At 71.6% G+C, this 56,640-nt stretch carries 52 protein-coding genes (1 of these 52 only partly in view); 24 read left to right on the forward strand and 28 right to left on the reverse strand.

The features are described from left to right. From ACIQU3_RS06295 to ACIQU3_RS06335, 9 genes are all read right to left on the reverse strand, one after another. Nucleotides 1–287, reverse strand: a 287-nt coding sequence (locus tag ACIQU3_RS06295) for a leucine zipper domain-containing protein (protein WP_403923576.1), incomplete at its 3' end; no start/stop codon positions are given. A 110-nt stretch (nt 288–397) separates the two neighbouring features. Next, complete coding sequence (locus ACIQU3_RS06300) at nt 398–1,252, reverse strand: siderophore-interacting protein (protein ID WP_403726602.1); 855 nt, start codon at nt 1,250–1,252, stop codon at nt 398–400. Nucleotides 1,253–1,491: 239 nt separating this feature from the next. Continuing rightward, on the reverse strand, nt 1,492–2,535 hold the full coding sequence (locus tag ACIQU3_RS06305) for an ABC transporter substrate-binding protein (RefSeq protein WP_403726599.1): 1,044 nt from the start codon (nt 2,533–2,535) through the stop codon (nt 1,492–1,494). Nucleotides 2,536–3,097: 562 nt separating this feature from the next. Continuing rightward, nucleotides 3,098–3,925 carry a hypothetical protein gene (locus ACIQU3_RS06310; RefSeq protein ID WP_403726596.1) on the reverse strand — a complete coding sequence of 276 codons (828 nt, stop codon included), beginning with the start codon at nt 3,923–3,925 and terminating at the stop codon, nt 3,098–3,100. Nucleotides 3,926–3,991: 66 nt separating this feature from the next. Next, nucleotides 3,992–4,267: an Imm21 family immunity protein gene (locus ACIQU3_RS06315; RefSeq protein WP_403923578.1), complete on the reverse strand. Its 276-nt coding sequence runs from the start codon at nt 4,265–4,267 to the stop codon at nt 3,992–3,994. A gap of 164 nt (nt 4,268–4,431) precedes the next feature. Beyond that, nucleotides 4,432–5,592, reverse strand: a complete 1,161-nt coding sequence (locus tag ACIQU3_RS06320) for an acyl-CoA dehydrogenase family protein (protein WP_403726593.1) — start codon at nt 5,590–5,592, stop codon at nt 4,432–4,434. A gap of 5 nt (nt 5,593–5,597) precedes the next feature. Beyond that, entirely contained in the window at nt 5,598–6,548 is a 951-nt protein-coding gene (locus ACIQU3_RS06325) for a hydroxymethylglutaryl-CoA lyase (RefSeq protein WP_403726587.1), read from the reverse strand. Beyond that, nucleotides 6,545–8,458, reverse strand: a complete 1,914-nt coding sequence (locus tag ACIQU3_RS06330; RefSeq protein ID WP_403923580.1) for a biotin carboxylase N-terminal domain-containing protein — start codon at nt 8,456–8,458, stop codon at nt 6,545–6,547. The genes ACIQU3_RS06325 and ACIQU3_RS06330 overlap by 4 nt, the downstream gene beginning before the upstream one ends. Nucleotides 8,459–8,472: 14 nt before the next feature. Beyond that, the gene (locus ACIQU3_RS06335; protein ID WP_403726581.1) at nt 8,473–10,089 is read right to left on the reverse strand and encodes a carboxyl transferase domain-containing protein; all 1,617 of its coding nucleotides are present in this window, start codon (nt 10,087–10,089) and stop codon (nt 8,473–8,475) included. 87 nt (nt 10,090–10,176) lie between these two features. On the opposite strand from ACIQU3_RS06335, the gene ACIQU3_RS06340 reads away from it, so the two are divergent. The 4 genes from ACIQU3_RS06340 to ACIQU3_RS06355 all read left to right on the forward strand — a co-directional run bounded on the left by ACIQU3_RS06340 (nt 10,177) and on the right by ACIQU3_RS06355 (nt 14,478). After that, complete coding sequence (locus ACIQU3_RS06340; protein ID WP_403726575.1) at nt 10,177–10,770, forward strand: TetR/AcrR family transcriptional regulator; 594 nt, start codon at nt 10,177–10,179, stop codon at nt 10,768–10,770. Nucleotides 10,771–11,242: 472 nt separating this feature from the next. Next, nucleotides 11,243–12,400 (forward strand): acyl-CoA dehydrogenase family protein, encoded by a 1,158-nt coding sequence (locus ACIQU3_RS06345; RefSeq protein WP_358610087.1) that lies wholly within the window; start codon nt 11,243–11,245, stop codon nt 12,398–12,400. A gap of 35 nt (nt 12,401–12,435) precedes the next feature. Further along, nucleotides 12,436–13,311, forward strand: a complete 876-nt coding sequence (locus tag ACIQU3_RS06350) for an acyl-CoA thioesterase (protein WP_403726571.1) — start codon at nt 12,436–12,438, stop codon at nt 13,309–13,311. Nucleotides 13,312–13,653: 342 nt separating this feature from the next. Then, nucleotides 13,654–14,478, forward strand: coding sequence for an NAD(P)H-binding protein (locus tag ACIQU3_RS06355; protein ID WP_403726568.1), 825 nt, complete (start codon nt 13,654–13,656; stop codon nt 14,476–14,478). 27 nt (nt 14,479–14,505) lie between these two features. On the opposite strand, the gene ACIQU3_RS06360 is transcribed toward ACIQU3_RS06355, so the two are convergent. Both ACIQU3_RS06360 and ACIQU3_RS06365 read right to left on the reverse strand, forming a co-directional pair. After that, nucleotides 14,506–15,294, reverse strand: coding sequence for a phosphatase (locus ACIQU3_RS06360; RefSeq protein WP_366709076.1), 789 nt, complete (start codon nt 15,292–15,294; stop codon nt 14,506–14,508). A gap of 148 nt (nt 15,295–15,442) precedes the next feature. Then, nucleotides 15,443–17,020 (reverse strand): helix-turn-helix domain-containing protein, encoded by a 1,578-nt coding sequence (locus ACIQU3_RS06365; protein WP_403726564.1) that lies wholly within the window; start codon nt 17,018–17,020, stop codon nt 15,443–15,445. A gap of 121 nt (nt 17,021–17,141) precedes the next feature. On the opposite strand from ACIQU3_RS06365, the gene ACIQU3_RS06370 reads away from it, so the two are divergent. From ACIQU3_RS06370 to ACIQU3_RS06380, 3 genes are all read left to right on the forward strand, one after another. Then, nucleotides 17,142–18,599, forward strand: coding sequence for a sodium:solute symporter (locus ACIQU3_RS06370; protein WP_403726561.1), 1,458 nt, complete (start codon nt 17,142–17,144; stop codon nt 18,597–18,599). A 66-nt stretch (nt 18,600–18,665) separates the two neighbouring features. After that, on the forward strand, nt 18,666–19,643 hold the full coding sequence (gene speB, locus ACIQU3_RS06375; RefSeq protein ID WP_403726558.1) for an agmatinase: 978 nt from the start codon (nt 18,666–18,668) through the stop codon (nt 19,641–19,643). Continuing rightward, nucleotides 19,640–21,325: a thiamine pyrophosphate-binding protein gene (locus ACIQU3_RS06380; protein WP_403726553.1), complete on the forward strand. Its 1,686-nt coding sequence runs from the start codon at nt 19,640–19,642 to the stop codon at nt 21,323–21,325. The genes speB and ACIQU3_RS06380 overlap by 4 nt, the downstream gene beginning before the upstream one ends. A gap of 19 nt (nt 21,326–21,344) precedes the next feature. Here the strand turns inward: ACIQU3_RS06380 and ACIQU3_RS06385 are convergent, their stop codons facing one another. Further along, nucleotides 21,345–21,950 (reverse strand): hypothetical protein, encoded by a 606-nt coding sequence (locus tag ACIQU3_RS06385; RefSeq protein WP_403726550.1) that lies wholly within the window; start codon nt 21,948–21,950, stop codon nt 21,345–21,347. A gap of 178 nt (nt 21,951–22,128) precedes the next feature. After that, a complete protein-coding gene (locus ACIQU3_RS06390; protein ID WP_403726547.1) occupies nt 22,129–23,130 on the reverse strand; it encodes a hypothetical protein in 1,002 nt (333 codons plus the stop codon). A gap of 96 nt (nt 23,131–23,226) precedes the next feature. Between ACIQU3_RS06390 and ACIQU3_RS06395 the strand changes: the two genes are divergently transcribed. From ACIQU3_RS06395 to ACIQU3_RS06415, 5 genes are all read left to right on the forward strand, one after another. Then, the gene (locus tag ACIQU3_RS06395) at nt 23,227–24,078 is read left to right on the forward strand and encodes a serine hydrolase (RefSeq protein ID WP_403726544.1); all 852 of its coding nucleotides are present in this window, start codon (nt 23,227–23,229) and stop codon (nt 24,076–24,078) included. 236 nt (nt 24,079–24,314) lie between these two features. After that, entirely contained in the window at nt 24,315–28,034 is a 3,720-nt protein-coding gene (locus tag ACIQU3_RS06400) for an ABC transporter ATP-binding protein (RefSeq protein WP_403726541.1), read from the forward strand. A 108-nt stretch (nt 28,035–28,142) separates the two neighbouring features. Further along, the gene (locus ACIQU3_RS06405) at nt 28,143–28,535 is read left to right on the forward strand and encodes a hypothetical protein (protein ID WP_403726538.1); all 393 of its coding nucleotides are present in this window, start codon (nt 28,143–28,145) and stop codon (nt 28,533–28,535) included. Between the two features lie 115 nt (nt 28,536–28,650). Then, complete coding sequence (locus tag ACIQU3_RS06410; RefSeq protein WP_403726534.1) at nt 28,651–30,078, forward strand: S28 family serine protease; 1,428 nt, start codon at nt 28,651–28,653, stop codon at nt 30,076–30,078. Between the two features lie 98 nt (nt 30,079–30,176). After that, on the forward strand, nt 30,177–30,722 hold the full coding sequence (locus tag ACIQU3_RS06415) for a hypothetical protein (protein ID WP_403726530.1): 546 nt from the start codon (nt 30,177–30,179) through the stop codon (nt 30,720–30,722). A 22-nt stretch (nt 30,723–30,744) separates the two neighbouring features. Here the strand turns inward: ACIQU3_RS06415 and ACIQU3_RS06420 are convergent, their stop codons facing one another. The 3 genes from ACIQU3_RS06420 to ACIQU3_RS06430 all read right to left on the reverse strand — a co-directional run bounded on the left by ACIQU3_RS06420 (nt 30,745) and on the right by ACIQU3_RS06430 (nt 34,606). Further along, entirely contained in the window at nt 30,745–31,410 is a 666-nt protein-coding gene (locus tag ACIQU3_RS06420) for a hypothetical protein (protein ID WP_403923582.1), read from the reverse strand. Nucleotides 31,411–31,523: 113 nt separating this feature from the next. Beyond that, on the reverse strand, nt 31,524–33,356 hold the full coding sequence (locus ACIQU3_RS06425; protein ID WP_403923584.1) for a glycoside hydrolase family 3 protein: 1,833 nt from the start codon (nt 33,354–33,356) through the stop codon (nt 31,524–31,526). 332 nt (nt 33,357–33,688) lie between these two features. Further along, nucleotides 33,689–34,606 (reverse strand): LysR family transcriptional regulator, encoded by a 918-nt coding sequence (locus ACIQU3_RS06430; RefSeq protein WP_403923586.1) that lies wholly within the window; start codon nt 34,604–34,606, stop codon nt 33,689–33,691. Between the two features lie 90 nt (nt 34,607–34,696). Here ACIQU3_RS06430 and ACIQU3_RS06435 point away from each other — a divergent pair, with 90 nt between their 5' ends. After that, the gene (locus ACIQU3_RS06435) at nt 34,697–35,623 is read left to right on the forward strand and encodes an EamA family transporter (RefSeq protein WP_403923588.1); all 927 of its coding nucleotides are present in this window, start codon (nt 34,697–34,699) and stop codon (nt 35,621–35,623) included. Here ACIQU3_RS06435 and ACIQU3_RS06440 read toward each other — a convergent pair. The 4 genes from ACIQU3_RS06440 to ACIQU3_RS06455 all read right to left on the reverse strand — a co-directional run bounded on the left by ACIQU3_RS06440 (nt 35,589) and on the right by ACIQU3_RS06455 (nt 40,143). Then, on the reverse strand, nt 35,589–36,773 hold the full coding sequence (locus tag ACIQU3_RS06440) for a hypothetical protein (protein WP_403923591.1): 1,185 nt from the start codon (nt 36,771–36,773) through the stop codon (nt 35,589–35,591). The two genes, ACIQU3_RS06435 and ACIQU3_RS06440, sit on opposite strands and share 35 nt — an antisense overlap. A gap of 237 nt (nt 36,774–37,010) precedes the next feature. Next, nucleotides 37,011–37,808, reverse strand: a complete 798-nt coding sequence (locus ACIQU3_RS06445) for a sugar phosphate isomerase/epimerase family protein (RefSeq protein ID WP_403924148.1) — start codon at nt 37,806–37,808, stop codon at nt 37,011–37,013. A gap of 32 nt (nt 37,809–37,840) precedes the next feature. Then, on the reverse strand, nt 37,841–38,995 hold the full coding sequence (locus ACIQU3_RS06450) for a dihydrodipicolinate synthase family protein (protein WP_403726510.1): 1,155 nt from the start codon (nt 38,993–38,995) through the stop codon (nt 37,841–37,843). Next, nucleotides 38,992–40,143, reverse strand: coding sequence for a Gfo/Idh/MocA family protein (locus ACIQU3_RS06455; RefSeq protein WP_403726507.1), 1,152 nt, complete (start codon nt 40,141–40,143; stop codon nt 38,992–38,994). The genes ACIQU3_RS06450 and ACIQU3_RS06455 overlap by 4 nt, the downstream gene beginning before the upstream one ends. Nucleotides 40,144–40,475: 332 nt before the next feature. Between ACIQU3_RS06455 and ACIQU3_RS06460 the strand changes: the two genes are divergently transcribed. Then, nucleotides 40,476–41,525, forward strand: coding sequence for a LacI family DNA-binding transcriptional regulator (locus ACIQU3_RS06460; protein ID WP_403726505.1), 1,050 nt, complete (start codon nt 40,476–40,478; stop codon nt 41,523–41,525). A gap of 138 nt (nt 41,526–41,663) precedes the next feature. Here ACIQU3_RS06460 and ACIQU3_RS06465 read toward each other — a convergent pair whose 3' ends face one another. Continuing rightward, complete coding sequence (locus ACIQU3_RS06465; RefSeq protein WP_403726501.1) at nt 41,664–42,236, reverse strand: dihydrofolate reductase family protein; 573 nt, start codon at nt 42,234–42,236, stop codon at nt 41,664–41,666. Between the two features lie 247 nt (nt 42,237–42,483). Between ACIQU3_RS06465 and ACIQU3_RS06470 the strand changes: the two genes are divergently transcribed. Continuing rightward, complete coding sequence (locus ACIQU3_RS06470) at nt 42,484–43,416, forward strand: GNAT family N-acetyltransferase (RefSeq protein ID WP_403726497.1); 933 nt, start codon at nt 42,484–42,486, stop codon at nt 43,414–43,416. A gap of 44 nt (nt 43,417–43,460) precedes the next feature. Next, complete coding sequence (locus tag ACIQU3_RS06475) at nt 43,461–44,264, forward strand: sugar phosphate isomerase/epimerase family protein (RefSeq protein WP_403726495.1); 804 nt, start codon at nt 43,461–43,463, stop codon at nt 44,262–44,264. 4 nt (nt 44,265–44,268) lie between these two features. Here the strand turns inward: ACIQU3_RS06475 and ACIQU3_RS06480 are convergent, their stop codons facing one another. Then, nucleotides 44,269–44,469, reverse strand: coding sequence for a DUF397 domain-containing protein (locus tag ACIQU3_RS06480; RefSeq protein ID WP_358281716.1), 201 nt, complete (start codon nt 44,467–44,469; stop codon nt 44,269–44,271). Then, complete coding sequence (locus ACIQU3_RS06485) at nt 44,456–45,280, reverse strand: Scr1 family TA system antitoxin-like transcriptional regulator (protein WP_403923594.1); 825 nt, start codon at nt 45,278–45,280, stop codon at nt 44,456–44,458. Before ACIQU3_RS06485 ends, ACIQU3_RS06480 begins: the two co-directional genes overlap by 14 nt. Nucleotides 45,281–45,615: 335 nt before the next feature. Between ACIQU3_RS06485 and ACIQU3_RS06490 the strand changes: the two genes are divergently transcribed. Next, nucleotides 45,616–45,924, forward strand: a complete 309-nt coding sequence (locus tag ACIQU3_RS06490; RefSeq protein ID WP_403156951.1) for a hypothetical protein — start codon at nt 45,616–45,618, stop codon at nt 45,922–45,924. Nucleotides 45,925–45,939: 15 nt separating this feature from the next. Here the strand turns inward: ACIQU3_RS06490 and ACIQU3_RS06495 are convergent, their stop codons facing one another. After that, on the reverse strand, nt 45,940–46,533 hold the full coding sequence (locus ACIQU3_RS06495) for a CGNR zinc finger domain-containing protein (RefSeq protein WP_403923597.1): 594 nt from the start codon (nt 46,531–46,533) through the stop codon (nt 45,940–45,942). An 85-nt stretch (nt 46,534–46,618) separates the two neighbouring features. Here ACIQU3_RS06495 and ACIQU3_RS06500 point away from each other — a divergent pair, with 85 nt between their 5' ends. Further along, nucleotides 46,619–47,419, forward strand: a complete 801-nt coding sequence (locus ACIQU3_RS06500; RefSeq protein WP_403923599.1) for an MBL fold metallo-hydrolase — start codon at nt 46,619–46,621, stop codon at nt 47,417–47,419. A 7-nt stretch (nt 47,420–47,426) separates the two neighbouring features. Here the strand turns inward: ACIQU3_RS06500 and ACIQU3_RS06505 are convergent, their stop codons facing one another. Next, nucleotides 47,427–48,074, reverse strand: coding sequence for a dihydrofolate reductase family protein (locus ACIQU3_RS06505; RefSeq protein WP_403923602.1), 648 nt, complete (start codon nt 48,072–48,074; stop codon nt 47,427–47,429). A gap of 85 nt (nt 48,075–48,159) precedes the next feature. Further along, nucleotides 48,160–48,525 (reverse strand): hypothetical protein, encoded by a 366-nt coding sequence (locus ACIQU3_RS06510; RefSeq protein WP_403726481.1) that lies wholly within the window; start codon nt 48,523–48,525, stop codon nt 48,160–48,162. Between the two features lie 292 nt (nt 48,526–48,817). On the opposite strand from ACIQU3_RS06510, the gene ACIQU3_RS06515 reads away from it, so the two are divergent. The 5 genes from ACIQU3_RS06515 (at nt 48,818) to rbsD (ending at nt 54,673) form a co-directional block, all read left to right on the forward strand. Beyond that, entirely contained in the window at nt 48,818–49,837 is a 1,020-nt protein-coding gene (locus tag ACIQU3_RS06515) for a LacI family DNA-binding transcriptional regulator (RefSeq protein ID WP_403923605.1), read from the forward strand. Then, nucleotides 49,834–51,372: a sugar ABC transporter ATP-binding protein gene (locus ACIQU3_RS06520; RefSeq protein WP_403923608.1), complete on the forward strand. Its 1,539-nt coding sequence runs from the start codon at nt 49,834–49,836 to the stop codon at nt 51,370–51,372. Before ACIQU3_RS06515 ends, ACIQU3_RS06520 begins: the two co-directional genes overlap by 4 nt. Continuing rightward, nucleotides 51,362–53,311, forward strand: a complete 1,950-nt coding sequence (locus tag ACIQU3_RS06525) for a substrate-binding domain-containing protein (protein ID WP_403726473.1) — start codon at nt 51,362–51,364, stop codon at nt 53,309–53,311. Before ACIQU3_RS06520 ends, ACIQU3_RS06525 begins: the two co-directional genes overlap by 11 nt. A 73-nt stretch (nt 53,312–53,384) precedes the next feature. Continuing rightward, on the forward strand, nt 53,385–54,287 hold the full coding sequence (locus tag ACIQU3_RS06530; RefSeq protein ID WP_403923610.1) for a ribokinase: 903 nt from the start codon (nt 53,385–53,387) through the stop codon (nt 54,285–54,287). Beyond that, nucleotides 54,284–54,673 carry a D-ribose pyranase gene (rbsD, locus tag ACIQU3_RS06535; protein WP_403726467.1) on the forward strand — a complete coding sequence of 130 codons (390 nt, stop codon included), beginning with the start codon at nt 54,284–54,286 and terminating at the stop codon, nt 54,671–54,673. Before ACIQU3_RS06530 ends, rbsD begins: the two co-directional genes overlap by 4 nt. A gap of 264 nt (nt 54,674–54,937) precedes the next feature. Here the strand turns inward: rbsD and ACIQU3_RS06540 are convergent, their stop codons facing one another. Continuing rightward, complete coding sequence (locus ACIQU3_RS06540) at nt 54,938–55,468, reverse strand: GNAT family N-acetyltransferase (RefSeq protein WP_403923613.1); 531 nt, start codon at nt 55,466–55,468, stop codon at nt 54,938–54,940. A gap of 104 nt (nt 55,469–55,572) precedes the next feature. Continuing rightward, nucleotides 55,573–55,743, reverse strand: a complete 171-nt coding sequence (locus ACIQU3_RS06545) for a hypothetical protein (protein WP_157851227.1) — start codon at nt 55,741–55,743, stop codon at nt 55,573–55,575. A gap of 528 nt (nt 55,744–56,271) precedes the next feature. On the opposite strand from ACIQU3_RS06545, the gene ACIQU3_RS06550 reads away from it, so the two are divergent. Further along, nucleotides 56,272–56,640, forward strand: the 5' portion of a protein-coding gene (locus ACIQU3_RS06550) for an ATP-dependent RecD-like DNA helicase (protein WP_403923616.1). It continues 1,911 nt past the right edge of the window; only the first 369 of its 2,280 coding nucleotides appear in the window; the start codon lies at nt 56,272–56,274; the stop codon falls past the right edge of the window.

Here is a 56,640-nt window from a genome sequence, read left to right on the forward strand (position 1 = left end):
CATCGGGCGGCCAGCCGAACCGGTCCGATGCGATATTCCCGCCGCAGGCGCACGACCTGTTCCTCGAGAGCGTCCGGGGTGCGGCGGGGCTGGTGGTGCGGCCGGCTGGAGCGGTCTTGCATCCCGGCGGGCCCGTGCTTGCGGTAGCGGCCTGCCCAGCGGGCAGCGGTGGTGTGGCTGACCTGGAAACGTTCCGCAGCCCGCCGTAGCGGCCATCCGTCATCGACAACACACCGGGCCAGACGCAGTCGCCCCGTCGGGGTCAGCGGGGCATTACGGTGGGACACGAGGGCCTCCTGCGGTCGGGTGTAGATGTCGCAATCCACACCGAACCCAGAAGGCCCTCACCTGTTCAAGCACCCAGCACGCGTGTCACCAACGTCCCGGGACAGCACACCTAGGCCTCCGCCCGCAGCTGCTCCTCGCTCACACCGCGCCGCCAGTAGCCGACGAACGTCACCCTGCGGCGGTCGATCCCGAGCTCGCGAACGAAGTGCCGACGCAGCTCCTTCACACACCCGGACTCGCCGGCGATCCAGACGTACGGCCGCTCGGCCGGTGGCAACGGGGTGGTGCGGAGGGCGCCGAGGGCCATGGGGGAGCCCTCGGCGCTCCCCTCCTCCTTGACCAGCCAGGTGATCTCGGCGTCGGCCTCCGTCACCAGGTCCTGGATGTCGCCGGCGTGCGGGACCTCCAGCCAGACCCGGGCGCGGGTGCCGGCCGGCAGTGACTCGACGATGGCGGAGGCGGCCGGCACGGCAGTCTCGTCGCCCCAGACGACGACGAGGTCGGTGTCCTCGGGCGGCCGGAACCGGATCGCCCGGTTGTCCGCGACGGCCGGCCCGAGGAGCAGCACCCGGTCACCGGCGGCGGCCCGGGCGGCCCAGCGGGAGGCCGGGCCGGCCTGGACGGAGGCGCCCGGTCCGATGCCGTGCAGGGCGAAGTCGATGTCGATCTCGTCGGGGTCCCGGCGCAGACCGCGCAGGGTGTAGGAGCGCATCACGGCCCTTACGTCGTCCGGGAGTTCACGCCAGCCCTGCCACCAGCCGTCCCCGAGCTCGAGCGGGACGACCGGCTCGGGCTGCCCGGGGTGCGGCAGGAACAGCGACAGGGACTGGTCGCGCCCGTCGGAGTGGAAGGCGTGCAGATCGGGCCCGCCGAAGGTGACGCGGACCAGGGACGGGCCGAGCCGCCTCGTCCGCAGGACCTGGAGGGAGAAGAAACGGAACGGGGCGGCCACGGCCGTGGTCATGATGACTCCCGATACGTCGTCAGGGATGAGTCGTCAGGGGTGAGTCGTCAGGGGTGAGTCGTCAGGGGTGAGTGGAGGCACCCGGGGGCGCGGGGCCGTGTCGGCCTGCGGCTCCGCCGCGCGGTCGCGGCCGGCTGCACCCGGACCGCGTCCGCGACTCCCGGCAACTGCACCAGGGGTGGCGCGTCAGGAGGCGGACCGTCTCCGCGGCACCCCGCAAGTGCCCTGCGGGTGGTGCGTCAGGAGACCTTCTTCGCGCTCTCGATCGCCTTGGCGAGGTTCTCGACCAGGGGCGTGCACTTGTCGTACGACAGGATCGGCTCGGGCGAACGCGAGATGACCTGGCCGGCCTTGACCGCGGGGAGCTTCTTCCAGGTCGCCTCGGTGATGTCGGCCGGCTGGATGGTCGAGGCGCGGTCGTCCATCATGATGATGTCGGCCGGGTACTTGTCGACGTTCTCCCAGCTGAGGTTCTCGAACCAGCCGCCGTTGGCCTTCTTGGCCTTCTCCGGGGGCTCGACGAGGTTCACGCCGAGGGCCTTGAAGTACTCCAGGTCGATGGAGAAGTTGGAGCCCGAGACGTAGAAGATGGCGTCCGAGGCGGAGCCGGCCAGCACCTTGATCTCGGGGCGGGACTTGGCGGCCTTGCGCAGTCGCTCGGAGGCGGCCTCGAAGCGCTTCTTCGCCTCGACGACCCTCGCGGCCTTCAGGTCGGCGCCGAGCGACTCGGCGAGCTCGGCCATGCGCTGCAGCGGCTTCGGCAGCTGCCGGTCGAAGACCGAGATCGCCACGCTCGGGGCGAGCTTGGCGATCTTGTCCTTGGACGCCAGCGGGACGTACCAGAGGCTGCCGGCGGCATCGAAGGTGGTGGTGATGAGCACCTCGGGCTGGAAGGCCGCGTACTGCTCGACGTTGAACTGGTCGAACCGGTTGCCGAAGACGGTCAGCTTGCTGACGTCCATGTCGCCGGCCTGGACGTCGGCCTTGCCGTCCTTGGTCTTGGTCGGGCCGAAAACGCCCTTGACCTCGATGCCGTAGTCGTACAGGGCGGCGGCGACGCCGGTGAACGCGACGATCTTCGTGGGGACATGGTCCAGGCTCACGGACTTGCCGCGGTCGTCCTTGAAGGACCAGGGGCCGGACTTGGCGGCACCCTTCGCGTCCGAGCCGCCGTCCTTGGAGTCACCACTGCCACACGCGGTCACGAGGGCGCCGAGCCCGAGAGCACCACCGGCGGCGAGCAGGCCGCGACGGGAGAAGCGGGCGGTTGTGGCGTTCGACATGACTGGGTCTGCTTTCGTGCGTACGGAGCCACTGCGGGCATGGCCGACAACCCTGTGGCTGAGATCGACCTTAGGTTAGCCTAACCTGAGATCTTGTCCAGGGGGTCGGGGGGTGTGTGCCCGGGGGTGGGGACGGGGATGCGGAAGGGAGCGGTGATCCGCATCACCAGAGGGCGAGGGCTCCGCTCGGCGCGCTCCCTACGCCGTGAAACGGCCGGTCACGGCCCGGACGAGAGAGGAGCGGGCGACCGGCAGCACGAACTCCGCACCGCGACCGGGCGCGGGCTTGGCGCACCAAGTCAGCCCGCGGCGGCGCGATTTGGCGGGTGGGAGGTCCTGGGGGAGCGGGGGGAGGCGCAGGGTCCATGGTCCGAGGCAGGCCACGGATCACCAGGATCTGCGAGTGCCAAGGTGAGTCTCCATCGCCGTGGCCGACTGCCTCCAGGGCCTTCTCTTGTCGCCTGCCCGACCTGCAGTCAGGTCCTGGCCTTCCTTCTTGAGCGCAACGTCCTCGGCCGCCCGTTGTAGGGCAACGGGCGGAGCACGGGCTGGAGGCGCATGGCTAAAGGTCCCGGTTGAAACCCGATGTCGTCTCGGGACGCGCTGGATCTGTGGCTTCCGCCCTTTCGGCCTCGGCAAGTCGCCGGAGGAAGTGCCGGCCGAACCGCGTGGGCACCCACTTCCCCACCCCGCCTGCGCCCGGGGGGATGTCATCCGCGATGTTTGCGTCCCAGACGCCGGGGCTGCCGTGCAGACGTGCAAGCCCGTGGAACTCCAGCGGCCTCAAAAGAGGTTGCAGGATGCCGCGGCCGGCGAAGTAGTCTCCGATCTCCTCCGCCAGCTCCCTCTCAGTAGCACCGTCGAGCTCCCCCGGGCCTGCCACGGTGTGGCGCTCAATGGTCTTCAGGAGAAGAACGTGAGGTGCTTCCAGTCTCCGTACGGCTTCGATGAAGAGCTGTTCTTCGTCAATCCTGGTGGGTTCTTCCTCTTGAGCTGCTGCTGCGAGGGCACGGCCCAGGAGCCGGATCTTGTCGTCGTACGCCGTGGCCTTCGCCCCTTCGACGGCACTGACAAGACAGAGAAGTCGGCGGGGTTCCGACGCGAGTTCCTCGACGAACTCTTCCGCGGACAGGTGAGCGGCGGACGCCCCTTCGTCCAGCATGGTCTGAACGTTGCTGTTGCTCTGACCGCGGAATTTCTCGTCGGCGAACTTCAGCGCCCGCGCGACTGGTGGGGTCAGGAACGCAGCGGCGACTCCCCCCACGTCACCGAGAGGTAGAGCAAGTGCAGCCACGCCGGCTCCAGCAATCATCTCGTACTCGGCGTCGCCGCGAACCCGTCGCGGCGCAGGCGGTGTTCCCCGCGTGGCATCCTCTTGGTCATTGGTCACTTCAGGACGGTAACGATTGGTCTCTTGGTCGGGTGGCCTTTCGGCAGGAATCGGTGCCGATTCGGCTCAGCGGCATCGAGGCCGGGGCCACGCTTCAGCAGGGAGCAGGGCCTGCGCACCGCTCTCGCCGACGGCGATCACACCGGCCAGATCGCCTACCGCGCAGGCCCGGTCGTAGTCGTCAGGAGCAGTGGCGTCTCCCGCCATGACCCCTGTCTCCGTGCACCCGCGCCATGCGGCTTGCGCGGAAAGGGGGATGACAATCAAGGGTCCGCCCATCGACTCCACCCAGACGGAGGAGGTAGGGGACGCATCGGCTGCGGCAGACGAAGAGCCGCTCATGTCGTCAGTGTGCCGTCGCGCACTGACAACGCCCGCGGTTGCCGCAGGAACGGCTCAGCGCCTGCGGCAACCAGTGCTTGTGGGACAGGGTTTGGGGCGGGGAGCCCTTACGCGCCGGTGATGTGCACCGGCGACCTGACCCTGGTCAAGTCCCGAGACTTGGCTCAGCCCACCAGCCCCAACTCCCGTGCGATCAGCATCCGCTGGACCTCGCTCGTGCCCTCGCCGATTTCGAGGATCTTGGAGTCTCGCCACATGCGGGCCACCGGGTACTCGTTCATGAAGCCGTAGCCGCCGTGGATCTGGGTGGCCTCTCGGGCGTTGTCCACCGCGACCGTGGAGGAGTGGAGCTTGGCCAGGGCCGCCTCCTTCTTGAAGGAGGCGCCGGTCACCAGGCGGGCCGCCGCGTCGCGCCAGGCCAGGCGGGCCGTGTGGGCCTTCATCTCCATGTCCGCGATCTTGAACTGGATGGCCTGGTTCGCCGCGATCGGCTTGCCGAAGGCGTGGCGTTCCTTCGCGTACTTGACCGACTCGTCCACGCAGCCCTGCGCCAGACCCGTCGCCAGGGCCGCGATCGCGATCCTGCCCTCGTCGAGGATGCGCAGGAACTGGGCGTAGCCGCGGCCCTCCTCGCCCAGCAGGTTCTCCGCCGGGACCCGGACGTCCGTGAAGGACAGCTCGCGGGTGTCCGAGGCGTTCCAGCCGACCTTGGAGTACGGGGCGGCGACCGTGAAGCCAGGGGTGCCGGAGGGGACGATGATCGAGGAGATGTGGGGCCGGCCGTCGGGCTTGCGGCCCGTGACCGCCGTGACCGTCACCAGGCCCGTGATGTCCGTGCCCGAGTTGGTGATGAAGCACTTCGTGCCGTTGATGACCCACTCGTTCGTGGCGGTGTCCAGGCGTGCCGTCGTGCGGGTCGCGCCCGCGTCGCTGCCGCCGTCCGGCTCCGTCAGGCCGAACGCGCCCAGGATCTCGCCCGAGCACAGGCGGGGGAGCCACTGCTGCTTCTGCGCCTCGGTGCCGTAGAGGTGGATCGGCATCGCGCCCAGCGAGACGCCGGCCTCCAGCGTGATGGCGATCGAGGAGTCGACCCGGGCCAGCTCCTCCAGGGCCACGCCGAGGGCCAGGTAGTCGCCGCCCATGCCGCCGTACTCCTCCGGGAACGGCAGACCGAACAGGCCCATGCGGCCCATCTCGCGGACGATCTCGTACGGGAACTCGTGCCGCTCGTAGAAGTCGCCGATCTTCGGCGCCACCACCTCGTGCGCGAACTCCTCGACCGTACGGCGGAGTTCCTCCAGCTCGGGGGAGAGACGGTAGTCCATGGTGATCAGTGCTCCTCGGTGTCCTCGTGGGACAGGGCTCGGACGGTGCGGGACGGGCTGGGTCGGCCCAGGTGGGCGGCCATCCACGTGCTCGTGGCGACGAGGCGGCCGAGGTCGATACCGGTGTCGATGCCGAGGCCCCGCAGCATCCACACGAGGTCTTCGGTGGCGAGGTTGCCCGTCGCCGACTTCGCGTACGGGCAGCCGCCCAGGCCGCCGGCGGAGGCGTCGATCGTCGTGACGCCCTGCTGGAGCGCCGCCAGGGTGTTGGCCAGGGCCTGGCCGTAGGTGTCGTGGAAGTGGACCGCGAGCGCGGCGGGCGGGATGCCCGCTTCGTCCAGGGCCGCGAGGAGGGCGACCACGTGGCCCGGCGTCGCCACGCCGATCGTGTCGCCCAGGCTCAGTTCGTCGCAGCCCATGTCCAGCAGGGCCCGGCAGACCCGCACCACCTGAGGGATCGGGACCTCGCCCTCCCAGGGGTCGCCGAAACACATGGAGAGGTAGCCGCGGACGTGGGCCGCGTCGGCCCTGGCGCGGGTCACCACCGGCTCGAACATCGCCAGGGCCTCGTCCACCGTGCGGTTGAGGTTGGCCTTGGCGAAGGACTCCGTGGCGCTCGCGAAGACGGCCACCCGGCGGGCGCCCAGCGCCAGAGCGCGGTCCAGGCCCCGCTCGTTCGGCACGAGGACGGGGAGCGCGACGGGCAGGTCGGCGACCATCGGGAACAGCTGCTCCGCGTCGGCCAGTTGAGGGACCCACTTGGGGTGGACGAAGCTCGTCGCCTCGATCGTCGTCAGGCCGGCGTCGGCCAGGCGGCGGATGAACCCCGCCTTCACCTCCGTGGGGACCGTCGCCTTCTCGTTCTGCAGGCCGTCCCGGGCGCCGACCTCGTGGATGCGGACGCGGGTGGGGAGGTCCCTGCTCGGGACGGTCATCGGGAGCCCTGGGACCGTCATTCCGCCTCCTCGTGCGGTGCGATGACCGCCAGCACCTGGTCCATGGCGACCGTGGTGCCGGGCGCCACGTCCAGTTCGGTGACCTTTCCGGCGTGCGGGGCGGAGATGACGTGCTCCATCTTCATCGCCTCCACCACCAGCAGGCTCTGGCCGGCGCTCACCTCGTCGCCGACGGCGACCTTCACCACCGTCACCGTGCCGGGCATGGGCGCGGTCAGCGAGTCGGCGCCGCCGTGGGCGGCGCGGGTGAGGGACGCGGCGACCGGGTCGTGGTCGCGCACATGCCAGGCGTCGCCGTCGCGGCCGAGCCAGTCGGCGGCGCGGTGAAAGGTGTGCCGGACACCGTCCAGGGTCACCGCCACCCGGTCGCCGGTGACGGCGGCCGTGCCGCGCGGGGTGTACTCCAGGGGCTCCTGCACCCGCAGGGGGAAGGCCGGCCGCTTCGGTTCGCCGCCCAGGCGCCAGCCGCTCGGGACCGAGAAGGGGTCCGTCCAGCCGCCCGGCTCCGGCTTCAGAGCCTCCAGGCGTACGGCCGCGGCCGCCTCGTACACCTCCTCGGGGACGTCCGTGCTGACCAGGTCGTCCACCTCGCGCTCGACCAGGCCCGTGTCCATGTCGCCGGAGACCACCGCCGGGTGGGCGAGCAGCCGGCGCAGGAAGCCGGCGTTCGTCTGCACGCCGAGCGTGACCGTCTCCGCCAGGGCCGAGCGCAGCTTGCGCAGGGCCGTCGCGCGGTCGGGGCCGTACGCGATGACCTTGGAGAGCATCGGGTCGTAGAGGCTGCCGACCTCCGTGCCCTCGGTGAGGCCGGAGTCGGTGCGCACGCCGTCGCCCTGCGGCTCGCGCAACCGCAGGATCGTGCCGCCGGAGGGGAGGAAACCGCGGGCCGGGTCCTCGGCGCAGATCCGGGCCTCCACCGCGTGACCGGTCAGCCGTACGTCCTGCTGCGAGAACCCGAGGGGCTCGCCCGCGGCGACCCGCAGCTGCCACTCGACCAGGTCCAGGCCCGTGATCAGCTCCGTGACCGGGTGCTCCACCTGGAGGCGGGTGTTCATCTCCATGAAGTAGTACGACGACGGGTCGGTACCGGGGACGATGAACTCCACCGTGCCCGCGCCCCGGTAGCCGCAGGAACGGGCCGCCTGGACCGCCGCCTCACCCATCGCGGCGCGGGTCTCCTCGTCGAGGAGCACGCTCGGCGCCTCTTCGATGATCTTCTGATGGCGGCGTTGCAGGGAGCATTCGCGCTCGCCCAGGTGGACCACGTTGCCGTGGCCGTCCGCCAGGACCTGGATCTCGATGTGGCGGGGCCGGTCGATCCAGCGCTCCACCAGGAGGGTGTCGTCGCCGAAGGAGGCGCGGGCCTCGCGGCGGGCCGACGCGATCTCGTCCTCCAGCCGGGTGAGGTCCCGCACCAGGCGCATGCCCTTGCCGCCGCCGCCCGCACTGGGCTTGAGCAGCACGGGCGCGCCCAGCGCGCGGGCCGCCTCCTCCAGGTCCGGGTCGCGTCCGCCGGGCACCACCGGCACCCCGGCCTCCTGGACCGTCTCCTTGGCGCGGATCTTGTCGCCCATCAGGGCGATCGCGTCCGCCGGGGGGCCGATGAAGACCAGACCCGCGTCGGCGCAGGCACGCGCGAAGGCCGCGTTCTCCGCGAGGAAGCCGTAGCCCGGGTGGACGGCCTGCGCGCCCGTGCGGGTCGCGGCCTCCAGCAGGCGCTCCACCGACAGGTAGCTCTCGGAGGCGGGAGCCGGGCCGATCCGGACCGCCGTGTCCGCCTCGCGGACGTGCCGGGCGTCGGCGTCCGCGTCGGAGAAGACGGCCACCGAGCGCACGCCCATCGACCGCAGCGTCCGGATGACGCGTACGGCGATCTCGCCGCGGTTGGCCACCAGTACTGTCTCGAACATCGTCGTCCGTCCCCTCACATCCGGAAGACGCCGAACTGGGGGTCACCCAGGGGCGCGTTGGCGCACGCGGTCAGGGCCAGGCCCAGCACCTGACGGGTGTCCAGCGGGTCGATCACACCGTCGTCCCAGAGGCGGGCCGACGCGTAGTAGGCGTTGCCCTGGCGCTCGTACTGGGCGCGGATCGGGGCCTTGAAGGCGTCCTCGTCCTCGGCCGGCCAGGACTCGCCGCGGGACTCCAGCTGGTCGCGCTTGACGGTCGCGAGGACCGAGGCGGCCTGCTCGCCGCCCATGACCGAGATCTTGGCGTTCGGCCACATCCACAGGAAACGGGGGGAGTACGCCCTGCCGCACATGGAGTAGTTGCCCGCGCCGTACGAGCCGCCGACCACGACCGTCAGCTTCGGTACGCGCGTGCAGGCGACCGCCGTGACCATCTTGGCGCCGTGCTTGGCGATGCCACCCGCCTCGTAGTCCTTGCCGACCATGAAGCCCGAGATGTTCTGCAGGAAGACGAGGGGGATGCCGCGCTGGTCGCACAGCTCGATGAAGTGCGCGCCCTTCTGCGCCGACTCGGCGAACAGGATGCCGTTGTTGGCGACGACGCCCACCGGGTGGCCGTGGATCCGGGCGAAGCCCGTGACCAGGGTCTGGCCGAACTCGGACTTGAACTCGGCGAAACGGGAGCCGTCGACGACCCGGGCGATGATCTCGCGCACGTCGTAGGGGGTGCGGGAGTCGACCGGGACCGCGCCGTAGAGGCCGTGCGGGTCGACCTTGGGTTCCGTCGCCTGTGTGACCTCCCAGGGGAGGGATCCGCGGGCGGGGAGGGTGGAGACGATGGTGCGGACGATGCGCAGGGCGTGCGCGTCGTTCTCCGCGAGGTGGTCCGTGACGCCCGAGACGCGGGAGTGGACCTCTCCGCCGCCGAGCTCCTCCGCCGTGACGACCTCGCCCGTGGCCGCCTTCACCAGGGGTGGGCCGCCCAGGAAGATCGTGCCCTGGTTGCGGACGATCACCGCCTCGTCGCTCATCGCCGGGACGTACGCCCCGCCGGCCGTGCACGAACCGAGGACCGCGGCGATCTGCGGGATGCCGGCGCCGGACATGCGGGCCTGGTTGTAGAAGATCCGGCCGAAGTGGTCCCGGTCCGGGAAGACCTCGTCCTGCATGGGGAGGAAGGCTCCGCCGGAGTCCACCAGGTAGACGCAGGGGAGGCGGTTGTCGAGGGCGACCTCCTGGGCGCGGAGGTGCTTCTTGACCGTCATCGGGTAGTAGGTGCCGCCCTTGACCGTGGCGTCGTTGGCGATCACCACCGTCTCGCGGCCGCTGACCCGGCCGATGCCGGCGATGACGCCGGCGGCCGGGGCCTGCCCGTCGTACATCCCGTCGGCCGCGAGCGGGGCCAGCTCCAGGAACGGCGAGCCCGGGTCGAGGAGGGCGTCGACGCGGTCGCGGGGGAGCAGCTTGCCGCGCGCGGTGTGGCGGGCGCGGGCCTTCTCGCCGCCGCCCTGTGCGGCGGCGGCGAGCTTGGTGCGCAGCTCCTCGACGAGGGCGTGGTGCGCCTCCTCGTTGGCCCGAAAGGCCTCCGACGCGGGGTCTGCCGCGCTCGTGAGCTCCGGTGCCTCGTGCATCCTGCGGGTCCCCTCACCTTGTTAATGAGCGTTAACGCATTTCCTTCAGGTTAACGACCGCTAACCTCGCTGTCTAGAATTGATTTCATGGCCACCAGAACCGACGCCCCCACCCGCCGTGAGCAGATCCTCAAGGAGGCCGCGCGGCTGTTCGCCGAGCGGGGCTTCCACGGGGTCGGAGTCGACGAGATAGGTGCCGCGGTCGGGATCAGCGGGCCCGGGCTGTACCGGCACTTCGCGGGCAAGGACGCGATGCTCGCGGAGCTGCTGGTGGGGATCAGCGGGCAGTTGCTGACCGGGGCGAAGCGGAGGCTGGCGGAGGCGGACGGGGGTGGGGCGGAGGCGGTCCTCGACTCGCTGATCGAGGGGCATATCGACTTCGCGCTCGACGACCGGCCTCTGATCACCCTGCACGACCGTGAGCTGGATCGCCTCCGGGACAGTGACCGGAAGATGGTGCGGCAGCTTCAGCGGCAGTATGTGGAGTTGTGGGTGGAGGTGGTGCGGGAGGTGTACCCGGGGATGGGTGAGCCGGCCGCTCGGTCCGCCGTGCACTCGGTGTTCGGGTTGTTGAACTCGACTCCGCACCTGGGGAGGGCGGGGTCGTTGCCCGGGCGGGGGGCTACGGCGGAGTTGTTGCACCGGATGGCCCGGGGGGCGTTCGCGGCGGCGGTCGATTAGGGACCTTTGCCCGCCCGCCCGTAACTGTCGGACAAGGGGCCCTGCTCGCCCCGGGGCTCCGCCCCAGACCCCGACGGCGGCTCCGCCCTCTGCACCCCCTCGGGCTCCACGCACCCCCTCGGGCTTGGCCCCTCCGCCTCCTTGGGCTCCGCCCCGGCCCCCGGCGGCGGCTCCGCCCCCTGCATCCCCTCGGGCTCCGCCCCGCACCCCCGGGCTTGGCCCCTCCGCCTCCTCGGGTTCCGCCCCGGACCCCGGCGGCGGCTCCGCCCCCTGCATCCCCTCGGGCTCCGCCCCGCACCCCCGGGCTTGGCCCCTCCGCCTCCTCGGGTTCCGCCCCGCACCCCCTCGGGCAACGCCCTCCCCTCGAGGCGTGACGAGCGTCTCCTCGCCCCCACCCTGGACGGTGCTTGATACTCGCCGGTACCTTTGGCTGAGCAAGCGCTTAGACATGTGGAGTCCTGGAGGTGGCGGCGTGCGCCGTACGGTGTTCAACGAGGATCACGAGGCGTTCCGGGAGACCATCCGCGCCTTCATCGAGGCCGAGGTCGTACCCGTGTACGACGAGTGGTTCGCGGCGGGTCAGGCACCCCGCGACTTCTACTACAAGCTCGGTGAGCTGGGCATCTTCGGCATCAACGTGCCCGAGGAGTTCGGCGGCGCGGGTCTGGACAGCCACAAGTTCGAGGCCGTGCTGTACGAGGAGACCGCTCGTGCGGGCGTCGCGTTCGGCGGCTCCGGCGTGCACGTGCTGCTCGCCCTGCCCTACCTCAAGATGCTCGCCACTGACGAGCAGAAGAAGCGGTTCCTGCCGAAGTTCGTCTCCGGCGAGGAGATGTGGGCCATCGCGATGACGGAGCCGGGCACCGGTTCCGACCTCGCGGGCATGAAGTCCACCGCCAAGCTGAGCGAGGATGGCACCCACTACGTCCTCAACGGCGCCAAGACCTTCATCACCGGCGGCGTCCACGCCGACCGCATGATCGTCTGCGCCCGCACCTCCGCTCCGACCGCCGAGGACCGCCGCCACGGCATCTCCCTCTTCGCCGTCGACACCAAGTCCGAGGGTTACTCCGTCGGCCGCAAGCTCGACAAGCTCGGCCTGAAGACCTCCGACACCGCCGAGCTGGCGTTCGTCGACGTCAAGGTGCCCGTCGAGGACCTGCTCGGCGAAGAGAACAAGGGCTTCCACTACCTCGGCCACAACCTGGCCTCCGAGCGCTGGGGCATCGCCTTCGGTGCCTACGCCCAGGCGAAGGCCGCCGTGCGGTTCGCCAAGCAGTACGTCCAGGACCGCACCGTCTTCGGCAAGACGGTCGCCTCCTTCCAGAACACCAAGTTCGAGCTGGCCGCCTGCCAGGCCGAGGTGGACGCCGCCGAGGCCGTCGCCGACCGCGCGACCGAGGCCCTGGACGCCGGTGAGCTCACCCCCGCCGAGGCCGCGAGCGCCAAGCTCTTCTGCACCGAGGTCGCGCACCGCGTCATCGACCGCTGCCTCCAGCTGCACGGCGGCTACGGCTTCATGAACGAGTACCCCATCGCCCGTCTGTACGCGGACAACCGCGTCAACCGCATCTACGGCGGCACGAGCGAGATCATGAAGTCGATCATCGCCAAGAACATGGGCCTGTGAGGTCCCCGCAACCACGGGCCTATACAACTGACTTCATGAGCCAGGCACTCCAGGATCTCCTCGATCTCCTCGATCTGGAGCCGATCGAGGAGAACATCTTCCGCGGCCAGTCCCGGTCCGCCGTGGTCCCCCGGGTCTTCGGCGGCCAGGTCGCGGCCCAGGCGCTGGTCGCCGCCGGGCGTACCGTCCCGGCGGACCGGCCGCCCCACTCGCTCCACGCGTACTTCCTGCGCATGGGCGACCCCGGCGCGCCCATCGTCTACGACGTCGAGCGCATCCGTGACGGCCGCTCCTTCACCACCCGCCGGGTGGTCGCGGTCCAGCACGGCCGGCCGATCTTCTCGCTGTCCGCTTCCTTCCAGGAGCACGAGGAGGGCATGGACCACCAGGCGCCCATGCCGCCCGCCCCGGACCCGGCGGCGCTGCCCACCTCGCAGGAGCGGTTCCGCGGCTACGACCACCTCGATCCCCGGGTCGTCGAGCACTTCCTCGCCGCCCGTGAGGCCATCGATCTGCGCTACGTCGAGGAACCTCCCTACGGGCAGTTCGGGCAGCCCCGCGAGCCGCACTCCCAGGTGTGGTTCCGCACCAACGGCAAGCTCGACGGGCCGGTCGACAGCGCCCTGCTGCACATCGTCCTCGCCACCTACGTCTCCGACATGACGCTGCTCGACTCCGTGCTGCTCGCGCACGGGCGCGGCGGCTGGGCCGTCGGGGACGTCGTGGGGGCCTCGCTGGACCACGCGATGTGGTTCCACCGGCCGTTCCGGGCAGACGAATGGCTGCTGTACGACCAGGAGTCGCCCTCGGCGTCCGGCGGCCGCGGTCTCGGCCAGGCCCGCATCTACACCCAGGACGGCCGGCTCGCCGTGTCGGTCATCCAGGAGGGCGTCGTGCGCGTGCCCCGCTGAGCCGTGCGTAGGCCTGTTGATTCGGTGTGCGTGCCTCGCTGAGCCGTGCCGTGGGCCTGTTGATTCGGTGTGCGTGCCTCGCTGAGCCGTGCCGTGGGCCTGTTGATTCGGTGTGCGTGCCTCGCTGAGCCGTGCCGTAGGCCCGCTGAGTCGCTGCGCGTGCCCCGCTGACAGGAATGCGTCACGGCCGGCCCGCGTTCCCCGTATTCGACCTTGGGGAGGGGACGATGAGCCTGGCCGGTCTGGGCCTGACCACCGAGCAGGAACGCCTTTCTACGACCAGGAGCCCCAGGTTGGCGTCGCCGTCGACACCGTGGCCGCGCACTTCGGAAGGACCTTGCGATGATCCTCGTGACCGGAGCGAGCGGGAACGTCGGCAGCGAGGTCGTCCACGCCCTCGCCCGGGCCGGGGAGCCGGTGCGCTCGCTGGTGCGCCGCCCCGCGGAGGGCCTGCCGGGCGAGCAGGCCGTCGGCGATCTGAACCGGCCCGAGTCCCTGACCGGGGCCCTCGACGGCGTGCGGGGTGCCTTTCTGCTGCCCGGCTACCAGGACATGCCCGGTCTGCTGGACCGGCTGCGGCGGGCCGGGGCGGAGCGGGTGGTGCTGGTGTCCTCCCCGGCCGCGGTCGTCGCGGACACCGGCAACGCGATTTCCCAGTACATGATCGCCTCCGAGACCGCCGTCCGGGAGTCCGGGCTGGCCTGGACGGTCCTGCGGCCCAACGCCTTCATGTCCAACGCGCTGCGCTGGCTCCCGCAGCTGCGCGAGGGCGACGTCGTGCGCGACTCCTTCGGCTCGGTCCCGGTCGCCTCCGTGGACCCGTACGACATCGCCGCCGTGGCCGTGCGCGCCCTGCTCGACGCGGGGCACGAGGAGTGCGTCCACCCGCTCAGCGGCCCGGAGCCGCTGCTGCCGGCCGACCGGCTGGCCGTGCTCGCCGAGGTCCTCGGCCGCGATCTGCGCTTCCACGCCCTCTCGGACGAGGAGGGCAGGGCCGAGATGACCGCCACGGGAGTGCCGGAGGCGTACGTCCACGCCTTCTTCCGCTTCTACGCCGACGGCGTCCTCGACGAGTCGCGGGTGTACCCGACCGTGGAGAAGGTGACCGGGACACCGCCCCGCGGGTTCCGTGAGTGGGCGCTCGCCCACCGCGCGGACTTCGCCTAGGGCCTGCCCCCGGGGGCCGCCCGGCGGTCAGTCCAGCCCGGCCGCCGCCAGCAGGTACGCCGTCATCGGGTCGTAGTGGCGGGGGCTGACCACGTGGTCGTCGAGGGGCACCGTCACCTGCACGGTGCCCTCGGCCTCGGCGATGAAGAGGGCCGGGTCGTTGCAGTCGGCGTAGCCGACGGAGTCCACGCCGTGCTGTCCCGCGTACCCGGCCCAGCCGTGGTCGGCGACGACCAGGTCGGGCAGCGGGCGGCCCGCGCGTTCCAGGCCCTTCAGGATCGCCTTCATCGGTTCGCCCGAGTGGGTGTGCCACAGCGTCGCGCCGTGCTCCAGCACCGCCACGTCGGCGAACTGCATGACGTAGCCCTCCTCGGTCGTCAGCCCGTCGGGGATGACGACGATCTCGCAGCCTGCGGCGCGCAGCGCGGACGCGGTGGCGCGGTGCACGTCGAGGAGGCCACCGGGGTGGCCGGTGGCGAAGAGGACGCGCTGCTGCCCGTCCGCGGCTTTGCGCAGCCGCGCGGCCATCCGCTCCAGGCCGTCGACGGTCAGCTCCGGGTCGATGGTGTCCTGGCCGTACCGGTACTCGGGGTCGTCGTTCACACCGACCCGCTCCGCCATCACCGCGAGGACGTCCTGCTCGTCGTTCCACCGGTCGCCGAGTTCCAGCCCGAGCCAGTAGTGGCGGTCGCTGTTGGCCAGCTTGCGGTAGTGGGAGAGGTTGTTCTCGCGGGGGGTGGCGACGTCGCCCGCGATGCGCGTCCTGACGAGGTGTTCGACGAGTTCGGCGCGGCTGGGTGTCCCGGATATCGGCATGGCACCCATTGTGAGGCAGCCGACCGGGGGCGTCCCTGGCGTATCGAGCGCTGGGACGTGCGTCACGTACTCAGCGGGACTCCGCTCACCTACTCAGACAATGGACCCGCTCAGAGGTGCGGCCCCTCCTCGGACGTACGCCGGCTGCTCACATCTGCCGCAGCGCGAACCAGAGTTCCATCCGGACGTCCGGATCGTCGAGGTCCGCCTCCAGCAGGGTCGCGCAGCGGGCGACGCGCTGCCGCACGGTGTTGCGGTGCACCGACAGGGCGACGGCCGTCCGGTCCCAGCTGCCGTGCAGGGACAGCCAGGTGCGCAGGGTCTCGGTGAGCGCGGGGTGGGCCGTGACGGGCGCGAGGAGGGCGCGGGCGTGGGCCTCCGCCTCCCCGGGCGGTACCAGGCCGGCGAGGGCCGGGCGCGCACTGTGCCGCAGCAGCGGGGAGCGGGTGGCACGGGCCCGGGCCAGCGCGCGGGCGGCCTGGGTGTCGGCGGCGGGCCAGTCGTGCGGGGCGACCGCGGCGCTGACGCCCAGCGTCCAGCCGGGCAGCGGGGCCGGTGCGCGGCCGGCCGGGACCAGGACGCGGACGACGTCGCCCGCCGGGTCGACCAGGGCGGACCCCAGCGCGGCGCCCAGCGCGGAGGCCGCGACGGGGTCGGGGGCGCCCTCTCCGTCCGGCCGGGCGTGCACGACCGTCCACGGGCCCTCGCCGAGCAGCGTCGCGACCTCCTCGGGCGGCGCGCCCAGCAGCAGCCGCACCAGAGCGGAGGACCGGGCCGCTCCGGTGCCGCTCTGCTGCTCGCCGGTGAGCAGCGACAGCAGTACGGCCGCGACGGAGGCGACGGTGTGATCGCCGGAGTCCCGCTGGGGGGCGGCGGCGCCGAGCACGAAACCGTGTCCGGCGCCCAGGCTGTAGGCGGAGAGGTGGGCACCGGCGGCGGAGTCGGTGGCGGAGGCGGGGGCGGGGCGCTCACCCGGGCCGTCGGCCGGGCGTACCACCCGCGCCAGCCGTGCCAGCGCGGCGCGCACCTCGTCCCCGGGCTCCCGGCCCGCGCCCGCGATCTCCGTGCCCTCGGGCCCGTACAGCACCGCCCACCCGCCCAGCCGCTGCGCCAGTTGCCGGAGCACCGACGGGACCGGGTCGGGGCGGGACGCGGCGGCGGCGAGGCCCTGCTGGGCCTCCGTCACACGGCGCAGTTCGGCCAGGCGGGCCTGGGCCATGAGCTGCCAGACCGCGCGGGCCACCCCCGAGAAGGTGGTGCGGCGCGGTACCTCCAGCAGTGGCAGCCCGTGCGCCGCGCAGGCCGCGACCAGGCCACCGGGCACGGTGTCGTGCACCGGTGCCACCCCGAACCCCAGGGCCGCGCCGCCCGCCGCGACGATCCGCGAGACGTAGCCGTCGAAGTAGGCGGAACTCGGGTCCGCCGAGAGCGCGATGTCCGGGCCTGCCGGGTGCGCGGTGTCCGGGCCCGCTGTGTGCGCGGTGCCCGAACCCGCTGCGCCCCCCGTCCCCGGGTCCGCCGTCTCCGGGATGTGCACTCCCGCCGAGAGCAGCAGTTCCCCGCCCAGGAGATAGGGATACGGGTCCGCCATCTCGGAGGTGTGCACCCAGTGGATGACGACGTCCTCGGCGGACGGCCCCGCGATCTGCCGCAGCGCCAGGTCCTCACGGGCCAGCAGCGCGGTCAGCGGTACGGGCGGGGTGGGCGGGACCGCCGGCTCCGGCATGGTGTGCGTTCCCTCCGTCAGGGGCGCCTCGAATGGATGAAACGTACACTTCGCAGCCGCTTTCCGGCCACCTAAGGTCGGTCCTCGTCACCCGCCGGCGACACCGATCGAAGGAGGCCCCGTGGCCGTCGACTACATCGTCATCGTCGTGTACCTGGCCGGCATGCTGGCCATGGGCTGGTGGGGCATGCGCCGCGCCCGCTCCAAGAGCGAGTTTCTCGTGGCCGGCCGCCGCCTCGGCCCGTCCCTGTACTCCGGCACCATGGCGGCGATCGTCCTGGGCGGCGCCTCCACCATCGGCGGTGTGGGCCTCGGCTACCAGTACGGCCTTTCCGGCGCCTGGATGGTGTTCACCATCGGCCTCGGACTGCTCGCCCTGTCCGTCTTCTTCTCCGCCCGGATCGCCCGGCTGAAGGTCTACACGGTCTCCGAGATGCTCGACCTGCGGTACGGCGGTGGCCGTGCCGGGATCATCTCCGGTGTCGTCATGTGGGCGTACACGCTGATGCTGGCCGTGACCTCGACCATCGCCTACGCCACGATCTTCGACGTCCTGTTCGACATGCCCCGCACGGTCGCGATCGTCCTCGGCGGCTCGATCGTCGTCGCGTACTCCACCCTCGGCGGCATGTGGTCGATCACCCTGACCGACATGGTGCAGTTCGTCGTGAAGACCGTCGGCGTGCTGCTCCTGCTGCTGCCCATCGCCGTGGTGAAGGCGGGCGGGTTCGCCGAGATGAAGGCGCAGTTGCCCACCGAGTACTTCGACCCGCTGGGCATCGGCGGCGAGACGATCTTCACCTATGTGCTGATCTACACCTTCGGCATGCTCATCGGGCAGGACATCTGGCAGCGCGTCTTCACCGCACGCAGCGACCGGACCGCCAAGTGGGGCGGGACCGTCGCCGGCACCTACTGCCTCGCCTACGCCCTCGCGGGCGCCGTCATCGGCACGGCGGCCAAGGTGCTGTACCCGAAGCTGGGCAGCCCGGACGACGCCTTCGCGACCATCGTGAAGGACGAACTGCCCGTCGGGGTACGCGGACTCGTGCTGGCCGCCGCTCTCGCCGCCGTGATGTCGACGTCCTCCGGCGCGCTGATCGCCTGCGCCACCGTCGCCAACAACGACATCTGGTCCCGGCTGCGGGGGAACTCCCCGGCGGCAGAACGCGACGAGGTGAAGGGCAACCGGGCGTTCATCCTGCTCATGGGCCTCGCGGTGATCGTCACGGCCATCGCCATCGACAACGTCGTGGAGGCCCTGACCGTCGCCTACAACCTCCTCGTCGGCGGGCTGCTGGTGCCCATCCTCGGCGGCCTGGTGTGGAAGCGCGGCACGGTCCACGGGGCTCTCGCCTCCGTGGTGGTCGGCGGACTGGCGGTCGTCGTGCTGATGGCGACGTACGGCATCCTCGCCAACGAGCCGGTCTACTACGGCCTGCTCGCCTCCCTCGCCGCCTACCTGGCCGTCTCCCTGGTCACCCCGGCCACCGACACCGCCGTCCTCGCCGCCTGGCGCGAGCGCCTCGCCGGGCGGTCCCCCGAACTCGCGTCCGAACCGGTCGCGGCTCCCCAGTAGAGTCGTAGTACAAGCAGTGCATAGCAGTGCATACGCGATGAAGCGTAAGAAAGAAGGCATTTCTTCATGAGCAACGAGACTCCGCGCGGGCCCGTCGACTCGTCCCGTGTCCCGCGGTACGCCGGTCCCGCGACCTTCGCCCGGCTGCCCCGGCTGGACGAGGTCGGCCGGGCCGATGTCGCGGTCGTGGGCGTGCCGTTCGACTCGGGCGTCTCGTACCGGCCGGGCGCCCGCTTCGGCGGCAACGCCATCCGTGAGGCGTCCCGGCTGCTGCGTCCCTACAACCCGGCGCAGGACGCCTCCCCGTTCGCCCTCGCCCAGGTCGCGGACGGCGGCGACATCGCCGTGAACCCGTTCAACATCAACGAGGCCGTCGAGACCGTCGAGGCCGCCGCGGACGACCTGCTCGGCACCGGTGCCCGCCTGATGACCCTCGGCGGCGACCACACCATCGCGCTGCCCCTGCTGCGCTCGGTCGCGAAGAAGCACGGCCCGGTCGCCCTGCTGCACTTCGACGCCCACCTCGACACCTGGGACACCTACTTCGGCGCCGAGTACACGCACGGCACCCCGTTCCGCCGCGCGGTCGAGGAGGGCATCCTCGACACCTCCGCCCTGTCCCACGTCGGCACCCGCGGCCCGCTCTACGGCAAGCAGGACCTGACCGACGACGAGAAGATGGGCTTCGGCATCGTCACCTCCGCCGACGTCTACCGGCGCGGCGCCGACGAGGTCGCCGACCAGCTGCGCCAGCGCATCGGGGACCGGCCGCTGTACATCTCCATCGACATCGACTGCCTCGACCCGGCCCACGCCCCCGGCACCGGCACCCCCGAGGCCGGCGGCATGACCTCGCGCGAACTGCTGGAGATCCTGCGCGGCCTGGCATCCTGCAACCTGGTGTCGGCCGATGTCGTCGAGGTGGCCCCCGCGTACGACCACGCGGAGATCACGTCGGTGGCGGCGTCCCACACCGCCTACGAACTGACCACGATCATGTCGCGCCAGATCGCCGCGGCCCGGAAGGACTCGGAAGCGAAGTGACTCACGACCACGACCTGGTGCTCCGCCCCACGCCCGCCCAGACGGAGGCCGCCCTCAATCCTCCTCCCGGCCGCACCGGCGGAGACCTGGTCGTGGAGACGCTGGCCGGGCTCGGCGCGACGACCGTCTTCGGTCTGCCCGGCCAGCACGCCCTCGGCATGTTCGACGCGCTGCGCCGCTCGGACCTGCGGTACATCGGCCTGCGCGTGGAGAACAACGCCGGGTTCGCGGCGGACGCCTACGGCCGGATCACCGGTGAGGCCGCGCCGCTGCTGCTGTCGACCGGGCCGGGCGCGCTGACGTCCCTCGCCGCGCTCCAGGAGGCGGCCGCCGCCTCCGCGCCCGTGCTGGCGATCAGCAGCCAGGTCCCGACGGCCGGCCTCGGTGGCGGCCGCCACGGCTATCTGCACGAACTCCCGGACCAGGCCGCCTCGTTCCGGGGCGTGGTGAAGTCCGTCCACACCGTCCGCACCCAGTCCCAGATCCCCTCCGCGATCGAGGCGGCCTGGAAGTCGGCCCTGTCGGCCCCGCACGGCCCGGTGTGGGTGGAGATCCCGCAGGACGTGCTGCTCGCGCAGACGGCGATCCCGGTCGTCACCGGCGGCGACGCCTTCCCCGAGGAGCTGCCGCCGCGCCCCGAGCTGACCGCCGTGGCCGCCGATCTGCTCTCCGAGGCGGCCCGCCCGGCGATCATCGCGGGCGGGGGAGTGGTCCGGGCGGACGCCTCGGGCAAGCTGAAGCAACTGGCGGAGCGGCTGCGGGCGCCGGTCGTCACCACCCCCGGCGGCAAGGGCGCCTTCCCCTGGAAGCACCCCCTGTCGCTCCAGTCCTGGATCGAGGACCGGCACACCACGGACTTCCTGGAGGACGCCGACGTCCTCCTCGTGGTCGGCTCGGGACTCGGCGAACTCTCCTCGAACTACCACACGTTCAAGCCGCGCGGCCGGGTCGTCCAGATCGAGGCCGACCTCGGCAAACTGGAGTCCAACCACCCGGCGCTGGGCATCCACGCGGACGCCCGCCTGGCGTTGCAGGCGCTGCTGGAGACGGTGTCCGAACGACAGGACCCGGGGGCCCCGGAGCGCGTACGGGAGGTGCTCGCCAAGGTCGGCGAGCGCATCGCCGCCCAGGAACTCACCCTGGAACAGGACGTCCTGGCGTCGGTCCGCAGGGCACTGCCCGCCGCCTCACCGTCCTTCTGGGACATGACGATCCTCGCGTACTGGGCCTGGTCGGCCTTCGACGCCAAGGGCCCCAACCACATGCACTCCGCGCAGGGCGCCGGTGGCCTCGGTTACGCCTTCCCCGCCGCACTCGGCGCGGCGGCGGCCGACCCGACCCGCCCGGTCCTCGCCGTCTCGGGCGACGGCGGGGCCCTGTACTCCATCGCGGAGCTGGCCACGGCCCGCCAGTACGACCTCGACGTCACCTGGCTGATCGTCGACGACGGCGGCTACGGCATCCTCCGCGAGTACATGACCGACGCGTTCGGGGAGGCGACCGCGACGGAACTGGCCCGGCCCGACTACGTGGCCCTCGCGGAGTCCTTCGGCGTCCCCGGGGCGCGGACGACCCCGGAGAACCTGGAGCAGGACCTCGCCAAGGCGCTGGGGACGCCCGGGCCCTCGGTGGTCCTGCTCCCCGCCGTGCTGCGGATGTTCGCGCCGACGCACCTGGGCTGAGCGCGGTCCCGGCGGCGGACTACAGGCCGTCGCGGACCATCGCGGCGACGATGTGGACATGGCGGTCGGCCGCCGTGCCCGACCACTCGCTGTCGTAGTTCAGGCCGTAGGGCCAGAAGTGTCCGCCGCCGGTGGAGATCTTGGCGCCCGAGCCGTCGTACTGCTTGACGAGTGCGGTCGCCTGGCCGCCGGTCCAGGTGCCGCTGCCGCCGAGGCGCGACCAGCCCGGGCTGGTCCCCACGCCGATGGTGTGGGCGATCTCGTGCAGGGCCGTCCGCTCGTTCATGTAGCTGCGGTTGCTGCCGAAGCGGATCGTCCCGTTGATGTTGCCGTCGGCGGTGGGGACGCCCGGTTCGTAGCGCACGGTCAGGGTCTTGCCCAGGTCGCTGAGGTTGTTGTAGCGGGCCACCGCCGCGTTCATGGCCTTCGTGATCAGGTCGTAGGCCGAGCGCTGGTCCGCGGTGGGGTTGCTCGCGCGGACGAGGGACCAGGTGATGGTGGCCGCCACCGCGCGTTCCCGGGCGGGGACGGGCGGGGCCTGTGGGGGCGCGGCCTGCGCGGCGACAGCGGGGCCGGTCAGCAGGGCCGCGGTGAGGACGGCCACCAGTGCCTTGCGTGGACTCATGTGCGGATCCTCCAGTGGGGGTGGTCGTCGCGAAACTCGCGAAACTTCGCACGACGTTCGGGATCTCGGACAGACGGCACCGCCGATCGCGTAAAACCCTTGTACGGCATGGCAGTTGGCGCGCTGTCGACCGCAAGTATCCCGGCGGGAAAGGCGGCGTCAAGAGTTCCGGCAGCGGTCAGTGAAACCAGAAGAGCAACGTGTCAGGGTTCGCCCCGGTCTTCCGCGCGCTCTCCCCCTCCCGGGCCTCGGCGCGCATGGCGTCGGCCAACCGGCGGGCCGGGCCGCGGAATTCGGGATCGAGCCGGTCGAGCACGCGCGCGTAGGCGTCGGCCAGGGCGGCGGCCCGCCCGGCCGGCAGCGTGCCGATCGCGGGCACCGCGTCGCCGGGATGCGGCAGCCGCAGCGGCGGGCCGCTGAACAGGAACGTGCCCGGGAGCAGGTCCAACGGCACACCGTGCCGGGCCAGTTCGTCGTCCATGGCACGGAACCACGACGGCCGGCGCCACGCGCCGAGGTCCGTGGGGTCGGAGAAGTGCGCCGCGACGGCCTGGTAGAAGGCGTAGCTGTACGCGGGACACGGGTCGGTGCTGGGGGTGCCGTCGATCAGCTCGTCCAGGGCCCGGCTGATGGAGACGTCGAGGTCGATGCCCTGCTCCCGGAAGCGGGCGTCGGTCCGCTCGCACTCCGTGCGCACCCGGGCGAGCGTGCGCTCCTGCTGCTCGGTCCGCTCCACCGCCGTGAGCAGCCGCACCACCGTTCTCATGTCGCCGGTGCACATCTCCAGGCAGTGACCCACCGCAGCGCTTCCCTTCACCCGTTCGCCGGACACCGGTGTCCATGATCGGGGACGCGTGAACGGCCCCGGGCCGAGAGCGCGAGGCCGTTCGTATGTGCGGGATTGTGGGGGATCAGCCGACGTCGGACGGGTCGAGGCGGTAGATGTGCCCCCTCCCGGCTGGATGTAGTGCAGTTCGCCCTTCTTCACGAGCTCCTCGAGCCTGGCGAGGGTCATCACCTTGGTGCTGCCCGACCAGCCCCACATGGAGATGACGGGCCGGCCGCTGCTCAGGATCAGCTCGGCGGCGCTCTGCGAACTCGACGCCGTCAGCAGCCACTTGGCGCCGTCCCGGTGCTTCTTCAGGTAAGCGATCAGCTCACCGCTCGCGCCACCGCCCATGCCGCCGCCTGTGGAATGGGCAGCTCCCGATAACGACTCGTACAAGGCTTCGTAGTGCGTGCAACCTTTCGACGGTGTCCGCGAGTCAAGGGGTGCATGACTTCTGGGACATCCCGCCGCGCGAGAGTGCTGGCGGCGGCCGTGGGTACGGGCGTTCTCGTGCCGCTCGTCGCCGCCGCCACGCCCGCCTCCGCCGCCCCTCCGGCCGTGACCTGCACGTCGGCCGAAGCCGGGCTCGCCGCCAAGCTGCAGAAGGACATCACCGCCGCGCTGGCCACCCGCAAGGGCACGGTCGCCGTCGGCCTCCATGACCGCAGCACCAACACCACCTGCACCCTGCGCGCGAGCTCCGCCTACGACTCGGCCAGCGTCGTCAAGGTCACCGTCCTCGCCACGCTGCTGTGGGACGCGAAGAAGGCGAACCGGTACCTCACCGACCGCGAGAACACCCTCGCCAAGGCGATGATCACCAAGTCGGACAACGCGGCCACCTCCACCCTGTGGAAGCAGCTCGGCATGACGAAGATCAAGGGCTTCCTCGCGGCCGCCGGCATGACGCAGACCAAGCCCGGGACGAACGGCTACTGGGGCCTGACCCAGATCACCGTCACCGACGAGCAGAAGCTGCTGAAGCTCCTCACCGCGAAGAACACGGTCCTGAGCGACAACTCCCGGGCCTACATCCTCAAGCTGATGGGTCAGGTCGTGTCGTCCCAGCGCTGGGGCACTCCGTACGGTGTGCCCCCGGGCGTCACCGTGGCCGTCAAGAACGGCTGGCTGCAGCGCTCCACCAACGGGTGGCGGGTGCACAGCGTCGGCGCGTTCAAGGGGGGCGGCCACGACTACGTGATGACCGTGCTGACCCACGGCAACAGCACCATGAACTACGGCATCGCCACCATCCAGGCCGTGGCCAAGGTCATCCACAAGGACCTGGCGGCGAGCTGACGGGTCCGGCCCGGAGGGCGACGAGGGCGGGGGCCGGGACGTCGTTCACACCAGGGCAGCCAGCCGCAAGAGGGACCGGCCGGCCGCTCGGATGCCCGGCTCACCGGGACGGCCGGCCCTCGCTCCGCACCCCGTCCTTCACTCGAACGCAAAACGAAAATGTTACGGCGGGATGAAAACGCCCCCCGAGCGTGTTGGTGCCTTCCGGCAGAGCAGGACGACTGGAAGGCACCGGGGTGACACCGAAACGGGGATGGGCACGACGGCTGTGGGCCTACGCGTGGCGCCACCCGAAGGACGTCGTACTCGCCCTCGGCTCCTCACTGGCGGGCATGGCCGTCATGGCGCTCGTCCCGCTGATCACCAAGGTGATCATCGACGACGTCATCAGCGACCACACCAGGGACATGACCACCTGGGCCGGCCTCCTGATCGCCGCCGCCCTGGTCGTCTACGTCCTCACCTACATCCGCCGCTACTACGGCGGCCGCCTCGCCCTCGACGTCCAGCACGATCTGCGGACGGAGATGTACGGCACGATCACCCGGCTCGACGGCCGCCGCCAGGACGAGCTGTCCACCGGCCAGGTCGTCGGCCGCGCCACCAGCGACCTCCAGCTCATCCAGGGCCTGCTCTTCATGCTCCCGATGACCATCGGGAACTTCATGCTCTTCCTGATCTCCCTGGCGATCATGGCGTGGCTGTCCGTGCCGCTCACCCTGGTCGCCCTGGCCGTCGCCCCCGCCCTGTGGTGGATCGCCAAGCGCAGCCGCACCCGGCTGCACCCCTCCACCTGGTACGCCCAGGCCCAGGCCGCCGCCGTCGCGGGCGTGGTCGACGGTGCCGTCAGCGGCGTACGTGTGGTGAAGGGCTTCGGCCAGGAGGAGCAGGAGACCGGCAAGCTCCGCGAGGTCGGCCGCCGGCTGTTCGCGGGGCGGCTGCGCACCATCCGCCTGAACTCGGTCTACACCCCCGCCCTGCAGGCCGTCCCGGCGCTCGGCCAGGTCGCGATGCTGGCCCTCGGCGGCTGGCTGGCGGTGCGCGGGCACATCACGCTCGGCACGTTCGTCGCCTTCTCCAGCTACCTCGCCCAGCTGGTCGGCCCGGTCCGCATGCTCGCGGTGGTGCTCACCGTCGGCCAGCAGGCCCGGGCCGGCACCGAGCGCGTCCTGGAACTGATCGACACCGAGCCGTCGATCGAGGACGGCCACAAGGACCTGCCCGCCGACGCCCCCGCGACGGTCGAGTTCGACGACGTCTCCTTCGGCTACGACGCCGACCGTCCCGTCCTCGACGGGCTGAGCTTCGAGATCCGCCCGGGCGAGACCCTCGCCGTCGTCGGCTCCTCCGGCTCCGGAAAGTCCACGGTCTCGCTGCTGCTGCCGCGCTTCTACGACGTCAGCCGCGGAGCCGTCCTCGTCGGCGGCCACGACGTGCGCGAGCTGTCGCTGGAGTCCCTGCGGGGGGCGATCGGCCTGGTACCGGAGGACTCGTTCCTGTTCTCCGACACGGTCCGCAACAACATCGCCTACGGCCGCCCGGACGCGACCTTCGAGGAGATCGAGAAGGCCGCGCGCGCCGCCCAGGCGGACCGTTTCATCACCGAGCTGCCCGAGGGCTACGACACCACGGTCGGCGAGCACGGTCTCACCCTCTCCGGCGGTCAGCGCCAGCGTGTCGCCCTGGCCCGCGCCATCCTCAGCGACCCGCGCCTGCTGGTCCTGGACGACGCCACCTCCGCCGTGGACGCGAGGGTCGAACACGAGATCCACGAGGCCCTGAAGGGCGTCATGCGGGGCCGCACCACCCTGCTGATCGCCCACCGCCGCTCCACCCTGAACCTCGCCGACCGCATCGCCGTCCTGGACGGCGGCCGCCTCGCCGACATCGGCACCCACGACGAGCTCCAGCGGCGTTCCGCCCTCTACCGCCGCCTGCTCACCGACCCCGACGAGCTGGGCGCGGTCTCCCCGGGGCACACCCAGCCCGCCGTCCCGCAGGAGGACACCTCCGTACGGGACGAGCTGGACGCCGAGTTCGACGCCGAGCGCGGCGTCACCCCCAGGCTGTGGACCGGTGACCGCGAGCGCAAGGACACCGCCCTCGCGGAGAGCCCCGCCACCCCCGAGCTGCTCGCCCAGGTCGAGGCGCTGCCCCCGGCGACCGACGTGCCGGACGTCGACGAGGCGAAGGCCGTCCAGCCGGAGGACTCCTACGGCCTGCGCCGGCTGCTGCGCGGCTTCGGGCTGCCGCTGCTGGTCAGCCTCGCCCTGGTCGCCACCGACGCGGGCATGGGCCTGCTGCTTCCGGTGCTGATCCGGCACGGCATCGACTCGGGCGTCACCGAGGCCGCGCTCGGCGCCGTGTGGGCGGCGGCCCTGCTGGGGCTGCTGACGGTGGGCGTGCAGTGGGCGGCCCAGATCGGCGAGACCCGGATGACCGGACGCACCGGCGAGCGGGTCCTGTACTCGCTCCGGCTGAAGATCTTCTCCCAGCTCCAGCGCCTCGGGCTCGACTACTACGAGCGGGAGCTGACCGGCCGGATCATGACCCGGATGACGACCGACGTCGACGCGCTGTCGACGTTCCTCCAGACGGGCCTGGTCACGGCCTTCGTCTCGGTCGTCACCTTCTTCGGGATCATGGTCGCACTGCTCGTGATCGACGTGCAGCTCGCGCTGGTCGTCTTCGCGACGCTGCCGCCGCTGATCATCGCCACGTACTTCTTCCGCCGGGCGAGCGTCAAGGCGTACGAGCTGGCCCGCGAGCGCGTGTCGGTCGTCAACGCCGACCTCCAGGAGTCGGTCTCCGGGCTGCGGATCGTCCAGGCCTTCCGGCGCGAGCGGGACGGCGGGCGGCGGTTCGCCGAGCGCAGCCACAGCTACCGGCAGGCCCGTATCCGGGGTCAGTGGCTGATCTCGGTGTACTTCCCGTTCGTGCAGTTCCTGTCGTCGGTGGCCGCGGCGGCCGTGCTGATCGTGGGCGGGGCCCGGGTCGACGACGGCACCCTCGCCATCGGCTCGCTGGTGGCGTACCTGCTCTACATCGACCTGTTCTTCGCGCCCGTGCAGCAGCTCTCCCAGGTCTTCGACGGCTACCAGCAGGCGACCGTGTCGCTGGGCCGCATCCAGGAACTGCTCCAGGAGCCGACGTCGACGAAGTCCGCCGACGAGCCCGTGGAGGTCCTGTCCCTGCGGGGCGAGATCGCCTTCGAGGACGTGCGCTTCGCCTACGGCGACGATGAAGAAGCCCTGGCCGGGGTCGACCTGCGGATCCCCGCCGGGCAGACTGTCGCGTTCGTGGGCGAGACCGGCGCCGGCAAGTCGACCCTCGTCAAGCTCGTGGCTCGCTTCTACGACCCCACCGGCGGCCGGGTCACCGTCGACGGCACCGATCTGCGGGCGCTGGACCTCACCTCGTACCGGCACCGTCTGGGGGTCGTCCCCCAGGAGGCGTACCTCTTCCAGGGCACCGTCCGTGACGCCATCGCCTACGGCCGTCCCGACGCCACCGACGCCGAGGTCGAGGCGGCGGCCCGGGCGGTCGGCGCGCACGACATGATCGCCACCCTGGAGGGCGGCTACCTCCACGAGGTCGCCGAGCGCGGGCGCAACCTGTCCGCCGGGCAGCGCCAGCTCATCGCGCTGGCCCGCGCCGAGCTGGTCGATCCGGACGTGCTGCTGCTCGACGAGGCCACGGCCGCCCTGGACCTGGCCACGGAGGCGCAGGTCAACCAGGCCACCGACCGCCTGGCCGGCCGCCGCACCACCCTCGTGGTCGCCCACCGCCTCACCACCGCCGCCCGCGCCGACCGGGTCGTCGTCATGGACCACGGCCGGGTCGCCGAGGACGGCACGCACGACGAGCTGCTCGCACGCGGCGGGCGGTACGCCGAACTGTGGCGGACGTTCATCGGCGCCGCCGAGCCGGAGGAGCCGGTCGGCGCGGCCCGCTGACGGCGGTGAGCGCGTTTTCATAACGCTCGTGCAACCGTCCGACATACGTCATGCGTCCGTACAGGCGTACGCCGATGGTCGCGGACGACGCGGTACGGGAGGACGACAGTGGACAGTGGAGCGATACGCCGGCGGCTCGCGCTCGGGCTGGCCGTGCTGACCGCGTCCGGGCTGCTCGCCGTCGTGGCACCGGGCGACGCCCAGGCCGCGACCTCCGCGCTCTGCCCCGGACGCAAGGTCCGCACGCTGCCGTTCTCCACCGGCACCGTGCTCGTGTACAAGCGAGGCGGCTACGTCTGCGCCGTCACCCTCACCAAGAAGCCCGGCACCAAGCGCACGATGTCGGTGAGCGTGCAGGCGCGCGGCAACCGGCCGGTCGTCGACGCGGGCAGGTACGCCCACCACGCCGGCCCGGTGACGGTGCACGCCGGGCGCCGCTGCGTCTGGCTCAAGGGCCGGGTCGGCCGCGGGAAGTTCAGCTCCGGCTGGACCCTGTGCTGACCTCGGGCGCCCGGTGACACGCCCCGCGCGCACAGGGTTTTCCCTATGTCCCCTGGTGCTCCGGTGAGTTGGTCCGCTAGCTTCCGGCGCACATCTGTCTCACAGGGGAGTGCGCATGCGCAAGGCGCTCAGATGGCTGCTGGCGCTCACGGTGCTCATAGGCACACTGGGCACGGCGGGAGCGGCCACCGCCGCCGACGCCGCCGGCACCACCGACATCAAGGAGAGACTGCTCTCCATACCGGGCATGAGCCTGGTCGAGGAGAAGCCGTACACCGGCTACCGCTTCTTCGTCCTGAACTACACGCAGCCGGTCGACCACCACAAGCCCTCCAAGGGCACGTTCCAGCAGCGCATCACCGTGCTGCACAAGGACGTCTCGCGTCCGACGGTGTTCTTCACCAGCGGCTACAACGTCTCGACGACGCCCCGCCGCAGTGAGCCGACGCAGATCATCGACGGCAACCAGGTCTCCCTGGAGTACCGCTACTTCACCCCGTCCCGGCCCGCCCCGGCCGACTGGTCCAAGCTGGACATCTGGCAGGCCGCCAGCGACCAGCACCGCGTCTTCAAGGCGCTCAAGGGCATCTACGGCAAGAACTGGATCTCCACGGGAGGCTCCAAGGGCGGCATGACCGCCACCTACTACGAGCGCTTCTACCCGCGGGACATGGACGGCGTGGTCGCCTACGTCGCCCCCAACGACGTGGTGAACAAGGAGGACTCGGCCTACGACCGCTTCTTCGCCCGCGTCGGCACCGAGGAGTGCCGCGACCGGCTCAACGCCGTGCAGCGCGAGGCGCTGGTGCGCCGCGAGCCGCTGGAGAAGAAGTACGCAGCCTACGCAGCGGAGAACGGCCTCACCTTCACCACCATCGGCAGCCTGGACAAGGCCTACGAGGCGACCGTCCTGGACTACGTGTGGGGCTTCTGGCAGTACAGCCTGCTGTCCGACTGCGACCGGATCCCGGCCGACGCCAAGAACGCCACCGACGAAGCGATCTGGGACTCCGTCGACACGATCTCCGGCTTCTCCGCCTACGCCGACCAGGGCCTGACGACCTACACGCCGTACTACTACCAGGCCGGCACCCAGCTCGGCGCGCCGACCATCCGCTTCCCGCACGTGGAGAAGCAGTACATCCGCTACGGCTACCAGCCGCCCCGGAACTTCGTCCCGCGTGACATCCCGATGAAGTTCCAGCCGCACGCGATGCGCGACGTGGACACCTGGGTCCGGCACAACGCCCGCCACATGCTGTTCGTCTACGGCCAGAACGACCCGTGGGGCGCGGAGCCGTTCCGCGTCGGCAAGGGTGCGAAGGACTCCTACGTCTTCACCGCCCCCGGCATGAACCACGGTGCCAACGTCGCGGGCCTGGTGCCCGAGCAGAAGGCCCTCGCCACCGCCCGCATCCTCGACTGGGCGGGCGTCGCCCCCGGCGCGGTGCAGGCCCACCCGCAGACGGCCAAGCCGCTGGCGAAGTTCGACGCCAAGCTCGACAAGCGGGACGTGCAGCGCGAGATGACGCTGCGTCCGTAACCACCCGCCGCACGCGCGCCAACCGCCCCTCGGTCCCGGGACCGAGGGGCGGTTCACGTGGTCCTGCGCTCGCGGTGAATGCTCCGTACGGTGACCGGATGGACAGTTCTGTCGTCTTCAACATCGTGACCACGGCCATCGCCGTCGTCGCCGTGGTCACCTCCATCGTGTTCAGCGCACGGCAGGCCCGCACCGCGCAGCACGCCAACCACATCTCGGTGCTGGTCGACCTGCTCAGGGAGTTCCGGTCCGCGGAGTTCCACGAGCAGCACGACTACGTGTGCACCCGCCTGGGAGCCGAGCACGACCCGGGAAACGGGGTGCGCGGGTTACCCGCCGAGGCCAGGACGGCCTTCTGCAGCGTCGTGTACTACTACCAGTCGTTCGCCAACCTCGCGGTCTTCGGACTGCTCGACCGGACTCTGCTGGTCACGGTCCTGCGCACCCGGATCGTCTCGGTCTGGAAGGCCGTGCGGCCGTTCGTGGAGCGGGAGCGGGCGTTGCGGGGCGAGGGCAGCAACGGAACCTATCTGTCGACCTTCGAGGAACTGGCCCGGCTGGCGGCGGACCTGCCGCCCGAGCACGTTCGCGACCAGATGGCCGAGGCCCGGCGCCGGCTGTCGCGCAGGGGGCTGCTGCGGTGAAGCGGGCGAGGGTGCACGCCCCTCACAGCGGCCGGGCGCACCCCACGGGCCGCTTCCCGCCCAGACGGACGTACAGGGCGGTCGAGCCGGGGCAGTCGGCCCGTTCGGCGACCGCCCGGACCACCTCGTACTGCGGCCGTCGTCCGCCCGTGCCGTCGCAGGCCGTCTCGCGGACCTTGCCGTCGCCGGAGTCGTAGACGCAGTCGCCGACGATCGTGCGGGGCCCGCCGCCGCCGCCCGGGTCGCCGGGGTGCGGCGGCTGGAGATTGCGCATGCACGCGTAGCCCTGCGGGACCACCCCGTCGCCGTCCTCGTCGGACGCGGGCCGCTGCTCGCTGATGTGCAGCACGAAGTCGGTGGTCGGCGGGCAGTGCGGCCCGTCCCGCACCGTGCCGTCGTGCCGGGCCGCGACCCGGGCCGCGGCCCGCTCGCCGGCGCACGGCACCTCGGTGAAGCTCGTCGTACCGAACGAGGAGCACTCGCCGACCGCGAGGAACACCGCCCCGTACCCGGCGGGCCGGGTCGGCACCGGCGACACCGTGGTGGTCCTCCCCGTCCTGCCGGTCGCCGGCTCGCCCAGCCGGCCGTCCTCCACGGCACCTCCCGAGGAACTCTGACAGCCGGTCAGCAGTGCGCCGAGCAGGACCAGGAGCCCGCAGACCACCCCCACAACACTTCGCTCACGCATCGCCGACCCCCCGAGTGTGCTCGCCCAGCGTGACCCGCCGTAGCGGGCGCACGCCAGGCACATGGGGCGGTTTGCGCACGTTGGAGGTGGTGCGCACGGTCCGTGGCGTACGTCTAGTACGACAGTCCGTAGCCGATGGGGTACAGCACCTGCTCCGGATCATCCGCCTGCTGCACGGCCACCGGCAGTTTCCCGCGCGGTCTCGCCCGACCGGCGATCACCCGGGCGGCGGCCCGCAGTTCGACGTCGGTCCAGGAGTAGGTGGCCAGGCAGGCCGGTGCGGACGGCAACTGGGCCACGTCGTACGGATTGCGGATCGCCACCGCCACCACCGGCCGCCCGGTCGCCACGAGTTGCTCCACCAGCGTCCGCTGGCTGCTGCTCGCGGTGACGTTGTAGGTGGCGGCCACCACCGCGTCCGCCTCCCACGCCGCCGCGACCGCCTTGGCGACGGCCGCGGCGGAGGGGGCCGTGCCGGTCGACAGGGCCGTGGCCGTGAAGCCCAGCCCGTTCAACGCGCCGGCGAGCACGCCCGTGGGCGGTCCCGTCGTACCCGACGGCGAGGCCGGATCGGCGCCGACGACCAGTACCTTGCGGTGCCGTCGCCGGGACAGGGGCAGCAGTCGTCCCTCGTTGACGAGCAGCGTGGTCGTGCGCTCGGCGATCCGGTCGGCCGCCGCCCGGTGCGCCCGGGTGCCGACGGCCCGGTCCACCCCGCCGTGGCTCACATACGGCGAACGGAACAGCCCGAGCCCGGACTTCAGCCGCAGCACCCGCAGGATCGATTCGTCGAGCCGGGCCTCCGTGAGCTCGCCCTCGCGCACCGCCGTCAGGACGGCGTTCCAGGCGAGGTCCAGGTCGGGCGGGTTGAGCAGCTGGTCCACGCCCGCCTTCAGCGCCAGCACCGGCACCCGGGCGTCGCCGTACTTGGTCCGTACGCCCTCCATGCCGAGGGAGTCGGTGACCACGACCCCGTCGTAGCCGAGGCGTTCGCGCAGGATCCCGGTGAGGATCGGGCGGGACAGCGTGGCCGGGTCGCCGGAGTCGTCGAGGGCCGGGACCATCAGATGGGCGGTCATGATCGAGTCGATGCCCGCGGCGATGGCCGCCCGGAACGGCGGTGCGTCCAGCCTCTCCCACAGCTCCCGGCTGTGCGTGATGGTGGGAAAGCCGGTGTGGCTGTCCACGTTGGTGTCCCCGTGCCCGGGGAAGTGCTTGGCGGTCGCGGCGACCCCGGACCCCTGGTACCCGGCGACCTCCGCGGCCACCAGCTTGGACACGGCCCGCGGGTCGGCGCCGAACGAGCGTACGCCGATGACCGGGTTGGCCGGGTTGACGTTCACGTCGGCCACGGGGGAGTAGTCCTGCCGGATGCCCATCGCCCGCAGCTCCGCGCCCGCGATCCGGCCGAGGGTGCGCGCATCGGACCGCGACCCGCCCGCGCCGACGGCCATGGCACCGGGGAACAGGGTGGCGGGTTCGCCCACCCGGGCGACGATGCCGTGCTCCTGGTCGGTGGAGATGAGCACCGGCAGCCCGCGCGGCAGTTCCAGGGAGGCCTTCTGGATGCCGTTGGACAGGTCGGCGATCTGGTGCGGCTCGCGGGTGTTGTGCGCCCAGGCGAAGTAGATGATGCCGCCGACCCGGTACTTCGCCACCAGCTCGGCGGCTGTACGGACCCCGATCTCCTTGAGGTTGGCGTCGATGTCGGCCTGGTCGGGGGCGGTGGCGGAGTGGCCGTAGACCCGCATCACGAAGAGCTGGCCGACCTTCTCCTCCAGCGTCATGCGGGCGACGAGGGCGCGCAGCCGGCTGTCGTCCGGGGCGGCGGCCCGCGCGGGCCCGGCCGCCGCGAGCGCGGCGGTGACGCCGGCCGTGGCGGCGAGGACGGTGCGTCTGGACGGTTGTGCGGTGTTTCCCGTGCTTCCCGTGCCGGTGTCGTGCACGTGCGCTCCTTCCGGAGGTGACCCTCTCGGATCCGCTGAAGGAAACTTCCAAGAGGTCACGAATATCCGGAAAGTTTCTGCCGGTCAAGGGAACGCGCAGCAAGCACGAAGGGGCCGCCACCGGCGCGGTTGGAGGGGGACGCGCCGATGGCGGCGGGTGCCGCCGGCCGCGGTGCGGCGGAGAGGGTGGTCAGCGATCGCAGCCAGTGGCGAGGGCCGACACCGCACCGAGGTGACTCTCCGGCGGCCTGCGATGGGACGGGCACGGTCCGCTCCAGGTTCCCGACTCGCCCCCGATTCCCGCAAGTCGGTACGCGGGAGGAACCAGAGGGTCAGCGGGGCGGATGGGCCGCCACGTCCGGCCACTGCCCGCCGAGCACCCGTACGCATTCCGCGATGGCCGGGCGCCGGGCCGCGCCCGTCCGCCACAGGGCGTACAGCCGCCGTACCGGCATCGGGTCGAGCGGCACCTCCACCACCCCGGCGGGCAGCGGCCCGCGCCCGAGCCGCGGGATGAGCGCGACCCCGAGCCCGGCCGCCACCAGGGCCACGAGCGTGGGATTCTCGTCGGCCTGATGGACGATGTCCGGCTCGTGCCCGGCCGTGCGCAGCGTCCGCAGCAGCCAGTCGTGGCAGACCCGGCCCGGCGGCTGGCAGATCCACCGCTCGCCGCCGAGCTCCTCCCGCCGTACGGCGGTCCGCCCGGCGAAGGGGTGTCCCTCGGGGACGAGCAGGTCGCACAGGTCGTCGCCGATGACCGACTGCTCCAGGCCCGGCGGGGCGGGCAGCGGCGCGATGTCCCAGTCGTGCGCGACGGCGAGGTCGACGGCGCCCTTCGCCACCAGGTCGACGGACAGATGTGGGTCGACCTCCGAGAGGCGGGCGTCCAGGGCGGGGTGCCGGCGGCCCAGCTCGGCCAGCACGCCCGGCATCAGCCCGCGCGCCGCGGAGGCGAACGCGGCGACGGTCAGCCGTCCCGAAGGCCGGCCCCGGCGCTCCTCCAGCTCGGTCTCCGCGCGCTCCACGATGGCGAGCAGCTCCTGTGCCGCGCGCACCAGTTGACGCGCCTCGTCGGTGAGCCGGACGCCTCGCCCCTCCCGCTCCAGCAGCACGGTCCGGGTCTCCCGCTCCAGCTTGGCGATCTGCTGGGACACCGCGGAGGGCGTGTACCCGAGCGCGAGCGCGGCGGCACCGACGGTGCCGTGCACGGAGACGGCGTGCAGGGCGCGCAGCCGCTGGAGGTCGAGCACGGCATGCCCCTCTCTGCTTAGCGATGCTTCATCCAACCATGCAGCAATCATCGCTGGTGCTTCACGGTCACGGGGGATGATGCTCACGGCATGCGCCCGACACACTGTGCCCTCGCCGTCCTCGTCGCCGCCGTCTGGGGCGTCAACTTCACGGTCATCGAGATCGGCCTGGACCACTTCCCGCCCCTGCTCTTCTCCGCCCTGCGCTTCCTCGCGGCAGCGCTTCCCGCGGTGTTCCTCGTGGGCCGCCCCAAGGTGGCGTGGAAGTGGATCGTGGCGGTCGGCCTGGTCCTCGGGGTGGCGAAGTTCGGCCTCCTCTTCGTCGGCATGGACGCGGGCATGCCGGCCGGGCTGTCCTCCCTGGTCCTCCAGATACAGGCGGTGTTCACAGCGGCGATCGCCGCCCTGACCCTGGGCGAACGGCCCTCCCGCGTTCGCCTGCTGGGCATGCTGATCGCCCTGGCCGGCATCGCCGTGGCGGCCGTGGACGAGGGCGCCGCCGGCCCGCTCGGCGCGTTCGCCCTGGTCGTCGGGGCGGCGGCGTGCTGGGGCGCGTCGAACGTCCTCACCCGCAAGGCGGCCCCGCCCGACGCGCTGCACTTCATGGTGTGGGTCAGCACGGTCCCGGTCCTGCCCCTGCTGGCCCTCTCCCTCCTCACGGAGGGCCCCGCACGCGACCTGGCGGCCCTGCGCGGCCTGGACTGGCAGGGCGCGGGCACCGTCCTCTACGTCGCCTGGGTCACCACGGTCCTCGGATTCGGCGCGTGGGGCTTCCTTCTGCGCCACCATCCGGCGTCCACGGTCGCCCCGTTCTCCCTCCTCGTCCCGGTCTTCGGGATGTCGTCGGCGTTCCTGTTCCTGGGCGAGCCGGTGAGCCCGCTGCGATGGTGTGCGGCGGCCCTGCTCGTGGGTGGAGTGGGACTGGCGTCCCTGGCCCCGCGCGGCACCGCGCCCACGGTGTCGCAGGACTCGGCGGCCGCTGTCAGGACGCCTCGACCAGCATCCCCGGCGGGCTGATGTGGAACGTGCGGGCGCGTACGCCGAAGCCCGTGTCGCCGTCCAGGTGACTGTCGTCGTCCCAGGTGATCAGCGCGCTCTCCGGGCCGTTGCCGAAGGCCGTCGCCGTGCAGGTGTGCGCCCGGTTGCCCGGTTCGGCCGTGCTCACCCGCACCGGGGCGCCGAGTGACCCCTGGCTCTCCGAGCAGACCTTGGCCATCACCGTCGGCACGGTGTCGTGCGTGTCCGCGCTCTCCTCGACCCACGCCATCAGGAAGCGCCCGCCCGGCAGCCGGGACAGGGCCGGGGAGCTGCGGGTGAAGCCCCTGGGGTTGCCGGCCGTGATGTCGAAGGTCTCCGTGCCGTCCGGCTGGAAGATGCTCGCCGCGATCGTCGTCTGCGGTTTGCCCAGGTCGCTGGGCTGGATGCGCACGATGTGCGCGGCGACGAAACGTCCGCTGTCGAGCAGGGTGATCGCGTTGACGCCGGTGAAGCCGCCGACGTCCGGCTGGATCTCCCCGCCCAGCGGATGGCTCTCGAAGTCGAAGAACCGCAGGGTGAGCCGGCCACCGCCGATCGACGAGGGGTCCGTCGACCACGCGACGACCACGTTGCCGTTGGTGAGGATCGAGGCGGCGGGCTTGTCGTGGAAGCCCTCGGTGGTACTGACCGTGAACTCCGGTGTCGCAGGGCTGCCGTCCGCGTGGAACCGCCGCGCGCGGATGCGCCGGTCGGGCCGCCGGCTCGCCCAGGTGACCAGCACACCACCGTCGATCATGAACGCCGGACAGGGTCTGACCTGAGGATCCGCGTCCTCCGTGACGAGCGTCCCGGGGCCGGCCCTGCGGCCCTCGGTGAACCGCTGGAGCTTCACGGAAGGGCTGGGCCCGGACGGGTCGAACGGGGTCTCCAGCCAGACGGCGAACTGGCCGCTGATCCCGGCGGACAGCACGGACGGCCACAACGGCCGCACCCCGGGCCCGTCCGCGGGCTGCTCACTGACCGCGAATTCGTCCCCGAGCTTGTCGCCGTCGTCCCCCAGGAACCGGCCCTTGATGACGAAATCGCTCTCGTCCGACCACAGCTCCAGGAACTCGGTGCCGAACAGGGCGTCGACGGCGGGCTGGTGCTGGTCGCCCGCCTTGGCGGTGTTGACGAGGAAATCAGCCATGGCTGCTCTCCGAATCAAGAAGCGAGGGTATGAGAGAGCACTACGACCGGCCGAGTCCTTGGGAAAAGCGTGTCACGCCGGTGGGGCGGCTGCATCCGGAGCGGCAGCGGCCCGGGCCGCGCCGGCCCTCCGGGTGCGGGACCCCGCACCGGCCCTCGGCGACGCCCGGCGCGGGCCCGGGCGCGGCGCTGCCCCGCCCCCCTCCGGCAGGCGGGGCGGGGCGGGGCGGCGGAACGGTCAGCGGGTGTGCTCGGTGAACCTCTTCGCGGTTTCGGCCAGGACCTCCAGGCCGTCCCGTGCCCACAGGACGTCGTTGAACAGCTCGACCTCGATGGCGCCGATGTAACCGGCCGCCTCCACGTAACCCTGCCACTCCCGCATGTCGATCGACCCGTCGCCGATCTGGCCGCGGCCCGTGAGGACGCCCTCCGGGAGGGGCGTGGTCCAGTCGGCGAGCTGGAAGGTGTGGATGCGGCCGCCCGCACCCGCCCGGGCGATCTGCGCGGGCGCGGTGTCGTCCCACCAGACGTGATACGTGTCGACCGTGACGCCCACCTGGTCCGCCGGGAAGCGTTCGGCGAGGTCCAGGGCCTGGGCGAGGGTCGACACCACGCAGCGGTCCGAGGCGTACATGGGGTGCAGCGGTTCGATGGCCAGGCGTACGCCGTTCTCCTGTGCGTAGGGGCCCAGTTCCGACAGGGCGTCCGCGATGCGCTCCCGCGCGCCGTGCAGGTCCTTGGAACCCGCGGGGAGCCCGCCCGAGACCAGGACTAGCGTGTCCGTGCCCAGCGTCGCGGCCTCGTCGATCGCGCGCCGGTTGTCGGCCAGGGCCTCGGCCCGCTCCGACGGGTCGGTCGCCGTGAGGAAGCCGCCCCGGCACAGCGTCGTCACCGTCAGCCCCGCGTCCCGGACCAGCTTGGCCGTGGCCTCCAGGCCGTACTCGCGCACCGGCTCGCGCCAGAGCCCCACGCCTCGGATGCCCAACCGGGCGCAACCGTCGGCCAGTTCCGGCAACGACAGCTGCTTCACCGTCATCTGGTTGATGGAGAAGCGCGCCGGTGTCCCGCTCACTGGTTCACCCCGTACACGCTCAGCAGCGTCTTCATCCGTTCCTCCGCCAGCTTGGGGTCGGGGAACAGCCCCAGCCCGTCGGCCAGTTCGTACGCCGTCGCGAAGTGCGGCAGCGAGCGGGCGGACTGCAGCCCGCCGACCATCGTGAAGTGCGGCTGGTGGCCCGCGAGCCAGGCCAGGAAGACCACGCCCGTCTTGTAGAAGCGGGTCGGGGTCCGGAAGAGGTGCCGGGAGAGCCCGACCGTGGGGTCCAGCAGGGCGCGGAAGCCCCGCACGTCACCCGTGTCCAGGGCCCGGACCGCCTCGGCGGCCAGCGGGCCCAGCGGGTCGAAGATGCCGAGCAGCGCGTGGCTGAAGCCCTGCTCGTCGCCCGCGATCAGCTCGGGGTAGTTGAAGTCGTCGCCGGTGTAGCAGCGCACGCCCTTCGGGAGCCGGCGGCGGATGTCGATCTCGCGCCGGGCGTCCAGCAGGGAGACCTTGATGCCGTCGACCTTGTCCGGGTGGGCGGCGATCACCTCCAGGAACGTCTCCGTCGCCGCGTCCAGGTCGGCCGACCCCCAGTAGCCCTCAAGGGCCGGGTCGAACATCGGGCCCAGCCAGTGCAGGACCACCGGCTCGGCGGCCTGGCGCAGCAGATGGCCGTAGACCTCCAGGTAGTCCTCGGGGCCACGGGCCGCCGCCGCGAGCGCCCGGGACGCCATCAGGACGGCCTGCGCGCCGGACTCCTCCACGAGGGCGAGCTGCTCCTCGTAGGCCGCGCGGACCTCGGCGAGGGTCGCCGGGCCGGTCAGCTGGTCGGTGCCGACACCGCAGGCGATCAGGCCGCCGACGGCCTTGGCCTCGGCGGCGCTGCGGCGGATCAGCTCGGCCGCGCCCGCCCAGTCCAGGCCCATGCCGCGCTGGGCGGTGTCCATGGCTTCGGCGACGCCCAGCCCGTGCGACCACAGATGACGGCGGAAGGAGAGGGTCAGGTCCCAGTCGACCGCGGCGGGCGAGTCGGGGGAGACGTCCGCGAACGGGTCGGCCACGACGTGCGCCGCGGAGAAGACCGTACGGGACGTGAAGGGCGTGCCCGGGGTCACGGCGAGCGGCTCGGTGCGCGGCTCGTAGGTCCGCAGCGCCCCTGCGGGGCCGGGGAGTCGGATCGTCACAGTGAGATCTCCGGGACGTCGAGACGGCGGCCCTCGGCCGAGGACTTCAGGCCCAGCTCGGCGAGCTGCACACCGCGCGCACCGGCCAGCAGGTCCCAGTGGTAGGGGGCGTCGGCGTAGACGTGCTTGAGGAACAGCTCCCACTGGGCCTTGAAGCCGTTGTCGAACTCGGCGTTGTCCGGGACCTCCTGCCACTGGTCGCGGAAGACCTCGGTGGCGGGGATGTCCGGGTTCCAGACCGGCTTGGGCGTGGCGCTGCGGTGCTGGACGCGGCAGTTGCGCAGACCCGCGACCGCGGAGCCCTCGGTGCCGTCCACCTGGAACTCCACCAGCTCGTCGCGGTTGACGCGGACGGCCCAGGAGGAGTTGATCTGGGCGATGGCGCCGCCCTCCAGCTCGAAGATGCCGTAGGCGGCGTCGTCGGCGGTGGCGTCGTAGGGCTTGTCGTTCTCGTCCCAGCGCTGCGGGATGTGGGTGGTGGCGACGGCCTGGACGGACTTCACCCGGCCGAACAGCTCGTGCAGCACGTACTCCCAGTGCGGGAACATGTCGACCACGATGCCGCCGCCGTCCTCGGCGCGGTAGTTCCAGGACGGGCGCTGGGCGGTCTGCCAGTCGCCCTCGAAGACCCAGTAGCCGAATTCACCGCGCACGGACAGGATCCGCCCGAAGAAGCCGCCGTCGATCAGGCGCTTCAGCTTCAGCAGGCCCGGGAGGAACAGCTTGTCCTGGACGACGCCGTGCTTGATGCCGGCCTCGTCGGCCAGCCGGGCGAGCGCCAGGGCGCCGTCGAGGCCGGTGGCGGTCGGCTTCTCGGTGTAGATGTGCTTGCCGGCCGCGATGGCCTTCTTCAGTGCCTCCTCGCGGGCGGAGGTGACCTGCGCGTCGAAGTAGACGTCGACCGTCTCGTCGGCGAGGACCGCGTCCAGGTCCGTCGAGACGTGCTCCAGCCCGTGCTCCTCGGCCAGCGCCCGCAGCGCGTGCTCGCGGCGCCCGACCAGGATCGGCTCGGGCCACAGCACGGTGCCGTCGCCGAGGTCGAGGCCGCCCTGCTCGCGGAGGGCGAGGATGGAGCGGACCAGGTGCTGGCGGTAGCCCATGCGTCCGGTCACGCCGTTCATGGCGATACGCACCGTCTTGCGTGTCACGTCATTCCCTTCGTACGCGGTCGTCGCGCCGCGTACGCCCCACCCTTCACAGGCGACCCGGTGAGCGGCCGTCGACTGGTGAGCGTTGCAGCAAGCGCTTTCTACATACGGAGAAGCTAGCCTCTGAACCGCGGTCCGGACAAGACCGTGACCAGGACGAGTTGTTCGAGGGGGCGAACAACACGGGGTCGGGGGCTTAAGGTCTGCTCGGAACCTTGGCCATGGGTTCGGCGGTACAGGGGCGGACGACCTGCTGTTCGACCCGGAACCAAGGCCGGTGGTCCAGGTGTGTACGAGGGCGGAGACGAGATGCTCGACCGGAGGACGACGAGATGACGGTGACCCTGGCGGACGTGGCGGCCCGCGCCCAGGTCTCACCCGCGACGGTGTCGCGCGTGCTGAACGGGAACTACCCCGTGGCCGCGTCCACCCGGGAGCGGGTGCTGAAGGCCGTGGACGAGCTTGACTACGTGCTCAACGGGCCCGCGAGCGCCCTGGCCGCCGCCACCTCCGACCTGGTCGGGATCCTGGTGAACGACATCGCCGACCCGTTCTTCGGGATCATGGCGAGCGCGATCCAGGCCGAGATCGGCGGACCCGGCGGCCGTGCGGGCGGAGAGCGGCTGGCGGTGGTCTGCAACACGGGGGGCTCGCCGGAGCGGGAGCTGACGTACCTCACGCTGCTGCAGCGGCAGCGCGCCGCGGCCGTGGTGCTGACCGGCGGGGCGATCGAGGACGCGGCGCACCAGGCGGCCATGGACGCGAAGGTGCGGAAGCTGGTGGAGGCCGGGACCCGGGTGGTGCTGTGCGGACGCCCGCCGGCCCCGGACACCGGGGCGATCGCGCTGACCTTCGACAACCGCGGCGGCGGACAGGAGCTGACCGAGCATCTCATCGGGCTCGGGCACCGGCGGCTCGGGTACATCGCCGGCCCCGAGGAGCGGACCACCACCCGGCACCGGCTGGAGGGACACCGGGCCGCGCTGGCCGCGCACGGCATCGAGGAGGACCCGCGCTGGACGGTGCACGGGCGCTACGACCGGCGGTCCGGCTACGAGGCGACGCTGGAGCTGATGCGGCGCGACCCGTCGCTGACGGCGGTCGTCGCGGCGAACGACTCCGTCGCGCTGGGCGCGTGCGCCGCGCTGCGGGACTCGGGCCTGCGGATCCCGGAGGACGTCTCGGTGGCGGGCTTCGACGATCTGCCGTTCAGCATCGACGCGGTGCCCTCGCTGACGACGGTACGGCTGCCGCTGGCGGAGGCCGGGGCCCGCGCCGGGCGGATCGCCATGGGGCGTGAGGAGGCACCGCCCGGGGGGATCGCCTCGGTGCGGGGGGAGTTGATGGTGCGGGGGTCCTCGGGGGTGCCGCGGACCTCTTGAGGTGCGTCGGCCGCGCGGGCCCCCGGCCCTGCCGCCCTCAGGGATTCAGGGCGCTGGCACCCCGGTCGCAGGAGGTTGCTGCGGCGGCCCGGGGGCGGCACCGGCCTTGTCCGGGCCGGCGCCGTCGGGCGGGCCTCGTCAGCGGACGACGTCGAAGACGTTCTTCTGGAGCCCGTTGGCGTAGGCCTCGTGCTCGACGAGCCGCAGCTTCTGGGCGTCCTTGTCGGTGGTGCTGAACAACCGCTTGCCCGCCCCGAGCAGCAGCGGGAAGACCAGCAGGTGGTAGCGGTCGATCAGCCCGGCGTCCGAGAGGGCCTGGTTGAGGGAGGCGCTGCCGTGGATGATGATCGGGCCGCCCTCGGTCTCCTTCAGGGCGGCGACGTCGTCGAGCGAGCGCAGGATCGTCGTGTCGCCCCAGTTCGGCACCAGGTTCTCCTCGGCCAGGGTGGTGGAGACGACGTACTTCGGCATCACCTTGTAGTCGGCGAAATCCTCCATGCCGGGCCACACCTGGCTGAACGCCTCATAGCTGGTGCGGCCCATCATCATCGCCGTGGCTTCCTTCTGCTCGCGTCCCTTGATCTCGAACGCCTCGGGAAGGAACTCGGTGTGCTTGAAGGTCCAGCCGGAGTTCCGGTAACCGGGTTCGCCGCCCGGCGCCTCCATGACGCCGTCGAGCGAGATGAAAGCGGTGCTGATCAGAGTACGCATGGGAGGTTCCTCGGTATCTCTCGTCGGGTTCTGGCGGAATCCGTCGCTGCACGCTTCCACACCACACGCGGCTGCGACGCACCGAACACCCCTTCCGACTGCGGAACGCGCGGAAACTCATCGGCCGTCGCCCTCCCATTCGCCGCCCGGACCGTCCGGTGCGTCCCGCGCCTGGCTCCAGGGGTTCCGGACGTCTAAGCTCGACCCAGGGCATCTCTGACTGAGTCAAACATCGGGGGTCGGTGCCATGACCGTCCAGGACATCCGCTCCTTCAACCGCTTCTACACCAACGTCATCGGCGCCCTCGACTACGGCCGCCGGCTCTACGCCCCCTTCACCCTCACCGAGTCCCGCGTGCTCTACGAGCTGGCCCACGCGCCCCGTACCGACGCCGCCGACCTGCGGGCCCAGCTGCACCTGGACGCCGGGTACCTGACCCGCATCCTGAACAAGTTCGAGGAGGACGGCCTCGTCGAGCGCGGTCCGTCCGAGACGGACCCCCGCCGCCGCAGCATCACGCTCACCGAGGCCGGCAGGGAGACCGCCGCGCTGCTCGACGAGCGGGCGCGGCAGTCGGTCGGCGCGCTGCTGGACACCGTCCCGGCCGAGGACCGGCCGCGGCTGGCGCAGGCCCTGCGGACCGTCCGGACGATCCTGGGCGACGGCCGTGCCCCGCGCCCCGAGGACGTCGTGCTGCGCGAACCCGCCCCCGGCGACCTCGGCTGGATCGTGCAGCGCAACGCCGCGCTGTACGCGGCCGAGTACGGCTTCGACGCCGACTACGAGGCGCTGGTCGCGAGGATCGTCGCCGACTACGGCGAGGACCACGACCCGCGCCGGGAGCGGACCTGGATCGCCGAGCTGGACGGCGGGCCGGTCGGGTGCGTGATGTGCGTACGGGACGACTCGCCCGGCGCCGCCCGGCTGCGGCTCCTGCTCGTCGAACCGGACGCGCGCGGCCTCCGTATCGGCGACCGCCTGGTCGGAGCGCTCGTCGACTTCGCCCGTGAGGCCGGCTACCGCGAGGTCGTCCTGTGGACCAACGACATCCTCGGCGCGGCCCGCCGCATCTACCAGCGCCACGGATTCGTCCTGGTCGCGGAGAAACCGCACCACTCCTTCGGCCAGGACCTGACCGGCCAGGACTGGCGACTGGATCTTCACGCAACACCACACTGACGAAGAAGAGTCAGCGGCGGGGGTGCCGGGTACTCTCCGTCAACATGAAGCTGGCGTTCTCCACCCTCGGTGTCCCAGGCCTGCCCCTGCCCGACGTCCTGCGGCTCGCGACCGCCCACGGCTATCACGGCGTGGAGCTGCGCACCCACCCCGAGGAACCGGTCCACACCGGCCTCGGCCCCGCCGAACGGGCGGACGTTGCGGCCGAGTTCAAGGGAGCGGGCGTAGAGCTCCTGGGCCTCGCGGGCTACGTACGGGTCGCCGCGCCGGGCGACGACGAGCCCGTCCTGGCCGAGCTCCGTGCCCTCGTCGACCTGGCCCACGACCTGGGAGCCCCGTACGTCCGGGTCTTCCCCGGCGGCGACCTCGACGTCCAGAGCCCCGAGGAGGCGGACGCGACGGCCGCCCGCCGCCTGGGCACGGCCGCCGAACACGCCAATGACCTGGGCGTGCGCATCCTCCTCGAAACCCACGACTCGCACCGCACCGCCGCCGACGCGATGCGCGTCCTCGGCCTCGTCGGCCACCGCCAGGTCGGCGCCCTGTGGGACGTGATGCACACCTGGCTCGGCGGCGAGCAGCCCTCCGAGACCTACGCGGCGCTCTCCCCCCACCTCGGCTACGTCCAGGTCAAGGACATCGCCTCCGCCGAGGACACCACCCCCCTGCCGCTCGGCGCGGGCGTGCTGCCCCTGGCCGAGTGCGTCGAGGTCCTCTCCCGCCACGGCTGGGACGGCTGGCTGTGCTGGGAGTACGAGAAGCGCTGGTACGAGGCGGCGGCACCCCTGCCCGACCTGCTGGAGTCCGGACGTGAGCACCTGAGCAGGCTGCTGAACGAATCGGCGTGACCCCTCAGCCCTCTATGTGCCCGTCCTTGACGGCGCCGACGAACGCCGCCCAGCCGCTCCGCGAGAAGACCAGGGCGGGGCCGTGGGCGGCCTTGCTGTCCCGTACGGGGACGTGGGGGTGGCCGGGGGCGACTTCGAGGCACTCGGCCTGACTGCCGCCGCTGTAGCTGGACTTGAACCACCCGGTGTGTTCACTGCTGGTCATGCGCGTGATCCTCTGCTGCCGATCTGACGAGGGCCAGTGACTCCTGCTGCGACAACGCGTCACTCAGGGCCAGAGCGTAGGCCGTCTGGCATGCACTCACCAGCGCTGGATCGTCCATCAGGCGTCCGGTCTCGAACGCGTCGACGTATGCCACCGGGGCCGAGTCCTCGAAGCTCATCAGGGTGAGCAGGCTCTCCATGAGCGGATGCGCACCGACGCGGTACGGAAGGACGTGCAGCCGAATCCGTCGCGACTCGGCCAAGTCCGCGATCTTGTGCAGTTGCTCCGTCATGACCTGCGGACCACCCACAGCGCGTCGCAGCACGGCCTCGTCGAGAAGCGTCCAGATGACCGGTGCCGAAGGCCCGTCAAGGATTCGGGCACGCTCTGTTCGAATGACAACCTTCCTGTCAAGTTCCTGGTCTGTAGTGGTCGGTCGGTAAGCCGCGAACACGGCCCGGGCGTAGCTGGGTGTCTGAAGCAGGCCGGGGACCAACGCGAGCGCGAACTGCTGGATCAGCGTTGCTTGTCGCTCCAGTTCGGCGGCGGCAGCGAAACGCGGATCGTACGTGTTCTCCAGGTCCTCCAGCCACCGCGCGAAGAACCCGTCCGTTCCCAGCGCCCGGTCGATCCGCCGCGCGTCGTCCGGCTTGGGGAGGCGCCGGCCTGCCTCGAAATGGCTGATCAGTGTGGGTGAGCACACCACCTGGTCACCCAGTTCCTCCTGGGTGAGACGGGCGGCGGTCCGCCTCAGTCGCAGTTCCTCGCCGTACTTCTGACGCGGTGTTCGAAGCATGCGGCGTTCGTCCATCGGCCAACTCCTCTTCTTGACAAGCGCGATGTCAAGCTCCACCCCCTGGCAGCGTAGCGAGCGCCGACCCCACTCTGTGAGTGATCCGAAACAGAACGCAGTCACCGCAGGTGAGAAGGCAGGCAGACAGGCGTGGTAGACCTCATCGCCCGGCTCCTGGAACCGTTTCTCCGCTTCCTCTTCCCTCCCCGGGGCAGGCGACGGCGATCGACGGCGCCGCCCCCACCCCCGCCCCCGTACGTGTGCCCGGCGGCCTGCTGCCGTCCCGGTGAGCGTCCGCTGCGGGGAGAGGACAACCGGCTGGTGCGCCCCTATCTGATGGCGGAGGCGGGCGCATGACCGGCGGGACGCGGGACCGCGCCGTGGCCGGGCGGCTGCTGCCGTGGACCGGTGCCGACGGCAGGCCGTGCTACCTCGTGAGCGACGGAACCGGCTATGTGGCGCGGCTGGCCGACGAGATCGAGGACGTGCAGATCGACATGGCGGACGCCCTGCTCGGGCATGCCGGCGAACTGCTCGCCGCGCGCCGGGTGACGAGCGCGGAACTGCACTACCTGGCGCTCCGGCTCAGCGAGTCCCTCCGGGACGTCAAGAGGGTCGCGGAGAGCAGGGGAGCGCGGCTCGCCCACCCGCCCCGGCCGTGACGCCGGGGCGTGGCGTCAGCGCTGCTCGGTGCGGCGGGCGTACGCCCGGGCCGCGCGGGCGCGGTCGCCGCAGCGGGTGGAGCACCAGTGGCGGCGGCCGTGGCGGAGCAGGTAGCGGTTGCAGGGCGGGGAGCCGCAGGCGGTGAGGCGCTCGGCCGCGGGGGAGGTGAGCAGGTCGGCGGCGTCGGCGGCGAGGGTCGCCAGGGCGAGGTCGACGATCGCGGTGGTGGGGTGCGGGGTGGTGCGGTAGGGGCCGGTCTTGTCGTCCCACCGCAGCAGCGGGGCCGTGGGGACCCTGGTCATCGCGTCGTTGATGGCCGTCACCGCGGCGGGCAGGGCGGGCACGCCGTCGACGCGGGCGGCGAACAGGGACCTGATCTGCTCGCGCAGCGACCGCAGTTGGGCCGCGCACATCTCCCGCATGCCGGCGTCGGGCGGGGCGAGGCCGCGCTGGGTCAGCCAGTGGTTCGCCTGTGCGGGGGTGCCCAGGAGGTCGAGCGTGCGTCCGCCGGGCAGCGCCGGAGCGCTGTTGGCGAGGGCCAGGCAAGGGTGCTCCTCCTCGCCCTGCGCGGGCGGCGGGGTGGGCTGTTCGGTCACGGGCTCCTCCATATTTCTCATGGTACGGCTTGCCTGCATCCGTGAGAAGCGGCTACGGTCGTCTCACGGTTCACCCGTGTCTATCCGTGAGGTACTCATGTCTTCTGTTCCCGTGCCGACCGACTTCCCCGTCCGCGTCCTCGGCGGCCCGACGGCCTTCTTCGAGTACGGCGGCCTGCGCTTCCTGACCGACCCGACCTTCGACGCCCCCGGCGACTACGCCCGGCCCGGAGGTCCGCTCCTGACCAAGACCGCGCCCGCCGCCGCCACGCCCGCCGACTTCGGCGGCGTCGAGGTGGTGCTGCTCTCCCACGACGAGCACGCCGACAACCTCGACACCTCCGGCCGGGCCCTGCTTGCCCGGATACCCCTCACCCTGACCACGCCCGGCGGCGGCAAGCGCCTGAGTGAGAGCCTGGGGGACAAGGTCAGGGGTCTGGCCGACTGGGAGTCCGTCGAGCTGGACCGGCCCGGCGGCGGCACGGTCACCGTGACCGGCGTCCCGGCCCTGCACGGCCCCGGCCCGCGCGAGCAGGTCGAGGCGTTCACCGGCCAGGTCGTCGGCTTCGTCCTCACCGGTGAGGGCCTGCCCACCGTCTACGTCAGCGGCGACAACGCCTCACTCGACGCGGTCCGCGAGATCGCCGGCCGCTTCGGCCCCGTCGACACCGCCGTGCTCTTCGCCGGAGCTCCCCGCTTCCCCGTCCTCTTCGACAACCAGGTCCTCGTCCTGGACAGCGCGATGGCCGCCGAGGCCGCGCGGATCCTCGGCGCCCGGCGCGTGGTCCCCGTCCACTACGACAGCTGGGCCCACTTCACCGAGGGCCGCGAGCAGCTGGAGGCGGCCTTCACCGCCGCCGGGCTCGCCGACCGGCTGGACTGGGGCAAGGCCGCCTGACCTGCCGCTACTTCCGCCAGAACAGGTGGTGCACCACCCCGCTCGGACTCGGCACGATGTCGCAGTGGAAGCGGTCGAACAGTTCCTCGGGCGACTCCCACAGCCGTGATCCGGACCCGAGCACCACATCGGGCGAGACCGCCACATGCAGCGTGTCGACCAGGTCGGCGTCCAGGAACTGCCGGATGGTCGTCGCCCCGCCGCCGAGCCGTACGTCCTTGCCCCCGGCCGCCTTGCGCGCCTGGGCGAGGACCTCGGCCGGATCCCCGCCGACGAAGTGGAACGTCGTGTCGGAGAGGGTGAACGACGGGCGCTCGTGGTGGGTCATCACGAACACCGGGGTGTGGAAGGGGGGTTCGTCGCCCCACCAGCCCTGCCAGTCGTAGTTCTCCCAGGGGCCGCGCTGCGGGCTGAACTTGTTGCGGCCCATGATCTCGGCGCCGATGTTGTGGTGGAAGTCGCGCACCAGATAGTCGTCGAGACCGCGGCTGCCGCCCGGGGCGGTGCGGTTGGGCCAGCTCGCGGTCGCACCGGCCCAGGCGAAGATCGTGCCGGGATCGGCATGGCCGAAGGGCCGCTCCAGGCTCTGGCCCTCTCCGGCACCGAAACCGTCACTCGAGACGTTGAAGTTCTGTACGCGCAGCAACTGGGACACGGCGCTCCTCCTGTGGTCGATACGAGGAAGACCGCCCGGGTCGGCGAAACTCATCGGCCCGGGCCGGGCGCATCAGAAGACCCGCTCACCCGGCCTGCGCCACGACGTGGTCGATCACCTGCCGGAAGTCCGCGTCCGGGGAGAACTCCACCAGCTCGGTGTCCGCCAGGGCGAGCGGCACATGGCCGGGGCCCCAGTAGTAGGCCTGCCCCGCCTCGTACTCCTCCTCGCCGGAGGCCGTCCGCATCCGGATCCGGCCCTTCAGCAGATAGCCCCAGTGCGGGCACTGGCAGGCGTCGTCGGGCAGCCCCTTGAGCGCCGGGCCCATGTCCGTGCCCTGGGGCAGGGTGATGTAGCTGATCGACATGCCGCCCCCGATCGGCATGGTGCGTACCTCTACGCCTTCGCCTCCGAGCGCGACGGGGACGTCGTCGCGAGTCGCTGCCGTCATGGTTCCTCCGCTCGCCGTGACACTCGCCGTGAAGTTCGCTGTAGAACTCGCCGTGAAGTGCGCCGTAGAACCCGCCGCGAAGTTCGCCGTAGAACCCGCCGTGGAAACGGACCTCCTCCCTCCACCCTGAACCGCGTGGGAGTCTCCCGCGACATCACGATCCGGTTGCGACGTGTCGGCGGGGTCTTGATTTACCGGCGTGTAATCGATTCCATCCATCCGTCGATGTAATCGATTCCACGGGCACTCACGCGGTGCTCCCACGACTGATCCACAAGGAGGTGGAGCGGCGGTGGCCAGCATCAAGGACGTCGCTGCCGAGGCCGGTGTCTCCGTCGCGACGGTCTCGCGCGTCCTGAACGACCACCCGTCGGTCAGCGCCGACGCACGCACCCGCGTGCTGGCCGCCGTCGAGACCCTGGGCTACCGCCCGAACGCCGTCGCCCGCTCCCTGCGCACCGACCAGACCCGCACCCTCGGCCTGGTCATCAGCGACGTGCTGAACCCGTACTTCACCGAACTGGCCCGCTCCGTCGAGGAGGAGGCCCGCGCGCTCGGCTACAGCGTCATCATCGGCAACGCCGACGAGCGGCCCGACCTCCAGGACCACCACGTACGCACCCTGCTCGACCGCCGTATCGACGGCTTGCTCGTCTCCCCGACGGACGGCGGCTCGCCGCTGATGCTGGACGCCGCGCGGGCCGGGACGCCCATGGTGTTCGTGGACCGGTGGATCCCGGGCGTGGATGTGCCGGTCGTGCGGTCGGACGGGCGCAGCGCCGTGCGGGACCTCGTGGCACATCTGCACCGGCTGGGACACCGCAGGCTCGCCATCATCGCGGGCCCGGCGGCGACCACGACCGGCCGCGAGCGCGTGGAGGCCTTCCGGGAGGCGCTGGCCGTGTTCGGCCTCGAACTCCCCGACGCCTACATAGGGCAGGGCGACTTCCAGGCGGAGAGCGGGCGCCGCGTCACCGAGGGCTTCCTCGACCTGGCCGACCCGCCCGAGGTCGTCTTCGCCGCCGACAACCTGATGGCGCTCGGCGCGCTGGACGCCGTACGCGCGCGTGGCCTGCGCGTCCCCGACGACCTCGCGCTCGCCGCGTTCGACGACATCCGGTGGTTCGTGCACACCGATCCGCCGATCACCGCGATCGCCCAGCCCACGGGCGAGCTGGGCCGGACCGCCGTACGGGCCCTGGTCGACCGCATCGAGGGGCGGCCCGGCGAGTCCGTCACCCTCCCCGCCCGGCTCGTCGTACGCCGCTCGTGCGGCGAGAACCCCACCCCAGTGCAAAGGAGCACGACGTGAGCAACCCGGACGAGTTGCTGCGCATCGAGGGCATACGGAAGACCTTCCCGGGCGTGGTCGCGCTGGACGGCGTCGACTTCGACCTGCGCCGGGGCGAGGTGCACGTGCTGCTCGGTGAGAACGGCGCCGGCAAGAGCACCCTCATCAAGATGCTCTCCGGTGCCTACACCCCCGACGCCGGGCGCATCCTGGCCGGCGGCGAGGAGACCCGCATCCAGGGTGCGCAGGACTCCGAGCGGCTCGGCATCGCCACGATCTACCAGGAGTTCAACCTGGTACCGGATCTGACCGTCGCCGAGAACATCTTCCTGGGGCGCCAGCCGCGCCGGTTCGGGATGATCGACCGGAAGAAGATGGAGGCCGACGCCGAGGTCCTGCTGAAGCGGGTCGGCGTGGACGTCTCGCCCCGTGCGAGGGTCCGCGAACTAGGCATCGCACGTCTGCAGATGGTCGAGATCGCCAAGGCGCTCAGCCTCGACGCCCGCGTGCTGATCATGGACGAGCCGACCGCCGTGCTCACCTCCGAGGAGGTCGGCAAGCTCTTCGCGATCGTGCGCACGCTGCGCGAGGACGGCGTCGGGATCGTCTTCATCACCCACCACCTGGAGGAGATCGCCGCCCTCGGCGACCGGGTGACCGTCATCCGCGACGGGAAGAGCGTAGGTCAGGTCCCCGCCTCCACTCCGGAGGACGAGCTCGTCCGGCTCATGGTCGGCCGCTCCATCGAGCAGCAGTACCCGCGCGAACGCGCCGACCGAGGTGCCGCGTTGCTGTCCGTCGAGGGACTCACCCGGGACGGCGTCTTCCACGACGTCGGCTTCGAGGTGCACGCCGGTGAGGTCGTCGGCATCGCCGGTCTGGTCGGCGCCGGCCGCACCGAGGTCGTACGGGCGGTCTTCGGAGCCGACACCTACGACAAGGGCACCGTGAAGGTCTCCGGCGCCCCGGTCGCCAAGTTCGACATCAACGCGGCCATGACCGCGGGCATCGGGCTCATCCCCGAGGACCGCAAGGGCCAGGGCCTGGTGCTGGACGCCTCGGTCGAGGAAAACCTCGGCCTGGTGACGCTGCGGTCGGCCACGCGCGGCGGGCTCGTCGACCTCAAGGGGCAGCGCGAGGCCGCCGAGCGGATCGCGAAGCAGCTCGGGGTGCGGATGGCCGGCCTCGGCCAGCACGTGCGCACGCTCTCCGGCGGCAACCAGCAGAAGGTCGTCATCGGCAAGTGGCTGCTCGCCGACACCAAGGTGCTGATCCTCGACGAACCGACCCGCGGCATCGACGTCGGCGCCAAGGTCGAGATCTACCAGCTGATCAACGAACTCACCGCCGCCGGCGCGGCCGTCCTGATGATCTCCAGCGACCTTCCCGAGGTGCTCGGCATGAGCGACCGGGTGCTGGTGATGGCCCAGGGCCGGATCGCCGGTGAACTCGCCGCCGGCGAGGCGACTCAGGACGCCGTGATGGCCCTCGCCGTCAGCACCCCCACGACCCCGAACACGACCACGACCGGAACGGAGGCCTCCCGTGGCCACTGACACGCTCACGAGCACGACGGGCGCGGGTGGCGCCTCCGGGGGCCTGCGCCGCCTCCTGCTCGACAACGGGGCGCTGACCGCGCTCATCGTCCTCGTCATCGCGATGTCGGCGCTGTCCGGCGACTTCCTGACGACGGACAACCTCCTCAACGTCGGCGTCCAGGCGGCCGTGACGGCCATCCTCGCCTTCGGCGTGACCTTCGTGATCGTCTCCGCGGGCATCGACCTGTCGGTCGGCTCGGTAGCAGCGCTGTCCGCCACGGTCCTCGCCTGGAGCGCCACATCGGCGGGCGTCCCGGTCGTCCTCGCCGTGCTGCTCGCCATAGCCACGGGCATCGTCTGCGGCCTGGTCAACGGCATCCTGATCTCCTACGGCAAGCTGCCGCCGTTCATCGCCACCCTGGCCATGCTGTCCGTGGCCCGCGGCCTCTCCCTCGTCATCTCCGAGGGCTCCCCGATCGCCCTCCCCGACTCCGTCTCCCACCTCGGCGACACGCTCGGCGGCTGGCTGCCGGTGCCGGTCCTGGTGATGATCGTCATGGGCCTGATCGCGGCCCTCGTGCTCGGCCGGACCTACATCGGCCGGTCCATGTACGCGATCGGCGGCAACGAGGAGGCCGCCCGGCTGTCCGGCCTGCGAGTGAGGCGGCAGAAGCTCGCCATCTACGCCTTCTCCGGCGTCTTCGCCGCCGTCGCCGGTGTCGTGCTCGCCGCCCGGCTCTCCTCCGCGCAGCCGCAGGCCGCCGACGGCTACGAACTGGACGCGATCGCCGCCGTCGTCATCGGCGGCGCCTCCCTCGCCGGCGGTACGGGCAAGGCCTCCGGGACGCTGATCGGCGCTCTCATCCTCGCGGTGCTGCGCAACGGGCTGAACCTGCTGAACGTCTCGGCGTTCTGGCAGCAGGTCGTCATCGGTGTGGTCATCGCGCTGGCGGTGCTGTTCGACACGCTGCGGCGCAAGGCGGGGGCGACCCCGGTCGCGGCCGGTGCCGGCGGCCCCAAGGGCAAGCAGGCGGCGACGTACGGGCTCGCGGCCGTCGTCACCGTCGCGATCGTCGGCGCCACGTCCTTCCTGCACAACGGCTCCGCCTCCTCGGACAAGCCGAAGATGGGCCTGTCGCTCTCCACCCTCAACAACCCCTTCTTCGTACAGATCCGGGCCGGCGCCCAGGCCGAGGCGAAGAGGCTGGGCGTCGACCTGACCGTCACCGACGCCCAGAACGACGCCTCCCAGCAGGCCAACCAGCTGCAGAACTTCACCAGTTCCAAGCTGGGCGCGATCATCGTCAACCCGGTGGACTCGGACGCGGCGGGCAACTCCGTGAAGGCCGCCGGCAAGGCCGACATCCCGGTCGTCGCCGTGGACCGGACCGTCAACAAGGCGGCGGTGGACACCCTGGTCGCCTCCGACAACGTCGCCGGCGGTGAGCTCGCGGCGAAGACCGTCGCCGACAAGCTGGGCGGCAAGGGCAAGATCGTGATCCTCCAGGGCCAGGCGGGCACCTCCGCGGCCCGTGAGCGCGCACAGGGCTTCGCGAACGGCCTCAAGGCCTACCCGGGCATCCGGGTCGTCGCCCAGCAGCCGGCCGACTTCGACCGCACCAAGGGCCTCGACGTCATGTCGAACCTGCTCCAGGCCCACCCGGACGTCCAAGGCGTCATCGCGGCCAACGACGAGATGGCCCTCGGCGCGATCAAGGCGCTGGGTTCCAAGGCCGGCAAGTCGGTCTCGGTCGTGGGCTTCGACGGCACGCCTGACGGCCTGAAGGCGGTCGAGGGCGGCACGCTGTACGCGTCGGTGGCGCAGCAGCCCTCCCAGTTGGGGAAGATCGCCGTGGACAACGCCCTGAAGGCGCTCCAGGGCAAGAAGGTCCGGGAGACGGTGAAGGTGCCGGTGAAGGTGGTCACGAAGGAGAACGTGGCCGGCTTCAGCGGCTGACATCGGGGAACGGCGGGGCGGCCGCACGGCGTGCGGACCGCCCGCCCATGTCACTCACGTGGGGAGACGACTCATGTACGACTACGACCTCCTGGTCGTGGGGTCGGCCAACGCCGACCTGGTGATCGGAGTGGAGCGCCGGCCCGGGGCCGGCGAGACCGTGCTCGGCTCCGACCTGGCCGTCCACCCGGGCGGCAAGGGCGCGAACCAGGCGGTCGCCGCCGCCCGGCTCGGCGCCCGCACGGCGCTGCTGGCCCGGGTCGGCGACGACGCGCACGGCCGGCTGCTGCTCGACTCGCAGCGCGCGGCGGGCGTCGACACGGTGGGAGTCCTGGTGGGCGGGGCGCCGACCGGCGTCGCGCTGATCACGGTCGACCCGTCGGGGGACAACAGCATCGTCGTCTCACCCGGCGCCAACGGCCGCCTCACGCCCGAGGACATCAGGTCCGCGGGGTGCCTCTTCCAGGGGTCCCGGGTGGTGTCCGCACAGCTGGAGATCCCGCTGGAGACGGTGGTGGAGGCCGTACGGAACCTGGCGCCCCGGAGCCGTTTCGTGCTGAACCCCTCACCGCCCCGTCCTCTTCCGCGGGAGGTGCTGGCGGCGTGCGACCCGCTGATCGTGAACGAGCACGAGGCGAAGGTCATCCTGGGTGACTCCGCCGTCGGGGACAGTCCCGAGGACTGGGCGCGGATCCTGCTCGCCAAGGGCCCCAGGTCGGTGGTGGTGACGCTGGGCGGTCGGGGCGCGCTGGTGGCGTCGTCGAAGGGGGTCTCGCGCGTGCCCGCCTTGAAGGTGGACGCGGTGGACACGACCGGAGCGGGCGACTCCTTCACCGCCGCGCTGGCCTGCCGGCTGGGAGCGGGCGAGTCGCTGGCGGATGCGGCGGCGTACGCGGCCAGGGTGGGTGCCGCGACCGTGACGAGGAAGGGCGCGCAGGCGTCCTTCCCGACGGCGGCGGAGGTCCCCGCACCGTGAAGAAGACCGGGATACTCAACCGCCACCTCGCCGGTGCGCTGGCCGAACTCGGCCACGGCGACGGGGTGCTGGTGTGCGACGCGGGTATGCCCATCCCGAGCGGGCCCCGGGTGGTGGACCTGGCCTTCCGGGCGGGGGTGCCCGCGTTCGCCGAGGTGCTGGACGGGCTGCTGGCCGAGCTGGTGGTCGAGGGCGCCACGGCGGCGCGGGAGGTCCGGGACGCCAACCCGGAGGCGTCGTCGCTGCTGGAGGGGCTGTTCCCGGGGCTGGACCTCGTGTCGCACGAACGGCTCAAGGAACTGTCGGCGGGGGCCCGGCTGGTGGTGCGCACGGGCGAGGCACGGCCGTACGCGAACGTCCTGCTGCGGTGCGGTGTCTTCTTCTGACGCCCGCGCAACGCCTCCGAACGGTTTCGAGGGGGCTCGGTCCGTCGACCGGGCCCCCTCGGCTTTTCCCCTCCCGTCAGAACCCCCGCGATCCCCCCGGATCCCCCTCCAGAAGTCCTGACGCCTAGTACGACCCCCATGGGCCGCGAAGGGTTGCACGGCGGAGTAAGAAATTCTTGCCCGCTTCTTGGGCAGCCCGGCCAGGGCCCGCACCGGCCCGCTGTCAGGCAGGCGAGGAACGGGCGGCCGGTACGCGCTACGCGCTCACAGCGGGCCGGATCCGGCGCGGCGTGTGCCCCGGGAGACGGTGAGCACGCGGGTGAGACCACCGTCGTCCTCCTCGATGTCGCGGACGTGCCCGAAGCCGATCCGGCCGAGCAGACGCAGCGACGCCCCGTTCTCCGCGGCGACGGTGGCGTGCACCTCGGTGAGCCCGAGTGTCCCGAAGCCGTACGCCACGAGCGCCTCGGCCAGCTCGGTGCCGAGTCCGCTTCCCCAGGCCTCGGGCGCCAGGGCGTAGACGATCTCGTGTCCCTCCACGGCGTCGGTCCGCTTGATCTCCGCGTGCCCGACCAGCCGTCCGTGGCGCCGGACCGCCCACACGTCGAACAGGTCCTGCGCGTAGACCTTGCTGAAGATCCGCCCGAACAGGGCCCGGTCGTCCGCCTCGTCGCAGGGCCCGTCCCCCATCCACCGGGACACCCTGGCGTCCTGGAACAGGGCGACGAAATCCTCCTCGTCGTCGGGGGTGTAGGGGTCGAGGAGAAGGCGGACGGTGTGCAGGGCCACAGGCATGGGGCGGACGCTAGCCAGGCGCGCGGCCGAGCGGCAATCGACTTTCGCACCACCCGGGGGCGACCGCCTCCCCGGCCGCCCCGGGGCCCACCGGGCCGGCGCCCTCATCGCCGCAGGCTGTAGCTCACCATCGACGCCCCCACCACGGATCCGAACGCCGGCAGCAGGAACTGCGCGAAGGCCTCCCAGCCCCAGACGATGCCCGCGCACGCCGCCGTGATGTTGATGGCCAGGGACATGATCCACAGGGCGACGCTCTGAGCCTGGGGTGACATCGTTCCTCGTCGTCATTCGGGGCCGGGTGGAACAGAACAGGCGGGGCGGTAATCAACCCGGGCCGGGGCTGAGAAGGGGCCGGAATTCCGGTGCGGGTGCCCGGTGCTGCGCCGGAGGGCCGGGCGGGTTCCCGTGCGGCGCGGAAGTTCCCGGGGCCACGATCGCGTGCTGTCCGGAAATCGCCGGAGCCGTCACCAGCAGCGTCAACGTGCCGACGGTGCACAGTCCGACGAGAAGCGTGCCCGCGGTGCGGGCGCGCCCGGGGGTGCCCGGGCCAGGGGGACGCATCGGCATCACGGTCGCTCCGGAATCGGGTCCGCCCCCCATTCTCCGAACGCCTGAATTCTTCCACGGGAAGGAATCACAAAAGGGACGGCAAGGATGCTTGAACGGTAAAGCTTCGGGCCCTCTTGTGGATTCACGGTGAAATCTGAACCCCTGTGCGCATACTGATCGGTCGCTTTATGTGCGCGTCACCGGGTTCCGCTTCCGGCCGCGCTGTCGTACCCGGGCGGTACCGTCGGATCATGACCGATCAGGCGGGGGCCGCCCAGGCGGGCGAGCGGCGACTGGCCACGCTGGAAGGCGTACTCGAACGCATCACGTACGCCAACGAGGAGAACGGCTACACGGTCGCCCGTGTCGACACCGGCAGAGGCGCCGGTGACCTGCTCACGGTCGTCGGTGCCCTGCTCGGTGCGCAGGTCGGCGAATCCCTGCGCATGGAGGGCCGCTGGGGCTCCCACCCGCAGTACGGCAAGCAGTTCCACGTCGAGAACTACACGACCGTCCTGCCGGCCACCGTCCAGGGCATCCGCCGCTACCTCGGCTCCGGCCTGGTCAAGGGCATCGGCCCGGTCTTCGCCGACCGCATCACGCACCACTTCGGCATGGAC

Origin of the sequence: Streptomyces sp. NPDC101110, from assembly GCF_044759525.1 — a bacterium.
Lineage (GTDB): Bacteria > Actinomycetota > Actinomycetes > Streptomycetales > Streptomycetaceae > Streptomyces.

Coding starts and splice junctions, on each gene's coding strand:
- ACIQU3_RS06300 (WP_403726602.1), bottom strand. CDS start 1,252: ATGACCACGGCCGTGGCCGCCCCGTTCCGTTTCTTCTCCCTCCAGGTC.
- ACIQU3_RS06305 (WP_403726599.1), bottom strand. CDS start 2,535: ATGTCGAACGCCACAACCGCCCGCTTCTCCCGTCGCGGCCTGCTCGCC.
- ACIQU3_RS06315 (WP_403923578.1), bottom strand. CDS start 4,267: ATGAGCGGCTCTTCGTCTGCCGCAGCCGATGCGTCCCCTACCTCCTCC.
- ACIQU3_RS06320 (WP_403726593.1), bottom strand. CDS start 5,592: ATGGACTACCGTCTCTCCCCCGAGCTGGAGGAACTCCGCCGTACGGTC.
- ACIQU3_RS06325 (WP_403726587.1), bottom strand. CDS start 6,548: ATGACGGTCCCAGGGCTCCCGATGACCGTCCCGAGCAGGGACCTCCCC.
- ACIQU3_RS06330 (WP_403923580.1), bottom strand. CDS start 8,458: ATGTTCGAGACAGTACTGGTGGCCAACCGCGGCGAGATCGCCGTACGC.
- ACIQU3_RS06335 (WP_403726581.1), bottom strand. CDS start 10,089: ATGCACGAGGCACCGGAGCTCACGAGCGCGGCAGACCCCGCGTCGGAG.
- ACIQU3_RS06340 (WP_403726575.1), top strand. CDS start 10,177: ATGGCCACCAGAACCGACGCCCCCACCCGCCGTGAGCAGATCCTCAAG.
- ACIQU3_RS06350 (WP_403726571.1), top strand. CDS start 12,436: ATGAGCCAGGCACTCCAGGATCTCCTCGATCTCCTCGATCTGGAGCCG.
- ACIQU3_RS06355 (WP_403726568.1), top strand. CDS start 13,654: ATGATCCTCGTGACCGGAGCGAGCGGGAACGTCGGCAGCGAGGTCGTC.
- ACIQU3_RS06360 (WP_366709076.1), bottom strand. CDS start 15,294: ATGCCGATATCCGGGACACCCAGCCGCGCCGAACTCGTCGAACACCTC.
- ACIQU3_RS06365 (WP_403726564.1), bottom strand. CDS start 17,020: ATGCCGGAGCCGGCGGTCCCGCCCACCCCGCCCGTACCGCTGACCGCG.
- speB (WP_403726558.1), top strand. CDS start 18,666: ATGAGCAACGAGACTCCGCGCGGGCCCGTCGACTCGTCCCGTGTCCCG.
- ACIQU3_RS06385 (WP_403726550.1), bottom strand. CDS start 21,950: ATGAGTCCACGCAAGGCACTGGTGGCCGTCCTCACCGCGGCCCTGCTG.
- ACIQU3_RS06390 (WP_403726547.1), bottom strand. CDS start 23,130: ATGGGCGGTGGCGCGAGCGGTGAGCTGATCGCTTACCTGAAGAAGCAC.
- ACIQU3_RS06395 (WP_403726544.1), top strand. CDS start 23,227: ATGACTTCTGGGACATCCCGCCGCGCGAGAGTGCTGGCGGCGGCCGTG.
- ACIQU3_RS06410 (WP_403726534.1), top strand. CDS start 28,651: ATGCGCAAGGCGCTCAGATGGCTGCTGGCGCTCACGGTGCTCATAGGC.
- ACIQU3_RS06415 (WP_403726530.1), top strand. CDS start 30,177: ATGGACAGTTCTGTCGTCTTCAACATCGTGACCACGGCCATCGCCGTC.
- ACIQU3_RS06420 (WP_403923582.1), bottom strand. CDS start 31,410: ATGCGTGAGCGAAGTGTTGTGGGGGTGGTCTGCGGGCTCCTGGTCCTG.
- ACIQU3_RS06435 (WP_403923588.1), top strand. CDS start 34,697: ATGCGCCCGACACACTGTGCCCTCGCCGTCCTCGTCGCCGCCGTCTGG.
- ACIQU3_RS06440 (WP_403923591.1), bottom strand. CDS start 36,773: ATGGCTGATTTCCTCGTCAACACCGCCAAGGCGGGCGACCAGCACCAG.
- ACIQU3_RS06445 (WP_403924148.1), bottom strand. CDS start 37,808: ATGACGGTGAAGCAGCTGTCGTTGCCGGAACTGGCCGACGGTTGCGCC.
- ACIQU3_RS06460 (WP_403726505.1), top strand. CDS start 40,476: ATGACGGTGACCCTGGCGGACGTGGCGGCCCGCGCCCAGGTCTCACCC.
- ACIQU3_RS06465 (WP_403726501.1), bottom strand. CDS start 42,236: ATGCGTACTCTGATCAGCACCGCTTTCATCTCGCTCGACGGCGTCATG.
- ACIQU3_RS06470 (WP_403726497.1), top strand. CDS start 42,484: ATGACCGTCCAGGACATCCGCTCCTTCAACCGCTTCTACACCAACGTC.
- ACIQU3_RS06475 (WP_403726495.1), top strand. CDS start 43,461: ATGAAGCTGGCGTTCTCCACCCTCGGTGTCCCAGGCCTGCCCCTGCCC.
- ACIQU3_RS06480 (WP_358281716.1), bottom strand. CDS start 44,469: ATGACCAGCAGTGAACACACCGGGTGGTTCAAGTCCAGCTACAGCGGC.
- ACIQU3_RS06485 (WP_403923594.1), bottom strand. CDS start 45,280: ATGGACGAACGCCGCATGCTTCGAACACCGCGTCAGAAGTACGGCGAG.
- ACIQU3_RS06490 (WP_403156951.1), top strand. CDS start 45,616: ATGACCGGCGGGACGCGGGACCGCGCCGTGGCCGGGCGGCTGCTGCCG.
- ACIQU3_RS06495 (WP_403923597.1), bottom strand. CDS start 46,533: ATGGAGGAGCCCGTGACCGAACAGCCCACCCCGCCGCCCGCGCAGGGC.
- ACIQU3_RS06500 (WP_403923599.1), top strand. CDS start 46,619: ATGTCTTCTGTTCCCGTGCCGACCGACTTCCCCGTCCGCGTCCTCGGC.
- ACIQU3_RS06510 (WP_403726481.1), bottom strand. CDS start 48,525: ATGACGGCAGCGACTCGCGACGACGTCCCCGTCGCGCTCGGAGGCGAA.
- ACIQU3_RS06530 (WP_403923610.1), top strand. CDS start 53,385: ATGTACGACTACGACCTCCTGGTCGTGGGGTCGGCCAACGCCGACCTG.
- ACIQU3_RS06540 (WP_403923613.1), bottom strand. CDS start 55,468: ATGCCTGTGGCCCTGCACACCGTCCGCCTTCTCCTCGACCCCTACACC.
- ACIQU3_RS06545 (WP_157851227.1), bottom strand. CDS start 55,743: ATGTCACCCCAGGCTCAGAGCGTCGCCCTGTGGATCATGTCCCTGGCC.